Origin of the sequence: Mesorhizobium sp. B263B2A (assembly GCF_020165775.1) — a bacterium.
Taxonomy (GTDB): Bacteria; Pseudomonadota; Alphaproteobacteria; order Rhizobiales; family Rhizobiaceae; genus Mesorhizobium; species Mesorhizobium opportunistum.
On the sequence record NZ_JAIUIU010000009.1, the window covers coordinates 1 to 57,671 of the forward strand.

The window sequence follows — 57,671 nt, forward strand, 5'->3', positions numbered from 1 at the left end:
GCCGCGAAAGGGCCCCGCTTTTTTGTGCGTTTGCTGGGGGGGTGAAAAGGGGGCTTTGCCCTGACGCTGCTCGAATCCGGCAGCGGGATACCTCTTTTTGCCCTCGGGAGGGGCCGAGCATGAACTAGTTTAGCTTTCTCTAAATAAGTAATATCTTGTTAAGCAACATCGAACATATTTTGGCGAGGCTCAATCACGGGCACATGCTCCCAATCCCGCCTCGTCTTCTCCTGGGACCATCGAAAAAGGACCTCGCCGGATGTGGCGGAAAACAGCAGCGTGCCTGGCGATCCTGGCAATTACCGGCGGCGAGGCGCGCGCCACGACAACAACCGCTTCCATGGCCGTGCAGATGACGATCACCGCGTCCTGCACCATCAACAGCGCGTCAACCCTGAACTTCGGCTCGTCCGGCGTCATTGCGGCCAATGTCGACCAGACGTCCACGGTCCAGGTTCAGTGCACGAACACGACTCCATACAATGTTGGCCTGGACGCGGGCACCGGATCGGGCGCGACCGTCGCCGCCCGCAAGATGACCAATGGTGCCGCCACGATTACCTATTCTCTCTATAGCGACAGCGGCAGAACGACCGTCTGGGGCAACACCATCGGGACAAATGCGGTTTCGGCGACCGGTTCCGGCGCCGCGCAAAACTTTACCGTCTATGGACGCGTGCCGGCGCAATCAACGCCTGCGCCGGCTGTCTATACAGACACCGTGACCGTCACGGTAACCTACTGAAGTCGGCCTCATTGACGGTCGACGCCATGGGGGTGGCAATGAATTGGGCAAGGCTGGCTTCGGCCCTGGCGGGGGCATTGCTGTTCGGCGCTGTGCAGGTCCGTGCGGAGTCGCTTCAAGTGCAGCCCGCTCTGGTCGATGTCGTCGCGCCGAGCGCGGCGTCGACCATTACGCTGCGCAATGAGGGGACAACGCCGACCAACGTGCAGATTCGTGTTTTTCGCTGGTCGCAGGTCAATGGCGAAGAGTCCCTTCAGCCCACGGATGATGTGGTTGCCTCGCCTCCTGCCGTCACGCTCCTGCCGGGTACCGACTATGTTGCCCGCATCGTGCGAGTGGTCAAGCGACCGGTTGCGACCGAGGAGGCCTATCGCCTGCTCGTCGACGAGCTTCCAGACGCCAGTCGGGCCAAGACAGGCACGGTGAGACTGCTGGTTCGCCACTCGATCCCAGTCTTCTTCGGTTCGCAGGCAAGAACGCCACCCAGCTTGGACTGGACGATATCGAGACAGGACGGCCGTTTGATCGTTTCAGCCCACAACAGGGGCGGTACCCGCTTGCGCATCTCCGCACTCTCGCTACGCGACGTCAGCGGGCACAAGATTTCATTCGGCGGGGGTTTGGTCGGCTATGCGCTCGGTCAGTCGACCATGCGGTGGGCGGCACCGGCCAGCGGGCGCAAATTCGCCACCAAGGGATCGGTCTCGATCTCGGGCCAAGGCAATGATGGCCCGATCAATGCCGTGGCGCCGGTTGTCGCCGCGCCGTGAATGCGGCTTGGCTCCTGACATTGTCGATATTGGTTGCGACGCTGATACAGTCCAATCGAGCGGACGGAGCAGCGCAGCAGCTTCAGCTCGAAGTCTTCATCAACGGCGCCGCCACCAACCAGATCGCGGCATTCGAGTCTTTCGACGGCCGGCATCTCGGCGCCGCTCTCGACGAACTGCACGCTTTGGGACTGGATCTCGGGAAGCAAGCCCGACCTCGGGAAGCCATCGTCATGCTCGACACCGTGCGGGGGCTGGGCTACCGCTACGAAGAGCGGGAGCAACGCATTTTTCTGACGATCAATGATGGCCTGCGCGGCATGATATCCTATGACGCCGCGCCCGGCCGGGAGGCTTCCCCTGACGTTCGAGCGGGGTTCGGCGGGGTTCTCAACTACAATTTGTTCGCGGCATCGCGGCAGGAGCCCGACGCCAGTGGCTTCGCCTTCAGCGGCGCTTCCACCACCCTCGATGCACGGGCCTTTTCGCCGGTCGGCACCTTCGGCCAATCGGCGATCCTGCGGCTGGAGGACAATGGCCGCGCCGATGCATTGAGGCTCGATACCGCCTACACTTATTCCGACCCGGCAACGCTAACCACGTACCAAGCTGGCGATGCGATTTCCGGCGGGTTCGCCTGGACCAGGCCGATCCGCATCGGCGGGCTTCAGGCGCGCCGCGACTTCGGCCTTCGCACCGATCTGATCACCCAGCCGCTTGTATCGGCGAGCGGCAGCGCGGCGGTGCCGTCGACGGTCGACGTCTATGTCAACGAGTCGAAGACCTATTCGCACCCCGTCGACACCGGACCGTTCCAGATCACCGACATTCCCGTCACCACCGGCGGTGGGCAGGCGATTATCGTCTTGCGCGATGCGGCCGGCCGTGAAACGCGCACGAGCGTGCCATTCTACGCCTCGCCCAACCTACTGAGGCCGGGGCTCTTCGACTTCTCGCTGGAGGCAGGCCTGCCGAGGTTGGGGTACGCGACGACGTCCGACGCCTATGCCGTCAACCAGCCAGTCCTGTCGGCAAGCCTGAGAAAGGGCATCTTCGACTGGCTGACGCTCGAAGCCCACGGGGAGGCCAGCAGCGGCCTGCTCAATGGTGGTCTCGGCATGGTGACGCGCACCGGTTCGCTCGGCGTTGCTTCCTTCGCGGTGGCCGGCAGCCATGGCGCGGCGGGCGGCGGGCTGCAGTCCTATGCCTCCTATGAGATCAGAATCGGGACCCTCAGTGTAAACGCCAGTTCGCAAATGACGTTCGGGTCCTATGACGATCTCGCCTCGGTGAGCGACCGGCTTCAAGACGGCGGAACGTCCGGCCACGCCTTCTTCAGGCTGTTGTCCTTCGACCCCATGGCCGTGGGTGCGTCGACCCGATCCAGGCCCCCGAAGATGGTCAACAGCATTTCCTTTGGAACGCCGCTGCCCTTCGACAGTGGCAGCATTAGCGCAAGCTACATCGATCTGATGCCGGCCAGCGGTGAAGGTTCCAGGATACTCACCGCTTCCTATTCGCGGGCGCTGCCATTCGGCTATCTCAACGCGACCGCCTTCGCCGCCCTTGGCGGGCGACGGAATGCCGGCCTCTTCGCCGGCCTGTCGATCCCGATCGGCGGCAATGTAATGGCTTCGACGGCCATTTCAGCCGACAAGCACGGTGTCGATGTGATTGCCGATGTGAGCAAACCGCTCGGCGAGGACCCGGGCAGCCTTGGCTGGCGGACGAGCTTCAGTCAGGGCGGGTCCGCCGAGGGCTCCGCGGCAGTCTCCTATCGCTCCTCCCATGGGCATGCCGAGGCCGGCGTCGGCCGTTCAATCTCGGGCACAGCGGCGACAGCCCAGTTCGAGGGGGCAATCGCAACGATGGGTTCCGGCATTTTCCTGACAGACCGAATCGACGACAGTTTCGCCGTTGTCGAGACGGGTTTGCCGGGTGTCGGCGTGCTTTTCGAGAACCGGCCGGCCGGCGTCACCGACGCGAAAGGAAGGCTTCTGGTGCCGAGCCTGCGCTCCTACCAACGCAACAAGATCGCCATCGACACGACCAATCTGCCCGTCGACGCCGACGTCACGACCACGCAGGATATCATCGCGCCAGCCGACCGGGCTGGCGTGCGGGTCGATTTCCGAGTTCGCACCGACGTCAGCGCCGCGGTCCTCGTCTTGTCAGGGCCGGACGGACAGCCGCTCGAGGTCGGGTCGCACGGCACGATCAACGGCACGCAGGAATTCGTCATCGGTTATGACGGGCGCGCTTATGTGAAAGCACTGGCGCGAAGCAACACTGTCGTTTCCCAGACCGCCAAGGGTTCGTGCCGCGCATCATTCGGCTACATGACAAAAGCAAACGAGCAAGTGGTCATCCCGGTTGTCTGCCGCTGATCCCGGATCGGCTGTCTGTGGGTCATCAGTACGTAACCGTCACGACGATCGTGTCGGTGTAGGCTCCGGGCGCGGGCGTCGTCTGCGCGGGCGCGCGGGCGTATACGGTGTATGGTTGATCGAGCCCGGTGCCGGTGCCGCTAGCGGTGTTAATGCCGATCGTGTTTCCCCAGACACTGGCCCTGCCACTGTCGCTGTAGAGCGAATAGGTCACGGTCTTTGCGCCGCTCGTCATCTTGCGGCTGGCAACCGTGGCACCGGAGCCGGCGCCGGCGCTCAGTCCGATATTGTACGGCGTCGTGTCGGTACAGCGAACGGTGACCGAACCGGTCGAATCGACATTGGATGCCAGCACTCCGACGGAGCCAAAGTTCACGTTGGTGGCCGAGACGTTGCAGTTCGCGTTGATTGTCGCGGTCCAGGTGGAGCCGCTGGACGTGGCTTGCCGGCTGCCTGTCGGACACGTCGAGGCGGTCTTGTAATCATAGCTGGCAGCCGGTGCGGTGGTCATGGTCCAGACATACGATCCGGGTCCAGCGGCGGTCTGGTTGGAGAATACTCTGCCGTAAACGGTCAACGCGGTGCCGGCGCTGCCCGAGGAACCCAAAGCAAGATCGTAGGTGGCCCCAATGGGATAGAGCCCGTAACTGGTCGTGGCCAGACCCCAGGACCCCCAGATCGTCGTTCGCGACGCGTCGCTGTAGAGCTCGTGGACCAATCGCTCGGACCCGGAAGCCAGCCGGCGGTTGCCGGCCGCGTTGGTCTGGCCAGGTGAAAGTTCGACGCAAAGGCGCACGGTCTGGTTGGCTGTCCCGGTGCAGTTGATCGAGAAGGTTGCCGTCGTGTCGTTAACGGCTCCGCTCAGAATGTCCAACACGCCGTACGATCCGTTGGCGGCCGTGACGGAGCAGCTCTGGGACCAAGCCCCTTGCAGGCTGCAAGCGAGGATCATTGTGACTAGCGCTGCTCGCAACTGAATTGTCCAGCGAAGCCAATGGTATCGCGAACGACGTATGAACCCTGATCCGCTGCCTTCCACCTTGGTCCGCTTATCAAGGTCCGAGGCCAATTCAAAAACGGGGCGTGTCGCAGCCATTTTGCCCGCTTATCCGGCCAAGAGCTGGCCAAAGCGATCGACTTCCTCGGTCGTCGTGGCAAAGCTGGTGACGAAGCGGTAGAGCAACTCGTCCTCGCCGATATGGCCGTCGAAACCATGCGGCTTGTGCCAGTCGTAGAAGGCGGCGCCCGCCGTCTGCAGCCTGTCGGCTTCGGTCTTCTTGATTACCGCGAACACCTCGTTGGCCTGCGGCAGCCAGGCGAGCTTCGCCGTTTCCGAATCCTCGATCGCCGCCGCGAGGCGCGCGGCCATGGCGTTGGCGTGCCGGGCCGTGTCGAGCCACAGCCCGTCCTTGAAATAGGCCTCGAATTGCGCCGCCACGAAGCGCGATTTCGAAAACAGTTGAGCCGCGCGCTTGCGCAGAAAGGCCAATTCCCTGGCGCGGTCGAGGTCGAACAGCACGATCGCCTCCGCGCACCAGCAGCCGTTCTTGGTGCCGCCGAAGGACAGGATGTCGACGCCGCGTTTCCAGGTCATTTCGGCCGGCGTCGTGTCGAGCGCGGCCAGCGCGTTGGCAAAGCGGGCGCCATCCATGTGCAACGGCACGGAATGTTGCTTGGCGATGGCCGCGATCGTCTCGATCTCTTGCAGGCCGTAAATGGTGCCGACCTCGGTCGACTGGGTGATCGAAACGGCCATCGGCCGGCCCCAATGGACGATCTCTGGCGCGAAGCGGCCGATGGTCCGTTCCAGATTGTGCGGGTCGATCTTGCCGAGGGGGCCGTCGACGGCATGAAGCCGCGAGCCGCCGGAAAAATATTCCGGCGCGCCGCATTCGTCTTCGATGACATGCGATTCGCGGTGGGCGAAGGAAATGCCGCCGGGCTTGTTGTAGGTGGTCAGCGACAGCGAGTTGGCGGCGGTGCCGGTTGCGACGAAGAACACCGCGACTTCGCGTTCGAAAATCTCGCTGAAGCTGGCGTAGACCGTCTGGTCGAGCGCGCCGTCACCATAGGCGGTGGAAAAGCCGCCGGCCGCGGCCGACAGGCCGGCGACGATATTGGGATGGGCGCCTGCCCAATTGTCGGAAGCGAAGAACATGTATCTGCCTGTGCTGGGGAAATCAGCGCGAAGTTGACCGGTTTCGCAAGCCGACCGCAAGGGCCAGACGCCGAAAAAACCACCGGCCCGATCAACTTGTCAGCGCGGCGGCTGGCGACCGAAGCTTACGTTTTCGGTCGACTTCGCGACATTTTCTGTCGTGTAAGGCCCAAGTTTTTTGTGAATCGGTCTTGTGTGGGCCGGGGAATTCTGCCATAAAAATTTAGGACAGTAGTGCTGTCTTATTTTGTCGCACAAAACAGGCTGGATTGGCGTAACATATGGGCCTCTCCGGCTGTTGCCGCGAGCGACAGGTGGACGGCCAGACACTGGCCTGTACGATACCAGATGCGGACCATGCGAAAAGCCGCATGATCCGGCAAGGATTTCGCAAGACGTGCCGCAAGGATCAGGGTGAGCAAGACGCTTGCCGAGGCAAATTAGCGACCGAAGAAATGGCCAGCGCCCGAAGGGCTGGAACGGAGGACAGGACAATGACGGACATGACGCTTGCTGCGACGAACGGCCAGGCCGCGCAGACGAAAGCGGCTGCCGTCAAAACTGCGCCTCGATCCCACATTGGCCGAACCACCAACGGTTTTGCCGCCCAGGGCCTTTACGATCCGCGCAACGAGCATGACGCCTGCGGCGTCGGCTTCATCGTCAACATGAAGGGCGTGAAGTCGCACCAGATCGTCAAGGACGGCCTTGCCGTGCTCGAAAACCTGACGCATCGCGGCGCCGTCGGCGCCGATCCGCTGGTCGGCGACGGCGCCGGCGTGCTGGTGCAGCTTCCGGACCAATTCTTCCGTGAGGAGATGGCGGCCCAGGGCATCGAACTGCCGCCTTCTGGCCAATATGGCGTCGGGCACTGGTTCATGCCGCAGGACGCCGCCCTTCGCGCCCATATCGAAGAGATCATCGCCGAATCGGCGCAGTCCGAGGGACTGCCGCTCATCGGTTTCCGCGACGTGCCCGTCGACAATTCATCCCTGTCGAAGGCGGCCGACATCGTGGCGTCCGAGCCGTTCCATCGGCAGGTCTTCATTGGTCGCACCGCGGATATTCCCGACGACGAGGAGTACGAGGCCAGGCTTTACCTGCTGCGCAAGGTGATATCGGGCCGCATCTACGCCGAAAACGACAACAAGGACATCGGCGCCTATTGCGTGTCGCTGTCGGCGCGCACCATCGTCTACAAGGGCATGTTCCTGGCCTATCAGGTCGGCGCCTATTACAAGGACCTCAAGGACCCGCGCTTCGAGACCGCGCTGATCCTGGTCCACCAGCGCTTCTCGACCAACACCTTCCCATCGTGGAAGCTGGCGCATCCGTACCGCATGGTCGCCCACAATGGCGAGATCAACACGGTGCGCGGCAACAACAACTGGATGGCGGCCAGACAGGCTTCCGTCGATTCCGAACTGTTCGGCAACAACATCTCGAAGCTGTGGCCGATCTCCTATGACGGCCAGTCCGACACCGCCTGCTTCGACAATGCGCTCGAATTCCTGTTCCAGGGCGGCTACAGCCTCAGCCACGCCATGATGATGCTGATCCCGGAAGCCTGGGCCGGCAACAAGCTCATGGGCGCCGATCGCAAGGCTTTCTACGAGTACCATGCAGCCCTTATGGAGCCGTGGGATGGGCCGGCGGCGGTCGCCTTCACCGACGGCCGCCAGATCGGCGCCACGCTCGACCGCAACGGACTGCGCCCGGCACGCTATATCGTCACCGACGACGACCGCGTCATCATGGCCTCGGAAGCCGGCGTGCTGCCGGTGCCGGAGGAGAAGATCGTCAAGAAGTGGCGGCTGCAGCCCGGCCGCATGCTTCTGATCGACCTTGCCAAGGGCCGCATCGTTCCCGACGAGGAGATCAAGTCGGAGATCGCGACCAAGCATCCGTACAAGACCTGGCTTGCGAACACGCAGCTCATCCTCGAAGATCTGAAGCCGGTCGAGCCGCGCGCGTTGCGCAAGGATGTCAGCCTGCTCGATCGCCAGCAGGCGTTCGGCTACACCCAGGAAGATACCAAGCTGTTGATGTCGCCGATGGCGACCACCGGCCAGGAAGCCGTGGGTTCGATGGGCACCGACACGCCGATCTCGGCAATGTCGGACAGGTCGAAGCTGCTCTACACCTATTTCAAGCAGAACTTCGCCCAGGTCACCAATCCGCCGATCGACCCGATCCGCGAGGAGCTGGTGATGAGCCTGGTGTCCTTCATCGGTCCCAGGCCGAACATCTTCGACCTGGTCGGCAATTCGCGCCGCAAGCGGCTCGAAGTGCGCCAGCCGATCCTGACCAATGGCGATCTGGAAAAGATCCGCTCGATCGGCCATACCGAAGACCGCTTCGACACCAAGACGATCGACATCACCTACGGATCGAGCGAGGGCGCTGCCGGCATGCAAGGCGCCATCGACAGGCTCTGTGAGCGAGCGGAGGCAGCGGTCGCCGGCGGCTACAACATCATCATCCTGTCCGACCGCCAGCTTGGCCCCGACCGGATCGCCATTCCGGCACTGCTGGCGACGGCAGCCGTGCATCACCACCTTATCCGCAAGGGGCTGCGCACCTCTGTCGGTCTCGTCGTGGAATCCGGCGAGCCGCGCGAAGTGCATCATTTCTGCTGCCTTGCCGGCTATGGCGCCGAGGCGATCAATCCCTATCTCGCCTTCGACACGCTGCTCGACATGCACAAGCGCGGCGAGCTGCCGGAGGAGGTCGACGCCTACGAGGTGGTGTCGCGCTACATCAAGTCGATCGGCAAGGGCATCCTCAAGGTGATGTCCAAGATGGGCATCTCGACTTACCAGTCCTATTGCGGCGCGCAGATTTTCGACGCGATCGGGCTGAAGTCCGACTTCGTGCAGCAATATTTCACCGGCACAGCGACGCTGATCGAAGGCGTTGGGCTGGACGAGGTAGCCGGCGAGACGGTCAGCCGTCACACGGACGGCTTCGGCAGCGACCCGGTGCTGCGCAACAGCCTGGATGTCGGTGGCGAATATCTGTTCCGCATGCGCGGCGAGGCGCATATGTGGTCGCCCGACGCGGTCGCCACCTTGCAGCATGCCGTGCGCCAGGGTTCGTGGGAGACGTTCAAGGACTATTCCGCGCAGATCGACAGCGAGACGGCGCGCGCCCAGGCCATTCGCGGCCTGTTCAAGATCAAGCTGGCCGAGGAGACCGGACGCAAGAAGGTCGCGCTCGACGACGTCATGTCGGCAGCCGATATCGTCAAGCGCTTCTCGACCGGGGCGATGTCGTTCGGTTCGATTTCGCGCGAAGCCCACACCACGCTGGCACGCGCCATGAACCAGATCGGCGGCAAGTCGAACACCGGCGAAGGCGGCGAAGAAGCCGACCGCTATCTGCCGCTGCCCGGTGGTGGCAAGAACCCGGAACGCTCGGCGATCAAGCAGGTCGCTTCCGGCCGGTTCGGCGTTACGGCGGAATATCTGGTCAATTCCGATGTCATGCAGATCAAGGTCGCGCAGGGTGCCAAGCCTGGCGAGGGCGGCCAGTTACCCGGCCACAAGGTCGACGCGACCATCGCCAAGGTCCGGCACTCGACGCCCGGCGTCGGCCTGATCTCGCCGCCGCCGCATCACGACATCTATTCGATCGAGGATCTGGCGCAGCTGATCTACGATTTGAAGAACGTCAATCCGGCGGCCGACGTGTCGGTCAAGCTGGTGTCGGAAGTCGGTGTCGGCACGGTCGCGGCGGGTGTCGCCAAGGCACGCGCCGACCATATCACCATCTCGGGCTACGATGGCGGCACCGGCGCCTCGCCGCTGACCTCGCTGAAGCACGCCGGTTCCCCGTGGGAAATGGGCCTGGCCGAGACGCATCAGACGCTGGTGCTGAACGGCTTGCGTTCGCGGGTGGCGCTGCAGGTCGATGGCGGCCTGCGCACCGGGCGCGACGTCATCATCGGCGCGCTGCTCGGCGCCGACGAATTCGGCTTCTCGACTGCGCCCTTGATCGCGGCCGGCTGCATCATGATGCGCAAGTGCCACCTGAACACCTGCCCGGTCGGCGTCGCGACGCAGGATCCGGTGCTGCGCAAGCGCTTCAAGGGCACGCCCGAGCACGTCATCAACTTCTTCTTCTACGTCGCGGAAGAGGTGAGGGCGCTGCTCGCCGAAATGGGCTTCACCCATCTCGACCAGATCATCGGCGACACCGATCTTCTGGAAAAGCGCGACCTGATCATGCACTGGAAGGCGCGGGGGCTCGATTTTTCCAAGATGTTCTACAAGCCCGATGCGCCGCATGAGGCTGTGCATTGGACCGAGCGGCAGAAGCATCCCATCGACGATGTGCTGGACCGCAAGCTGATCGAGTTGGCCAAGCCCGCGCTGGAGGCCAAGCAGCCGGTCCAGATCGAGGTCGACATCCGCAATGTCGACCGTTCGACGGGTGCCATGCTGTCGGGCGAAGTTGCCAAGCGCTTCAAGCACAAGGGGCTGCGCGAGGACACGATCCAGGTGAAGCTGACCGGCACGGCCGGCCAGTCGTTCGGCGCCTTCCTGGCGCGCGGCATCTCGTTCGAGCTTGTCGGCGCCGGCAACGACTATGTCGGCAAGGGGCTGTCGGGCGGCCGCATCGTCATCCGGCCACCGGCAGAAGCCAAGATCGTCGCGGCCGAATCCATCATCGTCGGCAACACGGTGCTCTATGGCGCAACAGAGGGCGAGGCTTATTTCGCCGGTGTTGCCGGTGAGCGCTTCGCCGTGCGCAATTCCGGTGTTGCCGCCGTCGTCGAAGGCGTCGGTGACCATGGCTGCGAGTACATGACCGGCGGCATTGTCGTCGTCATCGGCAAGACCGGCCGCAACTTCGCCGCCGGCATGTCGGGGGGCGTTGCCTATGTGCTGGACGAGGCGGGCGATTTCGCCGAACGCTGCAACATGGCCATGGTCGAGCTGGAACCGGTTCCGGAAGAAGACGACCTGATGGAAAAGCTGCTGCACCATGGCGGCGACCTCGATCACAAGGGCCGCGTCGACGTGTCCGGCGACATGACCAGCCACGACGAGGAACGGCTCTACCAACTGATCTCGAACCATGTGCACTATACGGGTTCGGTGCGCGGCCGCGAGATCCTCGACGACTGGACGACGTTCCGGCCGAAATTCCGCAAGATCATGCCGGTCGAGTACCGCCGTGCGCTGATCGAGATGGAACGCATGCGCATGGGCGTTGCCGCCGAATAGATTTTGCAACGGCCGGGAGGCCCAGGCTTCCCGGCCTCATGTCACCGACAATTTGATCTCTTGCCGAAGGTTGCCATGGCTGCCTCAAGAGGTTAACGGGTGCGGCGAAAACCGCACCATCTGGACAGCAGGAACTGGACTATGGGCAAGGTAACAGGCTTTCTCGAAATCGACCGGCAGGTCCACAAGTATCAGCCGGCCTCCGACCGCATCCGGCATTTCCGCGAATTCACGCTGCCGATGTCGGACAAGGAGGTCGAGAAACAGGCCGCGCGCTGCATGGATTGCGGCATTCCGTTCTGCCACGGGCCGACGGGCTGCCCGATCCATAACCAGATCCCCGACTGGAACGACCTCGTTTACAACCGGGACTGGGACAACGCGATCCGCAACCTGCATTCGACCAACAATTTCCCGGAATTCACCGGCCGCATCTGCCCGGCGCCTTGCGAGGAAGCCTGCACGCTGAACCTCGAGGACATTCCGGTCGCCATCAAGACGGTGGAGCAGGCGATAGCCGACAAGGCCTATGAGACCGGCCATATCAGGCCCTATCCGCCGGAGAAGAAGACCGGCAAGCGGGTCGCCATCATCGGTTCCGGCCCCGCGGGCATGGCAGCAGCCCAGCAGCTTGGGCGCGCCGGCCACGACGTTCACGTCTACGAGCGCGAAAGCCGTCCAGGCGGGCTGATGCGCTACGGCATCCCAGACTTCAAGATCGAGAAGCACTATATCGACCGCCGCATCGAGCAGATGCAGGGCGAGGGCGTGACTTTCCATTGCGGCGTCAATGTCGGTGTCGACAAGCCTGTTGCCGAACTGCTCGCCGAACACGATGCGGTGCTCTATTGCGGCGGTTCGGAAACGCCGCGCGCGGCCGGCATTCCCGGCGACGATCTCGGCGGCGTGCATGACGCTATGCCCTATCTGGTGCAGCAGAACCGCCGCGTCGGCGGCGAGCCGATACAGTCGGTGGCCTGGCCCTCGCATCCGATCATCGCCGGCGGACAGCATGTCGTCGTCGTCGGTGGCGGCGATACGGCCTCCGACTGTGTCGGCACGGCTTTCCGCCAGGGCGCGGTGCGCGTCACCCAACTCGACATCCGCCCGCAGCCGCCGGAGAAGGAAGACAAGCTCGCGGTCTGGCCCTACTGGGCGACCAAGATGCGCACATCGTCCTCGCAGGCCGAAGGCGCCGAGCGCGAGTTCCAGGTGGCGACGCTCGAGTTCATCGGCGAGGAGGGCCAGCTGACCGGCGTCAAATGCTGCGAGGTCGACGAGAAGCGCAAGCCGATCCCCGGCACCGACTTCGTCATTCGCGCCGACCTTGCCTTCATCGCCATCGGCTTTGCCGGGCCGGCGACGGCCGGCGTGGTGACGGAACTGGAGGGGGAGATGAAGGTCACCACCGACAGCCGCCGCTCCCGGAATGTCGAGGCGAATGACCGCGACTACAAGACCAGCGTCGACAGGCTCTACGCGGCGGGTGACGTGCGCCGTGGCCAGTCGCTGGTGGTCTGGGCGATCCGCGAAGGCCGCCAGGCGGCGCGGTCGATCGACGAGGCCTTGATGGGAACGAGCGTACTGCCTCGTTAAGGCGCGATCGCCGTCGTCGTGTCAGCCGAGGCGGCCGCAGCGGCGGAGCTTGTCTTGGGCGGCCAGGAAAAATCGTCGGCACGGCCGGGTGAAGCCGCCGGCGCCTTGCCCTCGATCACCAGTCTTTCGCCGGGAAGAGCCGGATTGGCCTTTGCCGGCGGCGCGGCGCCGAGCAGTTCGGTGCCGCCGTCGAGCGCCGGATCGCTGAGCAGCATGGGCACGGTGCGGTCGATGACGATGGGTGCGGCGGCCGGCGCCGGGGCCTCGACAGGGGCGCCTGCCGGTGCGGCGGCCGGCGCCACGCTTCCGGGCGCGGCGAGACCGAGGATCTTCATCAGCGACTTTTCGGTGTAGAAGGCGAGCTTGCGCTTGCCAGCTTTCGAGACGTTGATGCCGTCATCGGCGCGCAGCCGCACCGGCTGGCCGTTCATGTCGGGGCCGCTGGTGATGAAGGCGCCATTCTCGTCGACGAAGCCATCCCAGACATCGACGAACTCGCCGCCGTTCTTCTCGGCCGCCGAGTGGTAGATGTCGTTGAAGGCCAGCATGTCGGAGGTCATCTTCGACACCCGGAAGGCCGGCATGCCGACCCAAAGGAACGGCACCTTGGTGCTGGCGATGGCTTTGCCGAGTTCGTCGGTGCGGCGCTCGTATTCCTTGGTCCAGTTCTCGGACCGGGGTTGCTCGCGAACGTCCCCCACCATCATCTGCTGACGGTCGTTGGACCCCAGCATGACGACCACGGCGGCCGGTTTCTCGGTCTCGATCAGCGACTTGATCTGTTCGGGCCAATTGTAGACATCGTCGCGCACGAAACCGGACGAACCATTAGAGCGGACGACGATCCTGACGCCGGGATTCTCCGCGAAGGCGGTGTCCAGGCCTTCGGAGAGGCCGGTCGCCATGAAGTCGCCGACCACTAGGACGGTACGGGCATCCGGTGCCTTGTCGACCACCGGGGTTTCCGGTTCCGCGGGCGGACGGGGGGCGCGCGGCTTTTTCGCCTTGGGTCTTGCCTTCTGGATGGTCGGCGGCGGCTCAAACCGCTCGCTGCGGCGCGGAAACAGAAGGTCGCGCAGCGACCAGCCACGATTTTGCTGCTGCTCCTGCGCCATGGCCGGCGCATGGAAGGCACTGGCAGCGCCGATCACAAGCAGAACGATCGCCAGAATCAGGATCGGCATGCGGCGAACAAGGATCGCGATACGCGCGGCCGAAACCAATCACTCCTCCTCCCCTTGCGCCCACCCCACAAAACGAGCCGGTTTTGGGACCGGGCGCAAGTTCAAAGTACCGTTGCGCCCGGTGGCTCCGCCAAAAACGCGCACGGCGCCATGGCCGGCTCTATTTTTGCCGGAGCCATTTGAGCACTTCCATGCTCGGATACCCGTCCTGGGTCAAGCCGACCTTCGCCTGATAGGCCATGATGGCGGTCTTCGATCCGTCGCCGATCTTGCCGTCGAACTTGCCGTCGTAAAGTCCATGTTGCGAAAGCCGCTTCTGCAGCTCCTGCCGTTCCTCGAAACTGAGCTTGGTGAAAGGCCGCTTCCAATCCTGCACAAGACCGCTGGAGCCGGCGATCTCGTCGGCGAGAAGGCCGACGGCAAGGGCATATTTGTCGGCGTTGTTGTAGGCCTTGATCACCGAGAAATTCCTGATCATCAGGAACGCCGGCCCGCCGCGGCCATCCGGCACTTTGAGCGTCGCCTTGTCGGTGAGGTTCTTGAACGGCTTGCCGCTGGCCCTGACGACGCCGAGCGCTTGCCATTGCGCCAGCGTTTTCGAGCCGGCCGGCAGTTTTCCCGCCGGCAAGGCGACTTCATAGCCCCAGGTCTTGCCGGCCTGCCAGCCATTCTTCTTCAATAGATTGGCCGATGTCGCCAGCGCGTCGGGAATGGAATTCCAGATATCGCGCTTGCCGTTGCCGTCCATGTCGACGGCATAGTGCTGGTAGCTGGTTGGAATGAACTGGGTCTGGCCCATGGCGCCGGCCCAGGAGCCCATCAGGTGGCCTTCGTCGATGTCGCCGGTCTGCAGGATCTTCAGCGCCGCGACCAGCTGGGTGCGGGCATATTTGGACCGCTTCGGATCGCCATAGGCAAGCGTCGCCAGCGAACGCACGACATTGCGCATGATGTCGTCGCGCTTGAGGATTTCGCCATAGTTCGATTCCATCGACCAGATGGCCAGCAGAATGTAGCGGTCGACGCCGAACTTCGCCTCGATCCTGTCCAGCCACGGCTTCCATTTCTTGGCCATCTGCTGCCCGACGGCGACGGACTGATCATGGACGCGGTTGTCGAAATAGTCCCAGGCGGGCGCGGTGAATTCGGGCTGGGTGCGGGCTTTTTCCAGCACCACCGGATCGGGTTCGTTGATACTCCTGAACGCCTGATCGTAGACAGAGCCGGAAACGCCGCCCGCCACGGCCGTGGCGCGGAAGCCGGCGACCCATTGCCGGAAACCGGCGTCGGCGAAGGCCGGCCCGGCAGGCATCAGCATAGCGAGCGAGAGGCTGGCCGCCGTCATGACGCTGGTGAAACGTTTTGCGGCATTGCGAACGGACATCTCTTCCTCCTTCTCTGTCTCAGGAAAGACCATTCATCGCCGAACCGGGTTATGAATTAGTTTACCATAGGCAATGCCTGGAACGAAAAGACGTCTCAATGCTTTACGGATGGGAGTTTCCCCTCGGTCTTGCCAGTAATCCTCAAATCCGGCGTGAAAATGTCGCCGGACGGGGATTGCGCAGCCAGCCATCAAATGGATAATTGACGCATGAAGAGAGTTCGCAAGGCAGTTTTTCCAGTCGCTGGTCTCGGCACGCGGTTTCTTCCCGCCACCAAGGCTGTTCCCAAGGAAATGCTGACCGTCGTCGACCGGCCGGTCATCCAGTATGTGGTGGACGAGGCGCGCGAGGCGGGCATCGAACATTTCATCTTCGTCACCGGCCGCAACAAGGCGGTCATCGAGGATCATTTCGATATCCAGTTCGAGCTCTATGACACCCTCGCCCAGCGCGGCAAGGACGAGCAGCTTGCCCGGTTGCAGCGGCTGCAGCCGGCGCCGGGACAGACCAGCTTCACGCGCCAGCAGGTGCCGATGGGGCTTGGCCATGCCGTCTGGTGCGCGCGCGAACTGGTCGGCGACGAGCCGTTCGCGCTGCTGTTGCCCGACATGATCATGCAGTCGGAAAAGAGCTGCATGAAGGAGATGGTCGATCTTTACGCCGAGACCGGCAACAACATCATCGCCGTGCAGGAGTGCGATCCGGCCGAAGCCCATAAATACGGCATTGTCGGCCGGGGCGAACCGACCCATCACGGCTTCCGCATCACCGAAATGGTCGAGAAGCCAAAGACGGGCACCGCGCCGTCGAACCTGTACATCAACGGCCGCTACATCCTGCAGCCCGAGATCTTCAAGATCCTCGAAGGGCAGGAGAAGGGCGCCGGCAACGAGATCCAGCTCACCGACGCGATGCTGAAGCTGGAGAAGCAGCAGGCCTTCTACGGCTACCACTATCAGGGCCGCACCTTCGACTGCGGCTCCCCGGAAGGCTTCGTCGAGGCCAATGTCGCCTTCGCGCTGTGGCGAAGCGACATGAACCACAGCATGGCCACCGTCATCCGTACGCTTCTCGACGAGATGAAGCCATCAGAGCGGCGCGGGGCAGCATTCTAGGATGTGCTGATATTCAGGTGAGGCCGGCCTGCGAATGGCGGCTTGCTGCGCTTCCGGTACTCACGTACCCAAACGTACGCTCCGTTCCGGTTCTCGGAACCCACCATTCTCGGCGCCGCCTGACCTGAATCTCAACACATCCTTGGCGTTGCAGGCGCCTTCACTGCTGCACCTTCACGCCGAGATAGATGCTGTTGGCGGTGTAGTCGCGGCCTGGCAAATTGCTGGTCAGCTTTTCGGTCCTCACCTTGCTGGTGAGCCCGGCATAGCGGTTCAGCCACCAGGTCAGCCCGGCCTCGGCGCTCAAAATCCTGTCGTGGCCGTCGATGCCGACATAGTTGCGCCAGTCGAGGCCCAGGGCCGCGTTGCCGGTGAGGTTGGCACGGATCTGCCGCTCGCCGGTCAAGCGGCCGGAATAGAGGATGTCGCCGCTTTCACCTGCGGCGGTCGTGGTCTCGACAGTGGTACTGCCGGTCAGGCCGATCGTGGTGCCGCGCTCGGGCGACCATTTGAGGGCGGCGTTGACGGTGGCGCCTGAAATCGGCTCCAGGCTCTTGTCATCGATCGCTTCGCGCAGCCACCCCGCCGAGAATTCGCCCGAGAGCTTCTCGCCCATGTCGAGCTGCAGGCCGGCACGGGCGCCGAGCCGCGTCGAGGAACGCTCAAAGCCTTCGTTGTCGATGCGCTGATCGTAGATGCGGCGGCCGACCTCGATTTCGCTGAACGGGGTGAGGGCGGGGGAGATTTCGTAACCGGTGCGCAAAGTCGCCGTATAGAGCGTGTTGTCCTGGTCCTTCTGCGAGAGCGAGGTGCCGTCCGAAAGCTTGGCGTCGCCGTAGAAGTCGTGCGCAACCGCGCCGGTCAGCGTGTACTGCATCTTGCCGACCGCCTTTTCGACGGCAAGGCTGCCATCGACGGTCTGCCGCAGCGGCTGGGTGCTGACGCCGGCAATGGCGTCCGGCGATGACGCCGATTCCGGCACGGCCTCGTAGCCGAGCTTGGCGATGGCGCGCAGTTCGTTGTCGAGATCGACATTGTACTGGCCTTCGATGCGGCCCTGCGCATTGTGAACCGGGTAGCCCGACACCGTCTCGCGGAACAAGCCGTAGCCGTCGATGACAGCGGTGTTCTCGCGCCAGTCGGAAGTGGCGGAAAAGCGCAGCGCCGTCTCCGACAGCAGCGCCGATTTGCCGGCGCTGCTCGAATCGCCATTCGACGTGGCGGTCAGGCCCTGTTCGATCGTCGGCCGGATGACGAAGGAACCCCATTTGACGCCGGGGGCGGCGAACGGGTCGTCCTCTGGCTTCTTCTTCTGGCCTTCGATGGCGTCGGTGCGCTCGGCACCGGGGTCGAGCTTTTGCTTGTCGGCGCTGTCGATGGTGCGGGCACGGCGGTTGGCCGTCTCCTCGCCCGTGTCCGTCGTATCGGCTGCATCCGTCGTGGAGACCGTCGTTGAAGCGGTGATATCAGTGGACGTCGTTTTTTTCTTTTTCGACTTGTCTGCCGCCTTGTCGGAAATCTTGGAACCCGCCTTGGTCTTGTCCTGATCCGCCTTCCCGGCAGTCGATGGACGGCGGCGAGGCTTGGCCGGCTTCGAAGTGTCGGCAGAGCTATCGTCGGTCGCCTGCGGCGGGTCGAAAATGCTGCCGGACGGGCTTGCGTCGTTGCTGTCCGTATCGTCAGGCACGGCGCCGGCGCTGGTCGGCAGATAGGTGTCGGCCTGTGCGTCCTGCACGGCGTTGGCTGGTGCCTGCTGGCCCTGCCTTGCCAAGGCAAGCTGCCGCGCCTTGCGCTGCTGGTCGGACAGGATCGCCGATTCGGACACCTCGCCGCGCAGTTCCGTCTCCTGGGCATGCAGCGGTGCCGGGTGCAGCAAGGCAAACATGCTGGTCGCCAGCAGCAAGGCGCAGACCGCCTTGCCCTGTCGTCCTGTCGATTTTTCTGGCTGGACCCCGGACATCGCCACCACTGCTTGCGCGGCGCCTTGAGCGCCATACTTACCGAACCGTAAATGGGGATGGTTAACGGAGGGTTGAGACGGGCCCCTTACCGGGTCCCGGATGCCGATTTCGAAAGGGAATCATACCGCCTTCGTCAAGCTTCCTGTTTTCATGCCTGTCGCTGGCCCATTCCGTCTCACAGCTCGGCCGATATCCGTGGGGCCATTTCTGTTGGACAGGCGGACGGCAAAGCGCTAATCGCATCAGCCATGCATGCGAAATCCCTCGATAAGAAGCCCCTGGACAGGCAGGCGTCGATCGCTTCGGCGCTGAGAACGGTGGCGACCGAACAGGCCGGGATCGCAGCCCTGGCCGAAGCGCTCGAGAACGGCCTGGCCGCACCTTTCGCCCAGGCCGTCGACATGATCTCGAAGATCGAAGGCCGGCTCATCGTCACCGGTGTCGGCAAAAGCGGCCATATCGGTTCGAAGATCGCGGCGACGCTTGCCTCGACCGGCACGCCGGCTTTCTTCGTCCATCCGGTCGAGGCCAACCATGGCGATCTCGGCATGATCGCCAGGGACGACGCCATCATCGCCATCTCATGGTCTGGCGAGAGCAAGGAGATGCTGGGCATCGTCGCCTATTCCAGGCGCTTCTCCATTCCGCTCATCGCCATCACCTCCGGCGAGACATCGGCGCTGGCGCGGGCCGCCGACGTCGTGCTGCTTTTGCCACGCACCCCGGAGGCCTGTCCGCACGGCCTGGCGCCGACGACGTCGACCGTGCTGCAACTGGTCATTGGCGACGCGCTGGCGATCGCGCTGCTCGAGGCGCGCGGCTTCACGCCGGACCATTTCCGCACTTTCCATCCAGGCGGCCAACTCGGCGCCAACCTGACCCTGGTCTCGGAGATCATGCGGGTCGGCGACCAGATTCCGCTGGCTTCGCTCGGCACCAAGATGCCGGAAGCGGTGATGACGCTGTCGCAGAAGAAGGTCGGCTGCGTCCTGATCGTCGACGCCAACGGCGAACTGGCTGGGATCATCACCGATGGCGACGTTGCCCGCAACCTGCACCGTAACCTGGCCGACGTCATCGTCGACGAGGTGATGACCCGCACGCCCAAGACGGTCGACCCGCAGACGCTTGCCGGTACCGCGATCGCGCTGCTCAACGAGCACAATATCGGCGCCCTGGTGGTGACCAAGAATAACATGCCGCTGGGCGTGGTTCATTTCCACGACCTGCTGCGCATCGGCGCCGCCTAAGGTATCGATATTCAGGTGAGGCCGGCCTGCAAACGACGGCTTTCTGCGCTTCCGGCCTTCGCCGACCGAAGCACACATGAGTGGCTGCGGCAATTAAGGCTACGGCCGGCATAGGCCGGTGCTCACAGACCCAAATGTCCGCTCCGCTCCAGTTCTCGAAAGCCATCGTTTTCGACGCGGCCTGACCTGAATCTCAATACCTTAGCGCAGTCTGAAGATTCAGACCCGCTCCACCGTGAGTTCCAGGTCTGTATCCGCCGCACTCGTGACACGGACCTGCGTGCCGGCGGGCAGATCCGGGCCGGAGACACGCCACAGCGTATCGCCGAGCTTGATGCGGCCACGGCCGTCCTTGATCGGCTCGGCGAGCGTCGCCATCTTGCCGATCATCTGGGCGCCGCGACGGTTGAGCAGCGGCTGGTCCGTCGGATCATGGCGCCCGCCGACCAGTTTCTTGCCGACATAGGCAGAGACCAGCGAAAGCGCGAGGAAAGCGAGTACCTGGACCTGCCAGGTCCAGATGGCCGCGTCCCAGATCAGCAGCGACACCGCGCCGATGATGAGCGCCGCGATGCCGATCCACAGCATGAAGATGCCCGGCGCGATGATTTCCATCACCAGCAGGACGAAGCCCAGGACCATCCAGCTCCACGGGCCGAGTTCGGAAATGACACGGTCGATCATGGTCTACTCCCAACCGCAGACATCAATTGTCGCTTGGCTTGACGACGGGCGGGCGTGAAACCTGCCGCTGCGTGCCGGCCGGGCCATCGCCCTTGAACACTTCCCTGGCGATCTCGCCGATACCGCCGAGCGAACCGATCAGCGACGACGCCTCGAAAGGCATCAGCACGATCTTGCTGTTGGTGGCCGAGCCGATCTTGCCCAGTGCCTCGGTGTATTTCTGGGCGACGAAGTAGTTCAGCGCCTGCACGTCGCCCTTGGAAATGGCTTCCGACACCACCTGGGTGGCGCGGGCTTCCGCTTCGGCCGAGCGTTCTCGCGCCTCGGCGTCGCGGAAGGCGGCTTCCTTGCGGCCCTCGGCTTCGAGGATCTGCGACTGCTTGAGGCCTTCGGCGGCGAGAATCTGCGCGCGCTTGTTACGCTCGGCGGTCATCTGGCGGCCCATCGATTCGATCAGGTTGGCCGGCGGGTTGATGTCCTTGATCTCGACGCGGGTGATCTTGATGCCCCACGGATGCGCCGCCTCGTCGACGACACGCAGCAAGCGCTCGTTGATGGCGTCGCGGTTGGACAACAGTTCGTCGAGGTCCATCGAACCCATGACGGTACGGATGTTGGTCATCGTCAGGTTGAGGATGGCGTTCTGCAGGCCGGCAACCTGATAGGCGGCCTGTGCCGCGTTGAGGATCTGATAGAAAGCGATCCCGTCAACACCGACAATGGCGTTGTCGCGGGTGATGATCTCCTGGCTCGGAACGTCGAGCACCTGCTCCATCATGTTCAGCTTGGCGCCGATGCGGTCGACAAACGGCGTGATGATGTTGAGGCCCGGGCTCAGTGTTCTGGTGTAACGGCCAAAACGTTCGACGGTATAGTTGTAGCCTTGCGGAATTGTCTTGATACCTTTGAACAGCACCAGCACGACAAGCGCGACCAGAACTACGACCGCAATATCGAAACCACTGAAATCCATTTGGCTCTCCCTCAGAGGCAAGCCGCGCGAGCCATTCCCGCGCAGCCGGCTTCAGCAAAGACTTAAGTGTGTTTCAGCAATGTTACAATCAGGTGATGAGGGATTGTTTGCGGGTCTGCAGCTAGCGGTTGAAGGCAAACAGGCCTGCATCCGTGTCGTCGAAGCCGCCGATGGAGGCTGAGACGATCTCCGAGGCAATCCGCGAGAAGGTGATGCCGTTGCCGCCGTAGCCCATCACGGCATGGATGCGTGGGTGCCTCGGAATGGCGCCGATATAGGGCAGGCCCGTGGTCGTGGTGCCGAAGGAACCGGTCCAGGCAAATTCAGGCCTGACGTCGAGACGTGGAAACAGCCGGCTAAGTTTTGCGGCGATGCGCGCGCTCTTGTCGGCGATCAGTTCGTCGCGGCGTGCCTCGTCGATGAAGTCCTCGTCCTCGCCGCCGCAGATGACCCTGCCGTCGGCTGTCGCCCTGGCGTAGAGATAGGGCTCGGATGCTTCCCAGATGAAAGCTGCCTGCGGCCAGAGCTTTCGCGGCTGCGGGCGTGTCGCTATGGCCCAGGTCGAGATGATCCGGTGAGCGGCCGCCGGCACGATGTCGACCAGTTCATAGCCGGTGGCCAGAACAACATGCCGCGCCGTGATCGTCGGGCCACCCTTGGTCGCCACGACCACCGCGTCGGCATTATCCTCGATCGTTGTTGCCTCGACGGGGGCGTGGAAACGTGCCTTGCGCTCCAACGCCTTCAACAGCAGCCCGGCGGTCAGCTTGCGCGGGTCGAGCGCGATATTGCCGTGGCTGAGGATGGCGCCGCCGCGCTCGATGCCGTAGCGCTCGGCCAGCGGCTGCGGAGTGAGATAGGTTGCGGCGATACCCGCTTGCCGGCGCGCTTCGGTTTCGTCCCGCAGTTCCGAAGCGCTGAGCATGGTGCCGGCCAGATAGAGCGATTGGGTACGGCACAGGCGGCAGCCGATGGCCAGGTCCTGGATACGACCGGCCAGATTGGAAATGGCGAGCCGCGAGCGTCTCCAGGCCTGCTGCGCTTTGGACTCGCCGATCATCTTGATCAACACTGAAAGCGGCTGGTCGAGTTCGAATTCGACCAGTGCCGTGGTCGCGGCGGTCGAGCCTTTCACCGGTCCGCGCCGGTCGATGCAGATCACGGAATGGCCGTCCGCCGTCAGTACTTCGGCCATCATGGCGCCGCTGACCCCCATGCCGACGATCAGCACATCGGCCTTGGCGTCACGGCTCAGCGCGGTCGTCGGCACCGCAGGCGCCCGATAGGCGGACCAGACGGGCCGGCCAGTTCTCAGGTCGAGTTGGCGGGGCATCGAACGCTCCGGAAGGTGCGCCTCAACGCCCCGGAGTGGCCGTTGTTCCGAGGTCAGGCCCAGCCGGAGAGTTCGCGCCGCGCCATCGCCTCGATCACCGCCATGCCCTCGGCGCTGTCGTTGAGACAAGGGATGTGGGCGAAGTTCTTGCCGCCAGCATGATGGAAGGTTTCGGCGGCCTCGCGACCAATCTCGTCCAGTGTCTCGATGCAGTCGACGGAAAAGCCGGGATTGACGATGGCGATCGACTTCACGCCGTCCTTGCCCAGTTTCTCCACCGTCTTGTCGGTATAGGGCTGCAGCCATTCCTGCGCGCCGAAGCGCGACTGGAAGGTGATGATCAGTTTCTTGTCATCCCAGCCGAGCCGTTCGCGCAGCAGGCGTGTCGTCTTCTGGCAGTGGCAATGATAGGGATCGCCCTTCTCGAAATAGGGCTTCGGGATGCCGTGATAGGAGGTGATGACAACCTCGGGTTCGAAATCGAGCGTCGCCAGATGCTGTTCGATCGAACGCGCCAGCGCCTCGATGTAGACCGGCTCGTCATGGTAGGACGGCACGCTGCGCACCGCAGGCGCGCGACGCATCTTCATCAAGGCGCGAAACAGCTGGTCATTGGCGGTCGCGGTGGTGGTCGCCGAATATTGAGGATAGAGCGGGAATGAAAGAATGCGATCGCAGCCTTGCGCGACCAGCCTCTCTACGACGCTAGCCGTCGACGGATTTCCGTAACGCATCGCCCAATCGACCACGACATTGGGCAGGTCGCGCAATGCCTCGGCCAGTTTCTCGCTCTGAGCGCGCGTATAGGTGCGTAGCGGCGACTCGTTCTTCTCCCGGTTCCAGATCCTGGCGTAGTTGGCGCCCGACTTCTTCGGCCGCATGGTGAGCACTAGGCCATAGAGGATCGGATACCAGATCGCCTTGTTGAGCTCGATGACACGCGGATCGGACAGGAATTCCCTGAGATAGCGCCACATTGGCTTGAAATCGGTACCGTCCGGCGTGCCGAGATTGACCAGTACGACGCCCACCTTGCCCGTCTTGACCGGCAGGTGGCCGGCAGGCAACGGGCCGATGGCTTTCGCGGCCTTGGCATCGACGAAGGTGGAAAGCGTCATAAGAGTTCTCCAGGAGACGCGAACCTAACCATCTTGAGCGCGCTTTCAATGCAGCGTCTGGCCGCACCTTAGCCTGAAAACACAAAACCCGCCGGGTTTCCCAGGCAGGCTTGGTGCTGGAAGAGGTAAAGTGAGGCTACTTCGCCGGGATGGTCAGCGATGCGCCGGGCATAAGCCGGTGCGGCTTCTGACCCTTGTTGGCATCATAGATGAGCTTCCACTTGGTCGCGTCGCCATAAGCCTTCTTTGCCAGGTCCCAGTAGGTGTCGCCGGCAACGATCACATGATTGCCCGTGGCCGGCGCGGCCTCGGCGGGTTTTGCCGGCTCGGCGGGCGCGGGGGCTGCCGGGGCGGGTGCTGCCGGTGCAGGAGCCGTCTCGGCCGGTTCAGCAGGTGCCGCCTCTGTCGATATGGCCGGCGGCTTGTTGGCGATATCGCCGGAGTTGGCGGGCAGTTCAGGCATTGCCGGCGCCGCGTCCGCGGGCTTTGCCGGTTCAGCCGGCTTGGCGGCTTCGGCCGGCGTTGGCTTCGCCGGTTCGGCGGGCTTTGCCGGTTCTGCCGCCGGTGCCGCCGCGACGGTCGCGGCAATCTCGGTGATGCGGCCGTCGAGCTTGGGCGTGTAGGGCCGATGCGCGCCGAGATAGTCGGCAACCACCTGTTCGAGGCCGGGGCCGTAGTCGTAGGCCTTCTTGGCCTTTTCGGCGAAGACCTTGTAGCCGTCGCCACCCTGGCGGACATAATTGTTGGTGGCGACCAGATAGTCCTTGTCGGGATTGATCGGCGCCCAGGCGCCGTTCTCCATCACTTCGACCGACTTGACCCGGCCGGCATTGGGCGCGACCGACTTGTCGAAGGAATATTTCAGGCCGGCGACCTGCGGGAAGCGGCCGGCGCCGTCCTCGATCTGGCTGAGGCCGCTTTCGAGGCCGACGACCAGGTCCTTGCCGGAGATCTGGAAGGTCGCCAGCGTGTTCTGGAACGGCAGCACCGTCAGCACCTCACCCATGGTGACGGTGCCCTTGTCGATCGAGGCGCGCAGGCCGCCGCCATTGGAGATCACGATCTCGACGCCCTGTCCCTTGACGCGGTCGAGGATGGCGTCGGAGACGAGGTTGCCCATCGCGCATTCATGGACGCGGCAGCTCTCGCGGCTGCCGTCGATCACGTCGGTGGTCTCGGCGACTTCCTTGTTCTTCAAGGCCTCGATCGGCGCTCCAAGCTCCTTGATGCGGGCGAGCACGGCAGGATCCGGCGTGATCGACTTGTCGAGGTAGATCGGATCGCCGCTCGCCGATTTGACGACGCCATTGTCGTCGAACACGACCTTGAACTCGCCGAGATATTTCGAATAGGACGCCGCCTGCACGACCGGCACCTTGTAGCCGTCGGGATTGTCCGCCATCGTCGGATAGGGGCCTGCCGCCTTCGGATCGGTATTCGACAAAAGCGTATGGCTGTGGCCGCCGACGACCACGTCGATGCCCGGGATCTTGGCGATGACGTCGCGCTCCCGGTTGTAGCCGATATGGGTCACGGCGATGATCTTGTTGACGCCTTGTGCCTTCAGCTTCTCGACCTCCGCGGTGATCGACTTGACGTCGTCCGCGATGGCGATGTTGGGCCCGGGGGAGGCGAGTTCGGGCGTGTCGTTGGTGACGGCGCCGACAATGCCGATCTTCTGGCCGCCGATCTCCACGACGATCGACGGCTTGATCTTGCCCGCTGCGCCGGACTTGTCGTTGGGCACGACATTGGCACTGACGACCGGAAACTTCGCCTTGTCGAGGTAAGGCACCAGCGCGCTCTCGCCGTCGTCGAATTCGTGGTTGCCGAGCGTCACAGCGTCGGGTTTTATCTGATTGAGGAATTCCTCTTCCACGGCGCCCTTGTAGGTGGTGTAGAACAGCGATCCCTGGAAGCTGTCGCCTGCATTGAGCAGCAGTATGTTCTGGCCTTCGAGCTTCTTGCGTTCCTGGGCGATCGCGGTGATCAGCCGGCCGGCGCCGCCAATGCATTCGCCCTTGGTCTCCTCATCGGCCGAACAGGTCGATTCATATTTGTTGTTGCCTTCGATACGGCTGTGCCAATCGTTGAAATGCAAAATGTTCAGTGTGTAGTCGGCAAAGGATGCGCCGGCCGACAGGCCAAGCGTCGATGCGGACAGGGCGGCAATGGCGGTAAGCTTTTTCATCTTCGTCTCCCGGCAGGCTGATCCGAGGCGTTTAACGCCCTTGCTTGACTGGCACATAACAGCCAGCATTTTGGCCATGTTCCCATCGCGTTTCGGCTGACGCAAGCGGAAATGCCGGCTGTATTTTCCGGCGAAAAACCCGGGGTATTTTCTAGCGAAAAACCCGGGGTGTTTTCTGGCGCAAAAAAGGGACCGCGGCTTGTTGACCGCCGTCCCTTGTGGGGCGCTATGAGGCGAACGCCCGCTCGTTCAGGTGCGTCGCGTCAGCACGAAGTTCTGGCCGGACGAACTGGTGCAGTTCAGTTGGCTGGTCGACACCAGCAGGCAGTTGAAGCTGACACCGGTCTGGCGGATCAGCGATGTGCCGTTGATCTGCACCGATGTGGCGCCGGTCATCGTGTAGCTGCCATCCGCCAGCTTCTGGCCGGTGTCGGTGGCCACAGTCGTGAATTTCCCGGCGGTGAAGGTCGACAGTCCGGTGCCCTTGGCGTCGATCCAGGAGCCTTCGACGCCTTTCGGCGAGGTTGCCATCGGCGGCTCGCCGGGACCGCTGGTGGCACAGGCAGCAAGCATCGAGGCCATGGCACCCGCCATGCCCATCGAAAGAACTTTGCGTGCAATAGTCATATGAAATCCTCTCCAAACGCATCGGCCCAAAAATCGGGTTCGATTTTGGAAAGCGCGATGCGAACGCCCAAAATGCTAGAGTGTGCCTTGTGCGCTCAACGGACGCACAAAGCTGTCTAGGCCGCATTCCTTCAATCGCCCGATTTCCGGGCGATTGCAAGGTAATGGGGCATGCTATCGGACGAGGATGTTGCGGAATTGCCACGGGTCACTGCGGTCGAGGTCCTCCGGGAACAGGCCTGGACGCCTGTCGAGCGGGGTCCAGTCGGTGTAGTAACCCTTGACCGGTCCGAGATAGGGCGACTGCACGTCGAGGCAGCGCCTGTAGTCCATTTCGTCGGCCTCGACGATGCCGGCGTCCGGATTTTCCAGAGCCCAGACCATGCCGGCGAGAACCGCCGAGGTGACCTGCATGCCGGTGGCGTTCTGATAGGGCGCCAGCTTGCGCGCCTCGGCCAGCGAAAGCTGGGAGCCGTACCAGTAGGCATTCTTGTCATGGCCGTAGAGCAGGACGCCGAGCTCGTCGACGCCGTCGACCAGTTCGTTCTCGTCGAGCACGTGGTGCACGGGCTGAGGCTTGCCGGCAGCGCCGAACATCTCGTCCAGCGACAGCATCGCGTCGTTGCAGGGATGGTAGGCATAGTGGCAGGTCGGGCGGTACTGGACCTTGCCCTTCTTGGAATGCACGGTGAAGAAATCGGCGATCGAGATGGCCTCGTTGTGCGTCACCAGCAGGCCGTACTGGGCGCCCGGCGTCGGGCACCATGAGCGCACGCGCGTGTTGGCGCCCGGCTGCTCCAGATAGATGGCGGCCTTGGAGCCATGCTTGTGCTTCTTGCCGTTCTTCGGCATCCATTTTTCGTGTGTGCCCCAGCCAAGCTCGGCCGGCTGCAAGCCTTCGGAGATGAAGCCCTCGACCGACCAGGTATTCCAGAACACATCCATCGGCTTCGGCTTCTTGGTGCGCTGCGTGTCGCGCTCGGCGATGTGGATGCCCTTGACGCCGGCCTTCTTCATAAGCTTGGCCCAGCCTTCGCGGTCTTCCTGCGCTGGCTCCGAGAATTCCAGGCCAAGATCGGTGGCGAGATTGACCAGCGCCTGCTTGACGAACCACGAGACCATGCCGGGATTGGCACCGCATGTGGAGACCGCGGTGGCGCCGCCGGGCTTGTCGTGCTTTTCCTTGATCAGGGCTTCGCGCAGCGCATAGTTGGTGCGGCTGGCATTGTCGGCCTTGGCGTCGAAATAGAAGCCGAGCCAGGGCTCGACGACGGTGTCGATGTAGAGCACGCCGAGCTTGCGGCAGAGCCGCATCAGGTCGACCGAGCCGGTATCGACCGACAGGTTGACGCAAAAGCCCTGGCCGCCGCCATTGGTCAGCAGCGGGGTCAGGAGCTTCTTGTAATTCTTCTCGGTCACCGCTTCCTGGACGAAAGCGATGCCGCGCTCGTCGAGCAGCTTGCGGTCGGTGTCGCGCGGGTCGAGGACCGTCATGCGCGACTTGTCGAACTTGAAATGGCGCTCGATCAGCGGCAGCGTTCCCCGTCCGATCGAGCCAAAGCCGATCATCACCACAGGGCCGGTGATCTCACCGTAAACGGGCCAGTTTTCAGTCGCCATTTTATCGAGCACTCCTCAAAAAACACTCCAGAACAGCCGCTTGGCCGCGGCGCGACAAACCATAGATCATTGTCACAATAAAGGGAAAAGCAGCGAAACGCTTGGGAGCGCCGCCGTGGAGGTGCTCGGCGATGCCACCGGGAGGCCATGGCCTGCCGATGGCGGATGTTGAGCCGGCGTCGTATCAGCGAGCGCCGCCGGACGCGTTGATGCGTTCGCCGGTCAGCCACGCCGCCTCGTCCGAGGCGAGGAAGGCCACGGTCGGGGCGATGTCGTCCGGCTTGCCGAAGCGCTGGCCAAGGGGGACGCCAGCGATCAGCATATTGCCGAAATCGGTGCCAACCATGCCTTCGGTCATTTCTGTATGGGTATAGCCGGGCGCCACGATGTTGACACGGATGTTGCGGGCTCCGAGTTCTCTCGACAGGCTAAGCGTCAGCGTATCGATCGCCGCTTTGCTGGCGGAATAGAGGCTGGTGTTTGGCACTGGGTTCCAGCTCGAGATCGTGCCGATGTTGACGATGCTGCCGCCGGTCTCGGGGAAGTGGCGCATGGCCGCCTTCGTGGTCAGGATCGTGCCCAGTACGTTGGTGTCGAAGAGCCGCCGATAATCCGCCTCACTGGCTTCCTCGAAAGTGCCGAAGCTGGCGGTCGCGGCATTGTTGATCAGAATGCTTGGCTTGCCAAATGCGATCTCGGCGGCCTCGAACATCTTCTCGACTTCGGCGGCATCGGCCACGTCGCCCCGGACCGCAGTAGCCTTGCCACCGGCGGCGACGATCTCCTTGACCGTGCGTTCCGCAGCCTCACGGCTGGAGGCGTAGTTGACGATGACGGCGGCGCCTTCCGCCGCCAGTCGTTTGGCGATGCCCGCACCGATGCCTCGCGCGGCACCGGTGACGATGGCGACCTTGTTGTTGAGCTTGCCCATTTTGGTTCTCCGAATGGATGGATGGATTTGACAACCGCCCAATTGGCCATTCCTGAGTGGGTCAGGTAGAGTGAACAAAAACATATTACTAATTCCAAGGTGGAATAGATGGACAGGCTCATGGTGATGAACACCTTTATAAGAGTCATCGAAACCGGCTCGTTCTCGGCGGCTGCGCGGCATTTGCGCGTCGGGCAGCCAGCCGTCTCGAAGGCCATCGCGCAGCTCGAGGAACGGCTCGGCGTTCGCCTGCTGTCGCGCACCACCCGAGGTCTCTCGCCGACCGATGCCGGCCTCAGCTTCTATGAAGGCGCGAAGCGCGCGGTCGATGAGGCCGACGAAGCGGAGAACGCGGCGCGTGGCACTGCGGCGGCGCTTACCGGGTTGCTGCGCATCGGTACGTCGGTAACCTTCGGCCGCCTGCATGTCGTGCCGAGGCTGAAAGCCTTCCTGGACGCTCATCCGAGGCTCGACGTCGAGGTGGCGATGGACGACAGGAACGTCGACCTCGTCGAGGAAGGGGTAGATGTCATGCTGCGTCTGGGTGAAAGCTTCGCCCCTGCTCATATCGGGCGCAAGATCGCCACCTGTCGTCGTCTCGTGGTGGCGGCACCCTCGTACCTGGCACGCGAGGGCGAACCCATCGCGCCGGATGAGCTGTCGCGGCACGAGGCGATCCTTTTCGTCCGAGCAGGCACTTCCAATCGCTGGACGTTCCGGCGAGGCGCCGAAGAGATTTCGCTTGCCGGCCAAGGGCGGCTGCGCGTGACTTCCGCCGAAGGGATACGTGAGGCAGTACTTGCCGGCATCGGCTTCACGGTCGGCTCCGAATGGATGTTCGATGCAGAACTGCGCAGCGGTGCGGTGCGGCCGATCCTGGTCGACTGGGCGCTGCCGCCTGTTGAATTGTGGGCGCTGTTTCCGGCCGGACGCAAGGCCAGCGTCAGGGCAAGGACCTTCGTCGATTTCCTGGCGGGCAGCCTGTAGGCGGCTTCAGCCGGCCATTGTCTTCAATCGTTCGATCAGCCGGTCGCGATCCGATGTCAGGCCCTTGTAGTCGAGCTGGGCGAGGTCGAGCGCTTCGAGTTGGGCGGCGAAAGACAGCGCCAGCGTCGCCCGGTCCGGGTGCCGCGCCAGTACGGCGAGCGGGTCGAGGTGGATGCGGACGGTGAACAGGATATCGCCCGACACGGGAAGCTTGCGCAGCGTCTGCCGCTCGACACGGATGAAGGCGTGCGCGTTGACGTCACCGTCTGGGAAGCGTGTCGGCCGGTTCGTGGCGCGGTCGATGCGCTCGACATTGGACAGCGGATGGTAGAGTGCATTGTCGGCCTGGATCGACCAGTTGAAGCGCACGACCGCTTGGCCCTGCAGGCCGTCGAACATGCGGTTGATCAAGTCGGCCGGACGTGTGCCCGGACCAAAGCCCGGCACCGGGGCGTGGATCTGCTGCAGCGGCTTGCCGAACTTCTCCAGGAGCGACCAGGACGAGGGAAAGCACAGCGAACCGGCGGCGAGCCGCCAGCCACTGTCGTCGCGGCGCATCAGGATCAGGTCTTCCTGGACCAGCAGCGATGCCGCGACGAGCGGCGCGTCGGCAAGATCCGGAGGCAAGGCAGGGCGGTTCACAGCGCCCATCACCTCGATACCCGCATCGGTGCGGCCATGGCTGTTTGGAAATCGCTCCGGCAGATAGGCGCCGAGCAAGTCGAGCACTTCCTGCTGTGCGTCCCGCGTGCCGTCCTCCTCGACGAAAACCCGCTCTGGGATTTCGGCATAGAGCCGGCGCTTCTCGGCGAGGTAGGGCAGGAGATGGCCGTCGACCTCGATCCAATCCGCCGGATCGAGCGGCTTCAGCCCGATGGTGAAGAGTTTCGACGAGCCGTCATAGGGCGTATGGGTGGGCAAGGGGGTCATGGTTCAGATCAATTTTGCCTGGATCAGTCCGCGCAGCGAATTGCCGACGAACAACGCCTTGGCGGATTTCAACTCGTCCAAGCTGTAGATCGCTTCCCGGGCGCGGCCTTCGTCCAGAAGCTCGGCGCGCAATACGCCAGGCAGCAAGCCGCAGTCGAGTCGGGGCGTTGCCAGCACGCCGTCGCCGAAATCGGCGAAGACATTGGTGATCGTGCCTTCGCAGATTTCGCCACGCTCATTGGCCAGGAGCACTTCGTCGGCCTGGGTGACGAGATATTCGGAGCGGGCATGCGTGTAGAGCTGTCGCCGGCTGGTCTTGTGGCGCAGCAGCGTATTGCCCGAGTCGAGCCTTGTCCGCGCCAGCCGCAGCACCCAGACCTTGTCGGCGGCGAGCGGTTCATAAGGTTGCGCGGAGGCGCTCGCCTCGCCACGGCGCGACAAAGCGAGCCGCGTGCGCATGGCGATGGGGGAGCCGCCGACCGCGCTGCTCAGGGCCTCGCCGATCCTGTCCGGATCATGGCTGAAGCCCAGTTCCGCCGCCGAGCCATAGAGGCGCGCAAGGTGGCGATCGAAGCGCAGGAAACCGCTGTCCGGCTCCCAGCGCATGGTCTCGATCAGCTCGAAATCGGTGGCGTCCCCGTCGCGAAGCGGGCCTTGAGCAGACACTCCTGATACTCCTCTTGCGCCGTCGAATCGAAGACGATGCCGCCACCGACATTGTAGACGGCCTCGCCGCTGGAAAAGAGCGATATGGTGCGGATCGCCACCGAAAAGCGCATCGTGCCACCGGGTGCGATCCAGCCGATGGCGCCGCAATAGACGTCGCGGGGCGTGCTTTCCAGATCGTGCAGGATTTCCATGGCGCGGATCTTCGGCGCGCCGGTGATCGAGCCGCAGGGAAACAGCGCCGCGAAGATCTGGCGGATCGAGAGCCCGGGCAGCAGTTTCGCCCTGACGTCGCTCACCATCTGGTGGACGGTCGGATAGCTCTCGATGCGGAATAGCGCCGGCACGTCCAGCGTGCCGACCTCGCTGATCAGCGAGATGTCGTTGCGCAGAAGGTCGACGATCATCCGGTTCTCGGCCTGGTTCTTCTCGTCGTTGCGCAGGAAGTTCTTCTGCCATTCGTCCTCGGCTTTGGTCGCGCCGCGCGGTGCGGTGCCCTTCATCGGATGCGTCTCGATCATGCCGCCGGCGTCGATCTCGAAGAACAGTTCGGGCGAGCGCGACAGCACGACGGGGTCACCGAGCGCGACCAGCGCGCCATACTTCACCGGCTGGCGTTCGGTCAGCGCATCGAAGGCGGCAAGCGGGTCGCCCGACCATTGCGCCTGCACCGGAAAGGTCAGGTTGCCCTGGTAGCAATCGCCTTGCCTGATGTGCTGGTGCAGCCGTGCGAAGCGCTTCTCGTAGTCCTCGAACGACCATGCCGCCCTTGCATCGAAGATCGGGCCGTTGGTCGGCGCGGCGCGCTGAGGCACCGCTTCTTCGACCGGGGCATCGAAGATGCCGAGGCAGACCAGCGGCGCGCGGCGTCCGCTTGGCAGCAAGGGAACCAGCTTCGGCTCGAGCAGGTAGCCCGCCTCGTAGGAGAAATAGCCGGCCAGCCACTTACCGGCATCATGCGCGGCCTGCGCGGCCTCCAGCGCCGGCAGGAAGTCCTTTGCCGCATGCGCCACGATGATATCGGCCGGCCGGTCGAAAACGAGCTGACGCGCGCTTTCGTCGTTGCGGAAAATGACGGCGGGCAGGGACATGGGACTCTGGTGCTGCGGTCAATGAAGCCGTTGACCGCTCTATATGGGGGGCCGTTCGCGCGCAATCGAGGGAACGGCACGCTGCCACTCAAAGCCGACCTCCGGGCTGACCCTTGGGCCGACCTCTGCTGGCTCTGTCCGCTCAAAACAAGCCGGCGGCGCCGTGGCGCCGCCCGGCAGTTGGGGCCCGATTTTGCGGCGCGGGGGCGCCCCCCCCGGCTAATCGCTGTTTCTCTCGCTCAAGTGTTGCTGGCGGTTCCGGCTGTCGGGAACTGCTTGGCGAATTCCTTTTCGTTGCCGGCGGCGAGCAGCTTGGCCTGCTCGATCCAGCGTTCGCGCTCGATGCGGCCGTCGAAGTTCATCACGTCCTCGATGCGCTTGATGTCGGCGGCGGTCCAGGCGGCGATCTGGGCGAAGGAGGTCACGCCTTGCGCCTTGAGAAGTTTCTCGTTGACCGGGCCGATACCGATCAGGCGGCGCAGATTGTCGGGTTTGCCGGATGCGGGCTTGGCCGCGGCCGGCGTGGCCTTCTTCGCTGCTGCGGCCTTGGGAGCGGCCGCGCTCTTGGTCGCCGCGCCAGCGGCCGCGGATTTGCTCGCAGCGGGTTTGGCTGGTGCCTTGGCCGCTGCCGGCTTTGCCGCGGCCGGTTTGGCTGGTGCGGCCCTGGCCGCTGCCGGAGCAGATTTGGCCGTGGCCGGCGTCGACATCAGGGCGGCCGACGGTTGACTTGCGGCCTTTGCCGCGCCGGCTCCGGCGGAAGCCTGCGCGTCACGCAGCTGGCGCTCGAGATCCGAGCGGGTCTTGCCGCAGGCATTCAGTTCACCCGTCAGGCGGTCGCTGTCGGCACGCAGCCTGTCGCGCTCGCTGCGGGTGCGGTCGAGATCGCCGCGCAAGCTGTCGAGCTCACCACGCAGACGTCCCCAGATGAACCAGCCAACCAACACACCCACAAGGAACGCCAGGAGCATGTAGAAAAAAGTGCCCATTGTCTCTCTCCAGTCAGATCCGTCTGCCGCGGTATGGATTCATGACCTTCGGCGAAGGACTACTCGATGGTGATTCCGCGGCGCGGAACAGCCGGCTTCGGTCGAGCTGTCGGCGATCGGCTTGCTGCCATGGCCAACGGCCGTTGTCGCGTTCGCCAGAGCGCCACGGTCGGCCGAGATTTTTCCTCGCCGATCCGCGTGCGCTCCGGCTGAGCTTGGAGCGAAGGCTACCATAGGGCTTGCGGAAAGCTATCGGAAAACTTGCCGTCGAGAGTTGTTGAAGAACAGATATTTAGCCCAGGAATGGTGCTGTCCCAACATGCATTCCGGCTAAACTGTTCCGTGCCGGCGCGAGACGTCAACCGTCGAGCGCTTCCAGCTCGTCGATGAGGCCGCCGATCACGCCGAGCCCGATCTGCCAGAAGGCCGGATCGGTGGCGTCGAGACCGAACGGCGCCAGAAGTTCGGAGTGATGCTTGGTGCCGCCGGCGCGCAGCATCTCGAAATACTTGTCCTGGAAGCCGCGCTCGGCGTTCTGGTAGACCGCATAGAGCGAGTTCACCAGGCAGTCGCCGAAAGCATAGGCGTAGACGTAGAAGGGCGAATGGATGAAGTGCGGGATGTAAGTCCAGAACACTTCATAACCCTCGCGCAATTTGATCGCGGGTCCCAGGCTTTCCGCCTGCACCTCGAGCCAGAACTGGCCGAGCCGGTCGGATGTCAGTTCGCCGTTGCGGCGCTCGGCATGCACCTTGCGCTCGAATTCGTAGAAGGCGATCTGGCGCACCACCGTGTTGATCATGTCCTCGACCTTCTGGGCGAGCATGGCCTTGCGCTCGCGCCTGTCGGTGGTCTGCTCGAGCAACGAGCGGAAGGTCAGCATCTCGCCGAAGACGGAGGCCGTCTCGGCCAGCGTCAGCGGTGTCGAGGCCATCAGCGCGCCCTGGCCAGCGGCCAGCACCTGGTGCACGCCGTGACCAAGTTCATGCGCCAGCGTCATCACGTCGCGCGGCTTGCCCATGTAGTTGAGCAGCACATAGGGGTGAGCCGACGGCACGGTCGGGTGGGCGAAGGCGCCGGGCGACTTGCCCGGGCGCACCGGCGCATCGATCCAGTTGCGGTCGAAGAAGGTCCGGGCGATCTCGGCCATATCGGGTGAGAAACGCTGATAGGCCGACAACACGGTGTTCCTGGCCTCGTCCCAGCCGATCACCGCTTGCGGCGTCTCCGGCAGCGGTGCGTTGCGATCCCAGTGGTTCATCACCTCCATGCCAAGCCACCGCGCCTTCATCTGGTAATAGCGGTGCGACAGGCGCGGATAGGCCTCGCGTACGGCGGTGGCGAGCGCATCGACCACGCTGCGCTCGACCCGGTTGGCGAGGTGGCGTGAATCGGCGATGTCCTCGAAGCCGCGCCAGCGGTCCGAGATTTCCTTGTCCTTGGCCAGCGTGTTGGTGATCAGGGTGAAGGTGCGCAAATTCTTGCGGAAAGTCGCGGCCAGCGCCTCGGAGGCCCGACGCCGGACTTCACCATCAGCATCCTGCAGGCGGTTGAGTGCCGGCTCCAGCGTCAGTTCCTCGCCATCGACATCGAAGCGAAGGTCGGTCATCGTTTCGTCGAACAAGCGGTTCCAGGCGCCGCGTCCGGTGATCGACTTCTCATGGAAAAGCTGCTCGACGCGGTCCTCGAGCTGATAGGGCTTGTCCATCCTGAGGTCGAGCACCCAGGGCCGGTAGTGGCCGAAAGCGGGGTCGCCGGCCAGCGCGCCCTCGATCGCCGCGTCGTCGATCAGGTTCAATTCGAGCGCGAAGAACAGAAGATGCGCACTGGCGTCGGTCATCTTCTCCTGGATGTCGCCATAGAGCTTGGCGCGCTGCGGGTCGGCCGTGTTGCCGGCATAGACCAGGCCGGCATAGGAGACGATGCGGCCGATCAGTTCCTCCAGCGCCTCGTAGGCGACCAGCGCCTCGCCCAGCCGGCCGGCGCTGCCGCGCTCGGCTTCGGCGGCCAGCGTGCCCTTCCAACGGGCCTCGAAGGCGATCGCATCGGCGGCGGCCCTGGCGATGTCACGCTTCAGCTCCGGCGCGTCCATGCCGGTGTAAAGGTCGGCAAGGTTCCATTCCGGCAGATCGCCAAGCCCGGCCGCGCCCTGACCGGACGCTGGCGCCGCAAGCCGCCGACCAAACATCATGCGCATCGACAATACCTTCTGTGAATCAACGGGTCAGAATCTGGGGTCAGAATCAAAGGGAATGGAGAAGCCGGTCAAATCCTAAGGAATTCGTTCACCGGGTTTTTTGAAACCTTATTTAGAACCCTGTGCCAAGATGATCCATGGGGATTTCGGGCGCGGGCAACTCAAGACAGTCATGACAGGTTCCATACTCATAGTCGATGACGATCCCGTGCAGCGCCGGCTGCTCGAGGCGGCGGTGACGCGGTTCGGCCATACGGCAATCGTCGCCGACGGCGGTGCCGCGGGTCTCGAAGTGCTCGACGGGCCTGGCACTCGCGACGTCTCCGTCGTCATCCTCGACCTGGTCATGCCCGGCCTCGACGGCATCGGTGTGCTGAAGGCGATGCGCGAGCGTGACATCAGCGTGCCGGTCATCGTGCAGACCGCCCAGGGCGGCATCGAAACCGTGGTTTCGGCGATGCGCCATGGCGCGTTCGATTTCGTCGTCAAGCCGGCTTCGCCCGACAGGCTGCAGGCCGCGATCGCCAATGCGCTCAAGGTCGAGGCGGTCGAGGGCGAGGTCAAGCGCACGTCGCGCAAGCGCGGCGGGCTGCTGACCTTCAAGGACATGATCACGCACAGTCCGGCCATGGACAGGGTGATACGCCTTGGCCAGAAAGCGGCGGCTTCCAATATCCCGATCCTGATCGAAGGCGAATCCGGTGTCGGCAAGGAACTGGTGGCGCGCGCCATCCAGGGCAGCGGCGACCGTCGTTCGAAACCCTTCGTCACCGTCAATTGCGGCGCCATTCCCGACAATCTGGTCGAATCCATCCTGTTCGGCCACGAGAAGGGCTCGTTCACCGGCGCCACCGACAAGCACACCGGCAAGTTCGTCGAAGCGCATTCGGGCACGCTGTTCCTCGACGAGATCGGCGACCTGCCGCTCGATGTGCAGGTCAAGCTGCTGCGCGCCGTGCAGGACGGCGAGGTCGATCCGGTCGGCGGCCGCGCCACCGTCAGGGTCGACATCAGGCTGATCTCGGCGACGCACCGCAACCTCCTGCAGCAGGTCAAGGACGGCAAGTTCCGCGAGGATCTGTTCTATCGGCTGAACGTCTATCCGATCTTCGTGCCGCCGCTGCGCGACCGCCGCGACGACATCCCGCACCTAGTCAGACATTTCATGGAGAAAGTGGCGCCCGCCGACCCGCGCCATCGTCTTACGGGCATTTCGGCGGCGGCGCTTGCCGTGCTGCAGGCCTATGATTGGCCAGGCAACATCAGGCAATTGGAGAACGCGGTCTTCCGCGCCTCGGTGTTGCGCGAAGGCGATGTGCTGACGGTCGACGACTTCCCGCAAATCCGGGCGCAGGTGGAAGGCACCGTCAATCTCGGAACCGATGGCGATCAGGAAGCAGGCGGTCTTGCGCCGCCACCGCTAGAGCCCCGCGATGAGGATGTCGTGCCCGGCGATGCTGTCGCGGTTAGCGTCCACGACCAGGCTGTCAGGACGCAGCCTCGCTTCGGCACGGTGAGGGCGCTCGACGAACGCGGCAATGTGCGGGCGCTGGCCGATGTCGAACTCGAGATGATCAAGCTCGCCATCGATCACTACAACGGCCAGATGAGCGAAGTCGCCCGCCGCCTCGGCATCGGCCGCTCGACGCTTTACCGCAAGCTCAAGGAATACGGCATCGATCCGGAAACCGGGCGTATCGACCGCCTCGCCTCCTGAGCGGCGCAAGGCCGGGACCAGCTTGTCCTGTCATGGTGCGATCCTTGCACCTGCCCCGGCCGGATTATGGCGGGCTGACGGCGGTGCTCGACAGGTGGCGATCACGCATTAAGGCTAATGGTAACAGATCGTGTTTCAGCCAAGGGTGGAAACGTGATCTAAACCAGCGGTTTACCAAGAAACCCTGCGAACAATTTTTGACGGGATATCGCCATGGTGTTACCGCATTTCGGCTTCAATAAGCGATGATTAACCATTAGGATCGATATTCGGATGTGAAAACGACACATCCGTTTGGGCAAATCCGGGGACAAACGGCAGCCTGCAAGGCCTTTTGATTTGAACAGAATCGAACGACTCACAAACGGGCGTCATCATCATTTGCGCGTCTGGCCGAGATGGCTGGCAGCGATGATTGTCGCATTTGGTTTTGTTGCCGCGGCCGCCACGGGCGCCCAGGCCGAAGTTCGTTCGCTGAAGCTCTATCACCTCCACACCCACGAGAAGGCCGAGATCGTCTACAAGCGCAATGGCCGCTACATTCCCGAGGGTCTGAGGAAGATCAACATCATCCTGCGCGACTGGCGGCGCAACGAGCCGACCAAGATGGATCCGCGCCTGCTGGACCTGGTCTGGGAGGCGTATCGGGAAAGCGGCGCCACCGACTACATCCAGGTGGTCTGCGGCTACCGCTCGCCGGCGACCAACTCGATGCTGCGCAGCCGCAGCCGGGGCGTCGCCGAGAAGAGCCAGCACATGCTTGGCAAGGCCATGGACTTCTACATTCCCGGCGTGCCACTGAAGAAGCTGCGCAACATCGGCCTCAAGATGCAGGGCGGTGGCGTCGGCTACTACCCGTCCTCCGGTTCGCCGTTCGTCCACATGGACGTCGGCAATGTACGCCATTGGCCCGGCATCAGCCGCCAGGAACTGGTCGGCCTGTTCCCCAATGGCAAGACGCTGCATGTGCCGAGCGACGGCCGGCCGCTGCCAGGCTATGAACAGGCGCTCGCTTCCTACAAGGCGCGCAGGGGCTCCGGCACACCCAACATCGAACTGGCCAGCGCCGGCGGCAGCAGCAAGAAGTCCGGCGGGTTCCTCTCGGCGTTCTTTGGCGGCGGCGACGATGAAGCCGACGACAGCGCCGATGTCGAAACCGCTTCGGCCGCACCCGCGCCCAAGCCGAGAAACGTGAAGCCGCTGGCCACTGCCAAGAGTAGCAACCTACCGGGTATCGCTATCGTCGCGCCCGAGAATGCGCAGCGCGCCGAAATTCCGCAGGTCGCCGACGAGCAGGCTCCGGAGCCGCAGACGGACACGCCGGAGACGATCATCGCGGCGCTGCCTGCCAAGGAGATTCCGCTGCCGGACTTCGCACCGCGGCCGAAGGCTGATGTCGGCGTGCAGCAGCCTGAGAATGTTCCGTTCGCCACGGCGGATGCGACGGCCACCACCGAACAGGGCGTGGCGACCGCGCAGGCGCCGGCGAACATGCCTTTCGGCAAGGCCGACCCCGCGGCGATGGCGGCTGCCGCCGCGGCCGATCCGGCGCAGGTTGCCGTCAACAACATCCCATTGCCGACCTGGCGTCCCGAACACTCGTTGCCGGCTGATCTTGCACCGCCACCCAGCAACGATGTGCTGATGGCGCTGGCCGAGACGGCTGATCAGGACAAGTCCGCCACGGATGCGTTCTCGGTGCTGCCGACTGCCCGGCCGGCACCGGCCAAGCCGGATGCGGTCAAGGCCGTGCTCGACGAAGCCGATGCCCAGATCGCCAATGCCCAGGTTGTCAACGCCCCGGCCGCTAATGCCCCGGTCGCCAATGCACAGGTCGGCGGCGGTGACGAATACCAGCTTGCCTCGCTGTCCCAGGAACCGCGCTCGGCCTTCAACGATCCGTCCGCCGTCGATGCGGCATCGCCTCGCCAGGCCGTTGCCGCCCGTCCGGCCGGTTCGGATCCGGCAGCCGCGATCGGCGCCGGCGTGAAGACGACCCGCAAGGAAGCCAGGGCCACCGCCCGCGACCAGAAGCCCGGCCCCAGGGCCGTTGTGGTTGCAGCCGCGCCTCAGGCCGCCCGCTGGGCGCTGACCAGCGGCGAGACCGTCGCCGCCGTTTCGAGCGCGACGACGGCACCGGGCTACGCCTACAATATCGTGCATACGCCGCCGAGCGAAGTCTATACGGCCGGCTTCCAATCGGGCGACCCGGTGGCCGACCCCAATCGCTTCACCGGCAACGCCGTCAAGTTCATGTCGGTCGCCCGCTTCCAGACGAAGTAGCCGACCAGCCAATCGCAAAGCCGCGCCGGGCAGCCTGCGCGGCTTCTTGCTGTTCAATATTACCCATTCGATGCCTAAAAGGCTCGCCGGTCATCACCGTCGGGAGCCAGATCACGCGAGACTGAACTTCTCGTGAGATCGGAACGATGGACCCATTTCCAGATTACTATCGGCGCGTTCCAACCTGGGGATATTCATGAAGAAGATTCTACTGGCATCAGTTCTGGCACTGGCGGCAGCATCCGCTGCGATTGCTCCTTCGCAAGCCGAAACCGTGATCATCAAGAACGGCAAGCATCACTGCAGGACCAAGGTGGTCACGCATTGGGTTCACCACCATAGGGTGGTCGACAAGGTCAGGGTCTGCAATTGATCCAGGACCGGTAGGATCCGGTGAATTGGCCCGATCGGCGAAAGTCGACCGGGCTTTTCATATGCCGGCTGACGAGGCTCTTACAATGGTCGGAGCCGACCTGTCGGGAAGTCACCGCGAGCTTTCGTCCCCCCAAACCGTGGTCACTTCTGGGCGGCGGCATCAATCGATTTCCAGCGTAGCAGCTTCGCCCTCGGCCAGAAGCCGCGCGGCGTCACGCGCCGGCGGCAGTCCGAAATGGCGCGCATATTCCCGGCTGAACTGGGATGCGCTTTCATAGCCGACGGCAAAGGCGACGCGCGTGGCGTTGCCCGACTCGGCGATCAGCAGATGACGCGCCTCCAGCAGACGGACCTGCTTCTGATACTGGATCGGGCTCATGGCGGTTGCCGCCTTGAAGTGGCGGTGAAACGAGGCGTTGCTCATATGCGCGAGTTCGGCCAATTCCGTCACGTCGATAGGCTCGTTGTAGTGCGATCGTATCCAGGCGGTGGCGCGGCGGATCTGTGACAAGCGGCCGTCAGCGCGCGCGAGCTGGCGAAGCTTCGCGCCTTGCGGACCCTGCAACAGGCGGAATGCGATCTCACGTTCGAGCATGGGCGCGAGCACGGGAATCTCGGCAGGCCGGTCGAGCAGCCGCAGCATGCGGCGCCATGCATCGAGCAGTTCGTCATCGGCCCGGTTGGTCACGAAGCTGTCGCCGTCGAGCGCCGGCTTGTGGTCGATGATCAGGGCGGCGATCAGCTCGATATCGAGGGCGAAGGCGATGGCCACATAGGGACGGGCGCTGCTCGCCTCGATGAGCTGGCCGGTGGCGGGCGTCTCCACCGCATAGACGAAATAGCTGCCGGCGCCGTAGCGAAGCGTGCGGTCGCCGATCAGCACCGTTTTCGTTCCCTGCAGCACGAACAGCGCCGTCGGTTGGCAAAGCTCGGGCAGCGGCGGGGTCGCAATCTCGCTGCGGCCGATGGAAACACGCGGGATGGCTGTCTTTGTGCGCCTCCCATGCGCATGGCGGCCGGCGATCACGATTAATTCCTGCAGGGCTTCTTCCATGTCTTCAGCATTGCCGATCCATGCTGGCCGCGCAACCAGTTGAGAGGATTAGGCAAGAAGACGCGAGTATCCGGCGCGCGAAACCGGCCAACGCAGGTCATTTCTAGGTCACCAAGAAGGAGACACGGACATGACGACGAACGTGAATGCGCTGGTCACCGGCGCCAACAAGGGCATCGGCCTCGAGACCGCTCGCCGGCTGGCGGCCATGGGGTTCAAGGTCTGGCTCGGCGCCCGCGACGCCGAGCGCGGCGAGGCCGCAGCAAAGATGTTGCGCAACAAAGGGCTCGACGTTGAATGGCTCGAACTCGACGTCGCCAGCGACGACAGCGTAACGGCCGCGGCCAAAACCTTGACGGCGCGGATATCCAGCCTTGACGCGCTGGTCAACAATGCCGGTATTGCCCCGGGCTATGTCGACGCGCTCGGGCCGGACGGCCGCTACGAACGGCCGCCGAGCCGCGAGAGTGTCGCCGACATGAAGGCCACCTATGACGTCAACGTCTTCGGCCCGGTTCGCGTCACCCAGGCATTCCTGCCGCTCCTCCTGGCATCGCCCGCCGCCCGCATCGTCATGGTCAGCAGCTATCTCGGCTCGATCGCGCGCGCCGCAGCCAACAGCCAGTCGCCCAATGTCATGGGCTATGGCAGCTCGAAAACAGCGCTCAATGCCATCACCGTGGCCTTCGCCCGGGAGCTCTCGCCGGGCGGCATCATGGTCAACGCCGCCGCTCCCGGCTACACCGCGACGGACCTCAATGCGCACAAGGGCGGCCGTACGGTGCAGCAGGCTGCCGGGATCATCGTGCAGCTGGCGACGCTGAAGGCCGGCAGCCCCACCGGCGGCTATTTCGATGAGAATGGTCCGTTGCCCTGGTGAGCGATGGCTATTTCCGAAGCTGGCTGGCGGCGCTTGCGAGGGCTTCGATCTCGTCCCACTTGCCGGCCTTGACCATCTCGTCGGGCGCGACCCAGGAACCGCCGACGCAGATCACGTTCGGCAGGCTGAGGTAGTCGGCCGCGTTCTTGCCGGTGATGCCGCCAGTCGGGCAGAATTTGACATCGGCCAGTGGCGAGGCGAAGGCCTTCAAGGAGGCGATGCCGCCCGACTGCTCGGCAGGGAAGAACTTCAGGAAGCGCAGCCCGGCCTCGCGCGCGGCCATGATCTCGCCGGGCGTGATGGCGCCGGGCAGCAGCGGAACGTCGCTGTCGGCGGCCGCCGCCAGAAGCTCGCGGGTGATGCCGGGGCTGACGATGAAGCGCGAACCGGCGCTAGCTGCCTCGTCGAACTGCCTGCTGTCCAGAATGGTGCCGGCGCCGACAATGGCTTCCTCGACCTCGGCGGCGACTCGCCGGATCGCTTCGAGCGCATCGGCGGTTCTGAGCGTGATCTCGATCGCCGGCAGGCCGCCACGCGCCAGCGCACGGGCGAGCGGCACCGCGCTGGCGACATCGGTGATCTTCAGCACCGGAATGACCGGCTGGCCGTTCAGAAGCGACAGGAGTTTCTCGGTCTTGCTGGGCATCTGTCTCTCCATGTAAAGGGCTATTTCAACCGATTAGCAGACGGGTGTTTGCCTGTCCACGAACCGGGTCGCGTCGCGATGTCACGCGCCATCGGACAGCTTACGGTCTCTTTCCCGACAAGGCCATGACAGGCAACCGAAACAGGCCGCCGAGCCCGTTTTGCCTTGAATCGCCTTTTACGAGCGTCTAGTTGCTCTGGCAATGACACCGTCCGCGCCATCCCAACCCGTCCGCGTCGCCGCGCTCTACCGGTTTGCCCGGCTCGACGCCTTCGAGGCATTGCGTGCGCCGCTTGCCGCCTTCTGTTGCGGACGCGGCATCAAGGGCACACTGCTCCTGGCGCATGAAGGTATCAACGGTACCGTCGCGGGCAGCGAAGCAGCGATCGCCGAACTCATCGACCATATCGAGGCCGTCGAGGGCTTAGCGGGCCTGGAGGTCAAATACAGCGAAGCTGCGGAAATGCCGTTCCACCGCATGAAGGTGCGGCTGAAGCGCGAGATCGTCACCATGGGCGTCGGGGACATCGACCCGGCGACAAGTGCGGGCACCTATGTCGCGCCGGCCGATTGGAACGCCCTGATTTCGCAACCCGAAACGATCGTCATCGACACGCGCAACGCCTATGAGGTGTCGATCGGCACGTTCAAGGGGGCGATCGACCCGGCGACCGCGAGCTTTCGCGAGTTTCCGGCCTGGGTGGAAGCGCACCGGGCGGAACTCGAAGGCCGCAAGGTGGCGATGTTCTGCACCGGCGGCATCCGCTGCGAGAAAGCGACCGCCTATGTCAGGTCGCTCGGCTTCGAGGATGTGTTCCACCTCAAGGGCGGCATCCTCAGATATCTCGAGGAGGTTCCGGCCGAACAAAGTCTGTGGCAGGGCGAGTGCTTCGTCTTCGACGAGCGCGTTTCGGTGTCGCATGGCCTGGCCGAGGGGGACGCCGAACTCTGCCGCGCCTGCCGCCATCCGCTGACGGAAAGCGAGCGGTCGTCGCCGAAATTTGCCGCCGGTATCTCTTGCCCGCATTGCTTCGATGCCCGCTCGGAGGAAGACCGCAAGCGCTACGCCGAGCGCCAGCGCCAGGTCGAACTCGCACAAGCGCGGGGCAAGGGCCCGCATATCGGCTCCTGATCCCGGCATCTGGCCGCTGCCAAGCGGCTACCTGTCATTGCAATGCCAGGCTTCGGGACCTACGTCTTCGACGTTCGAAACCTGCCCGTTCAGCCGGGCAAATCCTGGAGGCATTGATGTTCGATCCCAAGAAGCTTCTCGACGATCTGCTCGGCTCGCAAATTCCCGGCACCAGCGGCACCGTCCGCGACAAGGCGGGCCAGGCCGTGCAGATGGCCAAGGACAATCCGCTGGCAGCCGGCGCGCTGGCGGCGGTGCTGCTTGGAACCGGCGCCGGGCGCCAGGTGACAGGCACCGCGGTGAAGCTCGGTGGATTGGCTGCCATCGGCGGCCTCGCCTACAAGGCCTACCAGAACTACAAGGCCGGCAACGCACCGGAGCAGGCGCCCGCCGCCGGTGAACCGGAATTGCTGCCGCCGCCCAAGGACACCGCCTTCCACCCGTCGCAGGCGCCACAGGGCGAGGATGAGTTCACGCTGACGCTGGTTCGCGCGATGATCTCGGCGGCCAAGGCCGACGGCCATGTCGACGAGGAGGAACGCAAGAAGATCGCCGGCAAGCTCAGCCTTTCGGGGATCGGCTCCGACGCCGAGAAATTCCTGATGGCGGAGCTGGAAAGCCCGCTCGATCTCGACACTTTGGTGGCGGGTGCCAAGACCGACGCGCAGAAGCTCGAGCTCTACACGGCGTCGCGCCTGACCATAGACCCGGACACGCGCGCCGAGCGCGGCTATCTCGACCTGCTCGCCGGCCGGCTTGGCCTGCCGGATGCACTGGTCGACCATGTCGAGGTGACGGTTTCGGCGGCCAAGGTGCCGGCCGCCAAGGCGGGCACCTCGCCCAATCCGCGCTGGTAGGTTCAGATCGGGACAGCCGGTCTTTCCGTCGTTAACTCCGCGTTAACTCAGGAAGCGCATGATTCTACACAGTCGGATCGGCTTTCCTCCTCCCAAGTCCGGTTCAGATCAGGGCGGTCGCCAATGACCGCCCTTTTTGTCGGCCCGGACGAGGCCGCTTCCGCACACCGGATTCCACTTTTCGGGAACGTGATCTGGCCGCTCCGCTTGCCATCGCTGCCGTCATTTGCGATGCCTTCTGTTCTGAAGCCAGATCCTGAAAATCAAGCGGGCACGCGCGGCGCTGCCGGAGGACAACTGCCATGACCGAGAAAACCGCCATCGTCACCGGCGCCGGCACCGGCATCGGCAAGAGCGTCGCCACGGCATTGCTCAAGGCCGGCTGGAACACGGTGTTCTGCGGCCGCCGCAAGGCGGTGCTGGACGCCGCGGTCGCCGAAGCCGGACCCTCGGATGCCAAGGCGCTGGCGGTTGCCTGCGACATCAGCAAGGCCGGCGAGGTCGATGATCTTTTCGAGACCGTGGCGGAGGCCTTTGGCCGCGTCGACCTGCTCTTCAACAATGCCGGCATGGGCTACAAGTCGACGCCGATCGACGAGATCCCGGTCGAGGTGTGGAATGATATCGTCGGCGTCAACCTCACCGGTTCGTTCCTGTGTGCGCGTGCCGCCTTTGGCGCCATGCGCAAGCAGCGGCCGATGGGTGGCCGCATCATCAACAACGGTTCGGTGTCGGCCTATGCGCCGCGCCCGGGCTCGGTGCCCTACACGGCGACCAAGCACGCCATCACCGGACTGACCAAGACGCTGGCGCTCGACGGCCGCCCCTATGACATCGCCTGCGGCCAGATCGACATCGGCAATGCGCTGACCGACATGGCGCAGCCGATGACCGTCGGCGTGCCGCAGGCCAACGGCTCCATCGCCGCCGAGGCCGTGATGGATGTCCAGCATGTTGCCGACGCGGTCGTCCACATGGCCAGCCTGCCGCTCGAGGCCAATGTGCTGTTCATGACGGTGATGGCGACCAAGATGCCATTCGTGGGGCGTGGATGAGCACAGGCTATCGCCGCCGCCTCATTCGCCCGCCAGCGGCACGCCGGGCTTGAACAGCAGAATGGGCCTGATCTCGTAAACGGCGGTCGGATTGACGCGGCGAAGGTCGCGGGCGATCGCGATTGCTGCATCTCTGGTGGCGCAGTCGATGACATAGAGACCGAGCAGCTGTTCCTTGGTCTCGGCGAAAGGGCCGTCGATGATCACGCCGTCGCCCGGGCCGCGCAAGGTGCAGGCATCCTGTGTCGACCCCAGACGCGCTGACGGTCCAAGCGTGCCTTCCTCATGAAGCCGGGTGTTGATCTTGAGCAAGTCAGCCATCAGCGCCGCATCTTCCTGCGGCGTCAGCGCCTTGATGGCGTCTTCCACATGATAGGCAAGGATTGCATAGAACATTCGGATGTCACCCCACTTCGATCCTGATCTCCGAGGACCGTAGCCGTTCTCGACATGCACGCCCAGTCTTGGCCGCGCGCCTCCGGACGGCTCATGACACCGTCCGGGAGAGGGCAGCAGGCCGCTTTGAAGCTCACTTCGCCAGGAAGGCTCCGATCCGCTCCAGCGCCCGCAAGATGTTTTCCTCGGAGTTGGCGTAGGAGAGCCTGACATAGCCTTCCCCGAGAATGCCGAAATCGGGGCCGCCGATCAGCGCCACGCCGGCGTCGTCGAGCAGGGCGGAAGCCAGCTTCTTTGCCTTCCAGCCTGTCTTCGAGACATTGGGGAAGGCGTAGAAGGCGCCCTTGGGGGTAATACAGGAAATGTTGGGCAAGGCGTTCAGGCCCTCGACCACGATCTTCCTGCGGCGGTCGAAGGCGCGCATCATCTTGTCGACGTCGTCCTGCGGACCGTCGATGGCGGCGATGCCGGCGAACTGGCTCGGCGCATTGACGCACGACCAGCAATTGACCGCCAGCTTGCGCACCTTGTCGTAGAGGTGAGCGCCCTTATCGCCATTCGGCCAGATCGACCAGCCCATGCGCCAGCCGGTCATCGCCCAGGTCTTGGACCAGCCATTGAGCACGATCAGCCGGTCGCGGATCTCGGGGAAGCCGAGCAGCGAGCAATGTGTCTCGCCGTCATAAGTCATGACGTCGTAGATCTCGTCGGAAAGGATGGCGACGTCTGGGTGCTTCTCCAGGCCCTTGACCAGCTTCTCGATCTCGGCACGCGGCGTGACACCGCCGGTCGGGTTGGCCGGCGAGTTGAGGATCAAGAGCCTGGTCCTGGAGGTGATCAGCGCCAGCGTTTCCTCGGCAGAGAAGGCAAAGCCGTTCTCCTCGCGCATCGGCACGGGAATGGGTGCTGCACCGGTGAACTCGATCATCGAGCGGTAGATGGGAAAGCCGGGATCGGGGTAGAGGATCTCGGCGCCGGGCTCGCCGAACATCAGGATGGCGGCGAACATGGTCGGCTTGCCGCCGGGCAGGACCATCACCGTCTCTGGCGACACTTCGACACCGGTGGTGGTCAGCGTGCGGCGCACCACAGCCTCGCGCGTCGTCAGAAGCCCGTTGGCCGGCGTGTAGCCGTGGTGGCCGTCGCGCAGCGCCTTGATGGCGGCCTCGACGATGTGCTGCGGCGTCTTGAAGTCGGGCTGGCCGATGCCGAGATTGACGATGTCGCGGCCCTGTTGAGCCAGTGCCGTCGCGCGCGCGAGCACCGCGAACGCATTTTCCTCGCCGAGACGGTCGAAGGCCGAAATCGTGTGGAGCATTTTTCCCGTCCGTGTGGTTCTTACTGTTGGGTCGCGTTTTTGTGAGCCTTGGCCCGCAAAAGTCAAACGGATTGGAGTTTTTGGTGTCGGAAAATCTCAAAGACTGGCAACCGCGTCCGCGACCCGAGCGCAAGCCCATCGACGGTCGATACGTCCGGCTTGAACCGCTGAGCGCCGCAAGGCACGGTGATGGGCTCTACGAAGCGTCCTCGGTGTCCGATGTCGACGGCCGCTTTGCCTGGCTGCCCGATTATCCGCCGGAAACCCGTGCCGCCTTCCAGCCATGGCTGGACAAGGTCGAGGCCAGCGAGGATCCGCTGTTCTTCGCCGTCATCGACAAGGCCAGCGGCAAGGTCGCCGGGCGCCAGACGCTGATGCGCATCGATCCGGCCTACGGCGTCATCGAGATCGGCAACATCTATTGGGGACCGCTCATTTCGCGCAAGCCGGCAGCCACGGAAGCGCAGTTCCTGTTCATGAAATACATCTTCGATGGGCTCGGCTATCGCCGCTACGAATGGAAGTGCAACAACCGCAACGAGCCGTCGAAGCGGGCGGCGGAACGGTTCGGCTTCAAATTCGAGGGCATTTTCCGCCAGCATCTCATCGTCAAGGGTGAAAACCGCGACACCGCATGGTATTCGATCATCGACAAGGAATGGCCGGCGTTGCGCAAGGCTTATGAAGCGTGGCTCGACCCGGCCAATTTCGATGGCGACGGCCAGCAGAAGCGACGGCTCGAGGATTGTCGCGCTGAATTCGGCGCCTAGGAGTTCTTATTTTGGCCCATTCCCACGACCATAGCGGCCATGATCACGGTGGGGCCGGCCATGTGCATGGCTCGACCGACAAGAAGCGCGTGCTGATCGCGGCCGGCCTGACGGCGGGGTTCATGGTGGCGGAGGCACTCGGCGGCCTCTTCACCGGCTCGCTGGCGCTGCTGGCCGACGCCGGGCACATGCTCGCCGACGCGATCGCGCTGGGCCTTGCCTGGTATGCCTTCCATCTTGCGGGACGGCCCGCGACCGGCCAGCTCACCTATGGCTTCGGCCGGGTCAAGACGCTGGTGGCCTACACCAACGGCATCGCCATCTTCGTCATCGCGCTGTGGATCATCTACGAGGCGTGGGAGCGCCTGCAGACGCCGGCGCCGGTGCTGGGCGGACCGATGCTGGTGGTGGCGATCCTCGGCCTGCTGGTCAATCTCGGCTCCTTCTTCGTGCTGCATGGCGGCGACCGCGAAAGCCTGAACATGCGCGGCGCCATCCTGCATGTGCTTGGCGACCTGCTCGGCTCGGCCGCGGCGATCGTGGCCGCACTGGTGATCCTGGCGACCGGCTGGACGCCGATCGATCCGATCCTGTCGGTGCTGGTCTCGCTGCTCATCCTGTCGACGGCCTGGTCGCTGATGCGCGCCGCGGCCCATGTGCTGCTCGAAGGCGTGCCGCCCAGCCTCGACCGGGACCTGATCGCCCGCGATATCGAGGCAACGGTTGGGGGGGTGCGGGAGGTGCACCATATGCATATCTGGTCGCTCGATGGCGCCAGCAACATGGCGACGCTGCATGCCTGCCTCAACGACGGCGTCGATGCGTATCAGGCGGTCAGCGCCGTCAAGAAGCGGCTTGCCAGCGAGCACGGCATCAGCCATGCCACCGTGGAGCCGGAATTCGGAAAGTGCGCCGACGAGGGCGACGACCATGGTCACGAGCACGAGCACGATGCTGTCCCGCATCACGGCCACTATCACTAGGTCCTGTCGATGACCATCGATCGAACCTGCCTCAGGAGTTCTCCAGCTTTGAAAACCCAGCCCGACGACCGCCGCCCCGGTGCGGCATGATGGACCGCGACACGCGCAATGCGGCCATCGCGGCGGTCTGGATCATGCTTCTGTTCGGCATTGCCGCCTTCTACCTGCCGACCATGATGCTGGCACTCGGCAGTTTTTCGACCGTGCTGGCCGGTGTGTTCGGCACCCTCTTCGTGCTGGCGTTTTTCCTAGTGTTCTGGCTGCGCGCACGCAGCCAGCGCAAAAATCAGGGCAAGTAAGGGATTTTGACATGCGCATTCTGATCACGGGCGCCGCGGGCATGGTCGGCCGCAAGCTCATCGCCCGGCTGGCAAAGGACGGCACGCTGCGGGCCGAGAAGATCACCGCGCTCGATCTGCACGACATCGTGCCGCCGCAGGCGCCGGGCATCGACGGTGTCAGCATCACCACCCACACCGGCGATCTCGCCGAGGCGGGCGCCGCCGAGGGCCTGGTCGCGTCGCGACCCGACGTTGTGTTCCATCTTGCAGGTATCGTGTCGGGCGAGGCGGAAGCCAATTTCGATCTCGGCTACCGCGTCAATCTCGATGGCACGCGCGCCCTGTTCGACGCCATCCGGCTGGCCGGTTTTGCGCCGCGCGTCGTCTTCACCTCGTCGATCGCGGTGTTTGGCGCGCCGTTCCCCGATGTCATTCCCGACGACTTCCATCCGACGCCGCTGACCTCCTACGGGACCCAGAAGCAGATGAGCGAAGCGCTGCTGGCCGATTACACGAGGCGCGGGTTCTTCGACGGCATCGGCATCCGGCTGCCGACCATCTGCGTGCGGCCCGGCAAGCCGAACAAGGCGGCCTCCGGCTTCTTCTCCGGCATCATCCGCGAGCCGCTGAACGGCCAGGAGGCGATCCTGCCGGTGCCGCGCTCGGTCGTGCACACCCATGCCAGCCCGCGCTCGGCCGTCAACTTCCTGATCCATGCGGCGGGGATCGACGGCGCCGCCGTCGGGCCGCGCCGCAACCTGACGATGCCTGGCGTCGCCGTCACCGTCGGCGAGCAGATCGAGGCGCTGGAGCGCATTGCAGGGCCAAAAGTGACAAGCCTGATCCGCGAGGTGCCGGACGAAACGATCTGGGCGATCGTGAAGGGCTGGCCGACTCGGTTCGAGGCGAAGCGGTCACGGGAGCTCGGCTTCAGCGCCGAAAAGAGCTTTGATGAGATTATTCGCGCCCATATCGAGGATGAGCTAGGCGGCAAGCTTCCCGACTAGGAGTTCGTGCAGCCCATCCGTTCGAGCAGGCCTAGACGCTGCCGGTCAGGCTCGCCGACAGCAGCAAAAGTCCGAACAGGAAGACGAAGGCGGCGCCGCCGATCTCGACGATCGAATGGATGCGGTTGCCCATGCGGCCGTCGCCGGCGAAATATACCGCCCAGTTCTTGGCGGTCACCGCCAGCGTCGCCAGTGCCGAGACGGTGATGGCGGTGCCGATCGACATTGCCAGCACCGACAGCAGGCCGCCGAGCCACAGCCCGTTGAGCAGGGCGAAGCTGAGCACGATCAACGCACCGGAGCAGGGGCGGATGCCGACCGCCGCCACCGCCGACCACGCCGTGCGCCAATCGAAGCGGTCGCCAGAGAGCAGCGCCGGATCGGGTGCGTGCGAGTGGCCGCAGGTTTCGCAGACCTCACCCGCAGCGTGATCGTGATGGGCATGCGCGCCATGGTCATGATGGTGGTCATGCGCGCTGTGGTCGTGATCATCGTGCGAATGGTCATGCTCATGGCCGTGATCGTCATGCACATGGACCGCGTGCGAATGGGCATGCGCTGAATGGCTGTGCGCGGCATGCGAATGGCCTGCGTGAGAGTGACCCGCATGAGAATGGCCACCATGAGAATGCCCGGCATGAGCCGCCGACAGGCTGTAGGCGGGACCTTTGCCAAACAGGCGCAGGATAGAAGGGCCGAGCTTGCGCCACAGCAGCCAGGCGCCGAACAGGGTGACCAGCGCAAAGCTCATGACCTCCATGAACCAGGCCGCGTCCGTCATCGAGATGGTGGTGCCGCGCAGGACGAAATAGGCGACCAGCATGACCACGATCGCCGTCAGGCCCTGGAGCAGGGCCGAGACGAAGGACAGCAGGATGCCGCGCCGCAGCGCCACTTCATTGGCCACCATGTATGACGAGATGACGGCCTTGCCGTGGCCAGGGCCGGCGGCATGGAAGATGCCATAGGCGAAGGACAGGCCGATAAGGATCCAGATCTTGCTGTTGTCCTGGCGCATCGCCTTCATGGCTGTCGCCAGCGCGCGATAGAATTCCTGCTGGCGCAGATTGATCCACATCAGGATGTGGGCGAACGGACCGGTACTCGGTGCCATGCCGTCATTGACGCCGATGCCGAGCGAGGACTGGGCATGCGCAGCGTTGGCGAAATGCACCGCCGCAAAGGTGAGGGCCAATAGGCCGAGTGCCAAACGCAGGGACGGTTTCGTCACCGGCTTCATCCTTCTGGCTGACAGGTCAGTTCGAGCTTGGTGGCAAAGATCTTGCTCATGTCGGTGCCCGTCGGGTCGTTGAAGAAGGCATCCGTCAGGGTCTTCTGGTTTTCCTTGATCGCCTCATCCGGGTCCGGACGGATCACCTTGCTGGTGCAATTGGACGGCAGGCCCTCGACCGTGATGTTGGAATCCTCGGTGAAGTCGATCGCCGTGTAGAAGGTCGGGTCGTAGACGCCGATGTCGATCGTGCCGGTCAACTTGATCGGGACCTTGGGTTCGGACTCGAACAGGATGATCAACTGGTCGTTGTCGAAATTGGCCATCAGATGCGGCGGCGGCACCATCGTTACGTCCTTGCCGTTCTGGGTGACGAGCTGGAAATAGTTGAACTCGGCCAGCGAGGCGTGAACCGTGTCGGCGACCTCCTTCAGCTCCTTGTCGTCAAGCTTCAGATCGGAGTTCTTGTCGAACTCCATCATCACCGTACTCGAAAACAGGTCGTCGAAACGCCAGAGATGGCGCAGCGCCTTCACGGTTTGGTGATCCGGGCCGAGGATCACGTCGAGGCGCGCCTCGGCGAAGACGTGCGGGTGCACGTAAGCTGGACCAGTCGCGGCAAAGGTCGCCGCCAAGGCCGAAGCCAGCATGATTGCGTGCCGTTTCAGGTGCATCACCGGTCGCGATTCCATTGGCCTCGGAGAGATGTCGAGAGTGACCAGAAAGGGGGCGAAATTGGGACCGTGAGACGGTTAAACCGGCTAGGCGATCTCGCGCGTCCTGAACCACTGCACCAGGAAGTCGACGAAGACGCGGACCTTGGCCGGCAGATAGCGGCGGTGCGGGTAGACGGCGAAGATTCCGCCACCGGACAGGATGCGGTCATCGAGCGCCGTCACCAGCAGGCCGCTCTTCAAATCGGGCGCGGCGATGAAATCCGGCAAGATGCAGAAGCCGAGCCCCGATATGGCGGCTGCGCGCGCCGCCATCGGGCTGTTGACCTCGATCGGGCCCGACACCGCGACGCTCAGTTGGTCGTTGTTGTCGCCCTTGAACGGCCAGTTGTTCAACCCGCGGCCATTGGTGTCGACGATGCAAGGCATGTGGCCGAGATCCTGCGGCCGCGTCGGCATGCCATGCTTGGCGATCAACTCCGGCGAGGCGCAGAGTTTTACCGAAAACGGCGCCAGCCGCCTGGCGATCAGTGACGAATTCTCCAGGCGCGAGATGCGCACCGCGAGGTCGAAGCCTTCCTCGACCAGGTCAACGAAGCGGTCGTCGAGCTGGATGTCGAGCACGATGTCGGGGTGCTGCTTGGCGAAGTCGATCAGCGACTGGCCGATCGGCGCGTCGGCGAAGGTGCGCGGCGCCGACACCTTGATGCGGCCACGCACGTCGCCGGATGATTCGCGCACGGCGTCGGCGAGGCTGTCGACCTCGCGCACGATCTCGGAGGCGCGCCGGTAATAGGTGTGGCCGGCCTCGGTCATCGAGAACTGGCGCGTGGTGCGGTTGAGGAGCAACGCGCCGAGCTCGTCCTCCAACTCGCGCACATATTTCGACAGCAGCGCCTTGGAGCGGCCGATCTTGCGCGCCGCCGCCGAAAAGCCTTCGGCCTCGACGACGTCGATGAAGGCGCGCATGCGGGTCAGTGTGTCCATTGTCAGGCCTTTGCTGCGTCGAGAAGTTTTCGGCCGAGCCGTATCAGGGCAATGTCGCTGCCGGAAGGGCCAAGCAGCGACAGGCCGAACGGAGCGCCGGCGACCGAGCCGATCGGCAAGGTGATCTGTGGAAAGCCGGAGAGCCCGGCAAGACACAGAAGATGCAGCGCCCGTTCGCGATAGGCCTGGAATTGCTCCGGCGTCGAGTCGACATAGGGCGCCGGGCCCGGCACCGTCGGCAGGACAAGGAAGCCGTCCTTGCCGAGCAGGGCACCGAGTTCGCCGCGAAAGGTCAGCCTTCGCACCTCCTCAGCCTGCGCCGTCCGCTCGTCGACGGCGCGGCCGAAGCCGAATCGCTCCTCGACGCCGGGGCCTAGGTCGCGCTCGCCGCTGGTGATCCATTCGCCATGAACGCCCCAGGCTTCCTTGGCCTGGAGGCGGCGAAAGCACCAGTAAAGTTCATCCGGCGACGAACTGAAGGGCATCGTCGGCGTCGCCGGCGCGCCGAGAACCGCGCTCGCCAACCTCTTCATTTCGGCATATTCGGCAAGTGCCGGGCGGGCGACCATCTCGTCCAGCCAGCCGAGCGCCAGCGGGCGGTCCAGATGGTGATGGTGCGGGTCGCGGCCGAGCAGCAGCTTGCCGACGGTCTCGTAGGTCTCGATGTCGTCGGCGAACCAGCCGAAAGTGTCGAAGCTCGGCGCCAGCTTCATGGTGCCGTCGAGCGAAATGCGGCCATGCGTGGTGCGCAGCCCGATCAGCCCGCAAAAGCTCGCCGGCGCGCGGATCGAGCCGCCAGTGTCGGATCCCGTGGCGATGTCGGCGAGCTTGCCCGCCACAGCCGCAGCCGATCCCGACGACGAGCCGCCGGTGACGCGGTCGGGCGCGGCCGGGTTCACCGGAAACGAAAAATGCGCGTTCTGGCCGAACAGCGCGAAGGCAAGCTCGTCGGTCTGCGTCTTGCCGACGAAGCGCGCGCCGGCATCGAGAATCATCTGTACGGCTGGCGCCGTGCGCGAGGCGGCAGGGCTATCGGCGAATTTCCTGGGATTGCCACAACCGCTGCGATAGCCGGCAACGTCGTAGATGTCCTTTACGGCCAGCCGCAGGCCGGCCAGCGGGCCAAGCTCGGCATGCGCCACCGGCATCTGGCGAAGATCGAGAAAGGCATTGAGAGGGCCATGCGTGCCTGTCATCGTTCGATATCCGGATACGGTTGAACCAACATTGTTCGATGCCAGAAATTTTACAACCTTGGATACGATTTTTATTGATTGTGAAACTCTTCGCTCTTATATCGCGCTTGCCCAAAGTCGCACGTGCCTGTGGGTGTCCGCCGATCCTCGAATGGTGAGGGAAATCGGTAAGGTAACTGGAGCTAACCCCTCCAGTCGGTTTAGCGGCCAACCGCCAGACCGAGGACACCTTGAAGCAACGACGGTGCGGGCCTTTCTGGTTCTCTGCCGGTTGTCCAAAGACCGGGGTTACTGAAGAGGCACACCATCATTGCCGGCAGTGCGGAACGGGGTTCTCCCAATCCAAGCCAAGGCAGACAAAGCGAACCGAAGCCGGGCAAGGCTAAGGTTCATCCCCGCGAGACGGCGTTTCATGGTTCCGGGGTCTCCACCGGCTGGTTCCATGATTTTCCGTCCCGCCTTTGTCCACCGCGTGTTCGCGAGGCCGAAAGCCCGCGTCCGCACCCTTGTGCGCGCCGAAAGGCGTGATGGAGATACCGATGGCCACCCAGCGCATCCTCGACTTCCTCGCCACCCGACGTCCGACCGGCCCTTGCCTCGTCGTCGACCTCGATGTCGTTCGCGACAATTTCCGCGCCTTCGAGAAGGCGCTGCCCGATTCCAGAATCTACTATGCGGTGAAAGCAAACCCGGCGCCGGAAATCCTGCGTCTCCTTGCTGCGATGGGCTCGTCCTTCGACACCGCTTCCGTTGCCGAAGTCGAGATGGCGATGGACGCCGGTGCGCCGGCGGACCGCATCTCCTTCGGCAACACCATCAAGAAGGAGCGTGACATTGCACGCGCCTACCAGCTCGGCATCCGGCTGTTCGCGGTCGATTGCGTCGAGGAGGTCGAGAAGGTCGCCCGTGTCGCTCCAGGCTCGCGCGTGTTCTGCCGCGTGCTGACCGACGGCGAGGGCGCCGAATGGCCGCTGTCGCGCAAGTTCGGCTGCGTGCCGGCGATGGCCGTCGACGTGCTGCGCCATGCCAAGGGCCTCGGCCTCGACGCCTATGGCGTCTCGTTCCATGTCGGCTCGCAGCAGACCGACCTGACCGCCTGGGACCGTGCGTTGCGCGACGCCAAGACGGTTTTCGCGACGCTCGCCGAGGAAGGCATCGTCTTGAAGATGGTCAACATGGGCGGCGGCTTCCCGACGCGCTACCTGCGCGACGTGCCTGCGGCCCAGGCCTATGGCCAGGCGATCTTCTCGGCGCTGCGCAAGCATTTCGGCAACGCGATCCCGGAGACCATCATCGAGCCGGGCCGCGGCATGGTGGGCAACGCCGGCGTCATCAAGTCGGAAGTCGTGCTGATCTCGAAGAAGGCCGATAACGACAATGTGCGCTGGGTGTTCCTCGACATCGGCAAGTTCGGCGGCCTGGCCGAAACGATGGACGAGGCGATCCGCTACCCGATCGTCACCCGTCATGACGGCACAGAGACCGCGCCTTGCGTGCTCGCCGGCCCGACCTGCGATTCGGCCGACGTGATGTACGAGAAGACACCCTATCCGCTGCCCTTGTCGCTGACCATCGGCGACGAGGTGCTGATCGAAGGCACCGGCGCCTACACGACGACCTACTCGGCGGTCGCGTTCAACGGCTTCGAGCCTCTCCGATCCTACGTGATCTGACGGCGCTTCCTCGGCGCATTTTCGGACGGCGAACCGGACACGATTTCGCCTGAAAATGCGCTGAGAGAGCCGATCGGATCATCCCAGGTGGGCGCCTGTCGCCCACCCGGGCTCGCCTGTGGAACAGATCTCCGCTCGCCAGGGATTGCGGAAATGGAAATGTCAGTTGAACTCGTAGCTCATGCGCCGGCCTTCATGATGGTCGCGGAAACCGTTGCCGACGTCGCGGCGCGCGAAGCCTTGCTCGATCGTGCCATGGGGCCGAAGCGCAAGACCAAATCATCGGAGAAGCTGCGGCGCGGCCGCCGGCCTTCGGAAGGCCTGGCTTTCGTCGCGCGCGATGCCTCGGGCGGCGTTGCCGGCACGGTGCGGCTGTGGGATGTCAGGCTGGGCGAGGGCGGTGCTGCCGCACTGCTGCTTGGCCCGCTTGCGGTCGACCCGTCGCTCAAGAATGCCGGCATCGGTTCGGCGCTGATGCGCCACGCCATCGCCGAGGCGGCGCGCCTCGGCCACGCGGCGATCCTTCTGGTCGGCGATGCGCCCTACTACGGACGCTTCGGGTTCTCGGCCGCCAGGACCGGTTCGCTCGCCATGCCCGGACCTTATGAGCGGCATCGCCTGCTGGCGCTGGAACTGGTGGACGGGGCGCTGGATGGTGCCGTGGGCACGCTGAAGGCTGCCGGCCGCAAGCTGAAGGCGCAGGCGCCGACGCTGGCGGCCTGAGGCTCCAACCCCTCAAACGAACGCCGCCGAAAGGCGGCGTTTGTCTGACCTCAAAGAGCCGCGTTCAAGCGGCCGCGCACTCAGCCGATCAACTGGCTCAGCGCCATGGCGACCGTCATGTCGCCTTCGACTTTGATCTTGCCGGTCATGAACGCCATGGTCGGGTTCAGATCGCCCGCGATCAGCGAGTCCAGGTCGTCGAGCGAGAGCTTGATGGTGCAGTCGGTCGGGGCATCGGTGTTCGAGACGGTGGCACCGTCGATGACGATGACGCCGTCGCTGCCGGTGTCGAACTTCACGGAACGATCGAACCCGCT

The 57,671-nt window shown here is 64.0% G+C and carries 49 protein-coding genes (1 of these 49 running past the window's edge); 22 read left to right on the forward strand and 27 right to left on the reverse strand.

What is annotated here, in order from left to right; genetic code table 11:
* Positions 1-259 precede the first annotated feature (259 nt).
* Genes LB568_RS16015 through LB568_RS16025 form a run of 3 tightly spaced genes read left to right on the forward strand, consistent with a single transcriptional unit; the run spans position 260 to position 3,902 of the window.
* On the forward strand, positions 260-745 hold the full coding sequence (locus LB568_RS16015; protein ID WP_013893125.1) for a spore coat U domain-containing protein: 486 nt from the start codon (positions 260-262) through the stop codon (positions 743-745).
* 38 nt (positions 746-783) lie between these two features.
* Complete coding sequence (locus LB568_RS16020) at positions 784-1,515, forward strand: molecular chaperone (protein ID WP_140570912.1); 732 nt, start codon at positions 784-786, stop codon at positions 1,513-1,515.
* A 20-nt stretch (positions 1,516-1,535) separates the two neighbouring features.
* Complete coding sequence (locus LB568_RS16025) at positions 1,536-3,902, forward strand: fimbria/pilus outer membrane usher protein (protein WP_224730593.1); 2,367 nt, start codon at positions 1,536-1,538, stop codon at positions 3,900-3,902.
* Positions 3,903-3,927: 25 nt separating this feature from the next.
* Here LB568_RS16025 and LB568_RS16030 read toward each other — a convergent pair whose 3' ends face one another.
* Both LB568_RS16030 and LB568_RS16035 read right to left on the reverse strand, forming a co-directional pair.
* The gene (locus LB568_RS16030; RefSeq protein WP_318013280.1) at positions 3,928-4,998 is read right to left on the reverse strand and encodes a spore coat protein U domain-containing protein; all 1,071 of its coding nucleotides are present in this window, start codon (positions 4,996-4,998) and stop codon (positions 3,928-3,930) included.
* A 9-nt stretch (positions 4,999-5,007) separates the two neighbouring features.
* Complete coding sequence (locus tag LB568_RS16035) at positions 5,008-6,060, reverse strand: threonine aldolase family protein (protein WP_224730595.1); 1,053 nt, start codon at positions 6,058-6,060, stop codon at positions 5,008-5,010.
* A gap of 494 nt (positions 6,061-6,554) precedes the next feature.
* On the opposite strand from LB568_RS16035, the gene gltB reads away from it, so the two are divergent.
* Together gltB and LB568_RS16045 are read left to right on the forward strand one after the other, a co-directional pair.
* Positions 6,555-11,291: a glutamate synthase large subunit gene (gltB, locus tag LB568_RS16040; RefSeq protein ID WP_224730596.1), complete on the forward strand. Its 4,737-nt coding sequence runs from the start codon at positions 6,555-6,557 to the stop codon at positions 11,289-11,291.
* Positions 11,292-11,432: 141 nt separating this feature from the next.
* On the forward strand, positions 11,433-12,887 hold the full coding sequence (locus tag LB568_RS16045) for a glutamate synthase subunit beta (RefSeq protein WP_013893131.1): 1,455 nt from the start codon (positions 11,433-11,435) through the stop codon (positions 12,885-12,887).
* Here LB568_RS16045 and LB568_RS16050 read toward each other — a convergent pair.
* Both LB568_RS16050 and LB568_RS16055 read right to left on the reverse strand, forming a co-directional pair.
* A complete protein-coding gene (locus LB568_RS16050; RefSeq protein ID WP_224730597.1) occupies positions 12,884-14,110 on the reverse strand; it encodes a DUF459 domain-containing protein in 1,227 nt (408 codons plus the stop codon). The two genes, LB568_RS16045 and LB568_RS16050, sit on opposite strands and share 4 nt — an antisense overlap.
* Positions 14,111-14,231: 121 nt before the next feature.
* On the reverse strand, positions 14,232-15,455 hold the full coding sequence (locus tag LB568_RS16055; protein ID WP_023765814.1) for a lytic murein transglycosylase: 1,224 nt from the start codon (positions 15,453-15,455) through the stop codon (positions 14,232-14,234).
* Between the two features lie 210 nt (positions 15,456-15,665).
* Here LB568_RS16055 and galU point away from each other — a divergent pair, with 210 nt between their 5' ends.
* The gene (gene galU / locus LB568_RS16060) at positions 15,666-16,571 is read left to right on the forward strand and encodes a UTP--glucose-1-phosphate uridylyltransferase GalU (protein ID WP_013893134.1); all 906 of its coding nucleotides are present in this window, start codon (positions 15,666-15,668) and stop codon (positions 16,569-16,571) included.
* Between the two features lie 160 nt (positions 16,572-16,731).
* On the opposite strand, the gene LB568_RS16065 is transcribed toward galU, so the two are convergent.
* The gene (locus tag LB568_RS16065) at positions 16,732-18,531 is read right to left on the reverse strand and encodes an outer membrane beta-barrel protein (RefSeq protein ID WP_224730598.1); all 1,800 of its coding nucleotides are present in this window, start codon (positions 18,529-18,531) and stop codon (positions 16,732-16,734) included.
* A gap of 249 nt (positions 18,532-18,780) precedes the next feature.
* Between LB568_RS16065 and LB568_RS16070 the strand changes: the two genes are divergently transcribed.
* Complete coding sequence (locus LB568_RS16070; protein WP_224730599.1) at positions 18,781-19,782, forward strand: KpsF/GutQ family sugar-phosphate isomerase; 1,002 nt, start codon at positions 18,781-18,783, stop codon at positions 19,780-19,782.
* 219 nt (positions 19,783-20,001) lie between these two features.
* Here the strand turns inward: LB568_RS16070 and LB568_RS16075 are convergent, their stop codons facing one another.
* The 8 genes from LB568_RS16075 to LB568_RS16110 form a co-directional block, all read right to left on the reverse strand.
* Positions 20,002-20,466 (reverse strand): NfeD family protein, encoded by a 465-nt coding sequence (locus tag LB568_RS16075; protein WP_013893137.1) that lies wholly within the window; start codon positions 20,464-20,466, stop codon positions 20,002-20,004.
* A gap of 22 nt (positions 20,467-20,488) precedes the next feature.
* A complete protein-coding gene (locus tag LB568_RS16080; protein ID WP_140570896.1) occupies positions 20,489-21,439 on the reverse strand; it encodes an SPFH domain-containing protein in 951 nt (316 codons plus the stop codon).
* 121 nt (positions 21,440-21,560) lie between these two features.
* Positions 21,561-22,772 carry an NAD(P)/FAD-dependent oxidoreductase gene (locus LB568_RS16085; protein WP_140570894.1) on the reverse strand — a complete coding sequence of 404 codons (1,212 nt, stop codon included), beginning with the start codon at positions 22,770-22,772 and terminating at the stop codon, positions 21,561-21,563.
* Between the two features lie 53 nt (positions 22,773-22,825).
* Entirely contained in the window at positions 22,826-23,890 is a 1,065-nt protein-coding gene (gene hemH / locus LB568_RS16090; RefSeq protein WP_140570892.1) for a ferrochelatase, read from the reverse strand.
* A gap of 136 nt (positions 23,891-24,026) precedes the next feature.
* Positions 24,027-26,081 carry a bifunctional metallophosphatase/5'-nucleotidase gene (locus tag LB568_RS16095; protein WP_224730600.1) on the reverse strand — a complete coding sequence of 685 codons (2,055 nt, stop codon included), beginning with the start codon at positions 26,079-26,081 and terminating at the stop codon, positions 24,027-24,029.
* Positions 26,082-26,330: 249 nt separating this feature from the next.
* A complete protein-coding gene (locus LB568_RS16100; RefSeq protein ID WP_140570888.1) occupies positions 26,331-26,708 on the reverse strand; it encodes a hypothetical protein in 378 nt (125 codons plus the stop codon).
* A 174-nt stretch (positions 26,709-26,882) separates the two neighbouring features.
* On the reverse strand, positions 26,883-28,328 hold the full coding sequence (locus LB568_RS16105; protein WP_224730601.1) for a homospermidine synthase: 1,446 nt from the start codon (positions 28,326-28,328) through the stop codon (positions 26,883-26,885).
* Positions 28,329-28,512: 184 nt separating this feature from the next.
* Positions 28,513-29,259, reverse strand: a complete 747-nt coding sequence (locus LB568_RS16110; RefSeq protein WP_013893144.1) for an SDR family NAD(P)-dependent oxidoreductase — start codon at positions 29,257-29,259, stop codon at positions 28,513-28,515.
* A 108-nt stretch (positions 29,260-29,367) separates the two neighbouring features.
* Between LB568_RS16110 and LB568_RS16115 the strand changes: the two genes are divergently transcribed.
* The gene (locus LB568_RS16115) at positions 29,368-30,246 is read left to right on the forward strand and encodes a LysR family transcriptional regulator (protein WP_013893145.1); all 879 of its coding nucleotides are present in this window, start codon (positions 29,368-29,370) and stop codon (positions 30,244-30,246) included.
* 6 nt (positions 30,247-30,252) lie between these two features.
* Here LB568_RS16115 and LB568_RS16120 read toward each other — a convergent pair whose 3' ends face one another.
* From LB568_RS16120 to LB568_RS16140, 5 genes are all read right to left on the reverse strand, one after another.
* Positions 30,253-31,176: a heme-dependent oxidative N-demethylase family protein gene (locus LB568_RS16120; RefSeq protein WP_224730602.1), complete on the reverse strand. Its 924-nt coding sequence runs from the start codon at positions 31,174-31,176 to the stop codon at positions 30,253-30,255.
* A gap of 3 nt (positions 31,177-31,179) precedes the next feature.
* On the reverse strand, positions 31,180-31,842 hold the full coding sequence (locus LB568_RS16125) for an aminotransferase class IV family protein (RefSeq protein WP_013893147.1): 663 nt from the start codon (positions 31,840-31,842) through the stop codon (positions 31,180-31,182).
* Complete coding sequence (locus LB568_RS16130) at positions 31,791-32,933, reverse strand: aminodeoxychorismate synthase component I (protein ID WP_013893148.1); 1,143 nt, start codon at positions 32,931-32,933, stop codon at positions 31,791-31,793. Before LB568_RS16130 ends, LB568_RS16125 begins: the two co-directional genes overlap by 52 nt.
* 239 nt (positions 32,934-33,172) lie before the next feature.
* Positions 33,173-33,919, reverse strand: a complete 747-nt coding sequence (locus tag LB568_RS16135; protein WP_013893149.1) for an NADH dehydrogenase — start codon at positions 33,917-33,919, stop codon at positions 33,173-33,175.
* A 358-nt stretch (positions 33,920-34,277) separates the two neighbouring features.
* On the reverse strand, positions 34,278-36,116 hold the full coding sequence (locus LB568_RS16140) for a M3 family oligoendopeptidase (RefSeq protein WP_013893150.1): 1,839 nt from the start codon (positions 36,114-36,116) through the stop codon (positions 34,278-34,280).
* A 172-nt stretch (positions 36,117-36,288) separates the two neighbouring features.
* Here LB568_RS16140 and LB568_RS16145 point away from each other — a divergent pair, with 172 nt between their 5' ends.
* From LB568_RS16145 to LB568_RS16155, 3 genes are all read left to right on the forward strand, one after another.
* Positions 36,289-37,833 (forward strand): sigma-54-dependent transcriptional regulator, encoded by a 1,545-nt coding sequence (locus LB568_RS16145; RefSeq protein WP_224730603.1) that lies wholly within the window; start codon positions 36,289-36,291, stop codon positions 37,831-37,833.
* A 411-nt stretch (positions 37,834-38,244) separates the two neighbouring features.
* Positions 38,245-40,116 carry a DUF882 domain-containing protein gene (locus tag LB568_RS16150; RefSeq protein WP_224730604.1) on the forward strand — a complete coding sequence of 624 codons (1,872 nt, stop codon included), beginning with the start codon at positions 38,245-38,247 and terminating at the stop codon, positions 40,114-40,116.
* 196 nt (positions 40,117-40,312) lie between these two features.
* Entirely contained in the window at positions 40,313-40,489 is a 177-nt protein-coding gene (locus LB568_RS16155; RefSeq protein WP_013893153.1) for a hypothetical protein, read from the forward strand.
* Positions 40,490-40,651: 162 nt separating this feature from the next.
* Here the strand turns inward: LB568_RS16155 and LB568_RS16160 are convergent, their stop codons facing one another.
* Entirely contained in the window at positions 40,652-41,545 is an 894-nt protein-coding gene (locus tag LB568_RS16160) for an AraC family transcriptional regulator (RefSeq protein ID WP_224730605.1), read from the reverse strand.
* A gap of 130 nt (positions 41,546-41,675) precedes the next feature.
* On the opposite strand from LB568_RS16160, the gene LB568_RS16165 reads away from it, so the two are divergent.
* Positions 41,676-42,425, forward strand: coding sequence for an SDR family oxidoreductase (locus LB568_RS16165; RefSeq protein ID WP_224730606.1), 750 nt, complete (start codon positions 41,676-41,678; stop codon positions 42,423-42,425).
* A 7-nt stretch (positions 42,426-42,432) separates the two neighbouring features.
* Here LB568_RS16165 and LB568_RS16170 read toward each other — a convergent pair whose 3' ends face one another.
* Positions 42,433-43,071 (reverse strand): 2-dehydro-3-deoxy-phosphogluconate aldolase, encoded by a 639-nt coding sequence (locus LB568_RS16170; protein WP_013893156.1) that lies wholly within the window; start codon positions 43,069-43,071, stop codon positions 42,433-42,435.
* A 202-nt stretch (positions 43,072-43,273) separates the two neighbouring features.
* Between LB568_RS16170 and LB568_RS16175 the strand changes: the two genes are divergently transcribed.
* From LB568_RS16175 to LB568_RS16190, 4 genes are all read left to right on the forward strand, one after another.
* On the forward strand, positions 43,274-44,203 hold the full coding sequence (locus LB568_RS16175) for a rhodanese-related sulfurtransferase (protein ID WP_224730607.1): 930 nt from the start codon (positions 43,274-43,276) through the stop codon (positions 44,201-44,203).
* Positions 44,204-44,319: 116 nt separating this feature from the next.
* On the forward strand, positions 44,320-45,060 hold the full coding sequence (locus tag LB568_RS16180) for a tellurite resistance TerB family protein (RefSeq protein ID WP_224730608.1): 741 nt from the start codon (positions 44,320-44,322) through the stop codon (positions 45,058-45,060).
* 123 nt (positions 45,061-45,183) lie between these two features.
* A complete protein-coding gene (locus LB568_RS16185; RefSeq protein ID WP_140570864.1) occupies positions 45,184-45,366 on the forward strand; it encodes a hypothetical protein in 183 nt (60 codons plus the stop codon).
* Positions 45,363-46,115: an SDR family oxidoreductase gene (locus LB568_RS16190; RefSeq protein ID WP_023778502.1), complete on the forward strand. Its 753-nt coding sequence runs from the start codon at positions 45,363-45,365 to the stop codon at positions 46,113-46,115. The genes LB568_RS16185 and LB568_RS16190 overlap by 4 nt, the downstream gene beginning before the upstream one ends.
* A 21-nt stretch (positions 46,116-46,136) precedes the next feature.
* Here the strand turns inward: LB568_RS16190 and LB568_RS16195 are convergent, their stop codons facing one another.
* Together LB568_RS16195 and LB568_RS16200 are read right to left on the reverse strand one after the other, a co-directional pair.
* Complete coding sequence (locus LB568_RS16195) at positions 46,137-46,511, reverse strand: YciI family protein (RefSeq protein WP_224730609.1); 375 nt, start codon at positions 46,509-46,511, stop codon at positions 46,137-46,139.
* A gap of 133 nt (positions 46,512-46,644) precedes the next feature.
* Positions 46,645-47,829 (reverse strand): pyridoxal phosphate-dependent aminotransferase, encoded by a 1,185-nt coding sequence (locus LB568_RS16200; RefSeq protein WP_224730610.1) that lies wholly within the window; start codon positions 47,827-47,829, stop codon positions 46,645-46,647.
* Between the two features lie 83 nt (positions 47,830-47,912).
* Here LB568_RS16200 and LB568_RS16205 point away from each other — a divergent pair, with 83 nt between their 5' ends.
* The 4 genes from LB568_RS16205 to denD all read left to right on the forward strand — a co-directional run bounded on the left by LB568_RS16205 (position 47,913) and on the right by denD (position 50,870).
* Positions 47,913-48,599: a GNAT family N-acetyltransferase gene (locus LB568_RS16205; RefSeq protein ID WP_140570856.1), complete on the forward strand. Its 687-nt coding sequence runs from the start codon at positions 47,913-47,915 to the stop codon at positions 48,597-48,599.
* 11 nt (positions 48,600-48,610) lie between these two features.
* Positions 48,611-49,582 (forward strand): cation diffusion facilitator family transporter, encoded by a 972-nt coding sequence (locus tag LB568_RS16210; protein ID WP_224730611.1) that lies wholly within the window; start codon positions 48,611-48,613, stop codon positions 49,580-49,582.
* A gap of 86 nt (positions 49,583-49,668) precedes the next feature.
* Entirely contained in the window at positions 49,669-49,881 is a 213-nt protein-coding gene (locus LB568_RS16215; RefSeq protein WP_224730612.1) for a hypothetical protein, read from the forward strand.
* Between the two features lie 11 nt (positions 49,882-49,892).
* Positions 49,893-50,870, forward strand: a complete 978-nt coding sequence (gene denD, locus LB568_RS16220; protein WP_224730613.1) for a D-erythronate dehydrogenase — start codon at positions 49,893-49,895, stop codon at positions 50,868-50,870.
* A gap of 31 nt (positions 50,871-50,901) precedes the next feature.
* Here the strand turns inward: denD and LB568_RS16225 are convergent, their stop codons facing one another.
* The 4 genes from LB568_RS16225 to LB568_RS16240 form a co-directional block, all read right to left on the reverse strand.
* Positions 50,902-52,110 (reverse strand): nickel/cobalt transporter, encoded by a 1,209-nt coding sequence (locus LB568_RS16225; RefSeq protein WP_224730614.1) that lies wholly within the window; start codon positions 52,108-52,110, stop codon positions 50,902-50,904.
* Positions 52,107-52,775, reverse strand: coding sequence for a DUF1007 family protein (locus tag LB568_RS16230; RefSeq protein WP_224730694.1), 669 nt, complete (start codon positions 52,773-52,775; stop codon positions 52,107-52,109). The genes LB568_RS16225 and LB568_RS16230 overlap by 4 nt, the downstream gene beginning before the upstream one ends.
* 87 nt (positions 52,776-52,862) lie before the next feature.
* On the reverse strand, positions 52,863-53,762 hold the full coding sequence (locus tag LB568_RS16235) for a LysR family transcriptional regulator (RefSeq protein WP_013893168.1): 900 nt from the start codon (positions 53,760-53,762) through the stop codon (positions 52,863-52,865).
* Between the two features lie 2 nt (positions 53,763-53,764).
* Positions 53,765-54,958 carry an amidase gene (locus LB568_RS16240; RefSeq protein ID WP_224730615.1) on the reverse strand — a complete coding sequence of 398 codons (1,194 nt, stop codon included), beginning with the start codon at positions 54,956-54,958 and terminating at the stop codon, positions 53,765-53,767.
* Between the two features lie 539 nt (positions 54,959-55,497).
* Between LB568_RS16240 and odc2 the strand changes: the two genes are divergently transcribed.
* The gene (gene odc2 / locus LB568_RS16245; RefSeq protein ID WP_013893170.1) at positions 55,498-56,631 is read left to right on the forward strand and encodes an ornithine/lysine decarboxylase; all 1,134 of its coding nucleotides are present in this window, start codon (positions 55,498-55,500) and stop codon (positions 56,629-56,631) included.
* Positions 56,632-56,784: 153 nt separating this feature from the next.
* The gene (locus LB568_RS16250; RefSeq protein ID WP_224730616.1) at positions 56,785-57,354 is read left to right on the forward strand and encodes a GNAT family N-acetyltransferase; all 570 of its coding nucleotides are present in this window, start codon (positions 56,785-56,787) and stop codon (positions 57,352-57,354) included.
* Between the two features lie 80 nt (positions 57,355-57,434).
* Here the strand turns inward: LB568_RS16250 and LB568_RS16255 are convergent, their stop codons facing one another.
* Positions 57,435-57,671, reverse strand: the 3' portion of a protein-coding gene (locus tag LB568_RS16255; protein WP_013529756.1) for an SCP2 sterol-binding domain-containing protein. Its footprint extends 48 nt past the window's final position; only the last 237 of its 285 coding nucleotides appear in the window; its start codon lies off the right edge, out of view; the stop codon is at positions 57,435-57,437.

Coding starts and splice junctions, on each gene's coding strand:
- LB568_RS16015 (WP_013893125.1), top strand. CDS start 260: ATGTGGCGGAAAACAGCAGCGTGCCTGGCGATCCTGGCAATTACCGGC.
- LB568_RS16020 (WP_140570912.1), top strand. CDS start 784: ATGAATTGGGCAAGGCTGGCTTCGGCCCTGGCGGGGGCATTGCTGTTC.
- LB568_RS16030 (WP_318013280.1), bottom strand. CDS start 4,998: ATGGCTGCGACACGCCCCGTTTTTGAATTGGCCTCGGACCTTGATAAG.
- LB568_RS16035 (WP_224730595.1), bottom strand. CDS start 6,060: ATGTTCTTCGCTTCCGACAATTGGGCAGGCGCCCATCCCAATATCGTC.
- gltB (WP_224730596.1), top strand. CDS start 6,555: ATGACGGACATGACGCTTGCTGCGACGAACGGCCAGGCCGCGCAGACG.
- LB568_RS16045 (WP_013893131.1), top strand. CDS start 11,433: ATGGGCAAGGTAACAGGCTTTCTCGAAATCGACCGGCAGGTCCACAAG.
- LB568_RS16055 (WP_023765814.1), bottom strand. CDS start 15,455: ATGTCCGTTCGCAATGCCGCAAAACGTTTCACCAGCGTCATGACGGCG.
- galU (WP_013893134.1), top strand. CDS start 15,666: ATGAAGAGAGTTCGCAAGGCAGTTTTTCCAGTCGCTGGTCTCGGCACG.
- LB568_RS16065 (WP_224730598.1), bottom strand. CDS start 18,531: ATGTCCGGGGTCCAGCCAGAAAAATCGACAGGACGACAGGGCAAGGCG.
- LB568_RS16070 (WP_224730599.1), top strand. CDS start 18,781: ATGCATGCGAAATCCCTCGATAAGAAGCCCCTGGACAGGCAGGCGTCG.
- LB568_RS16075 (WP_013893137.1), bottom strand. CDS start 20,466: ATGATCGACCGTGTCATTTCCGAACTCGGCCCGTGGAGCTGGATGGTC.
- LB568_RS16080 (WP_140570896.1), bottom strand. CDS start 21,439: ATGGATTTCAGTGGTTTCGATATTGCGGTCGTAGTTCTGGTCGCGCTT.
- LB568_RS16085 (WP_140570894.1), bottom strand. CDS start 22,772: ATGCCCCGCCAACTCGACCTGAGAACTGGCCGGCCCGTCTGGTCCGCC.
- hemH (WP_140570892.1), bottom strand. CDS start 23,890: ATGACGCTTTCCACCTTCGTCGATGCCAAGGCCGCGAAAGCCATCGGC.
- LB568_RS16095 (WP_224730600.1), bottom strand. CDS start 26,081: ATGAAAAAGCTTACCGCCATTGCCGCCCTGTCCGCATCGACGCTTGGC.
- LB568_RS16100 (WP_140570888.1), bottom strand. CDS start 26,708: ATGACTATTGCACGCAAAGTTCTTTCGATGGGCATGGCGGGTGCCATG.
- LB568_RS16105 (WP_224730601.1), bottom strand. CDS start 28,328: ATGGCGACTGAAAACTGGCCCGTTTACGGTGAGATCACCGGCCCTGTG.
- LB568_RS16110 (WP_013893144.1), bottom strand. CDS start 29,259: ATGGGCAAGCTCAACAACAAGGTCGCCATCGTCACCGGTGCCGCGCGA.
- LB568_RS16115 (WP_013893145.1), top strand. CDS start 29,368: ATGGACAGGCTCATGGTGATGAACACCTTTATAAGAGTCATCGAAACC.
- LB568_RS16120 (WP_224730602.1), bottom strand. CDS start 31,176: ATGACCCCCTTGCCCACCCATACGCCCTATGACGGCTCGTCGAAACTC.
- LB568_RS16130 (WP_013893148.1), bottom strand. CDS start 32,933: ATGTCCCTGCCCGCCGTCATTTTCCGCAACGACGAAAGCGCGCGTCAG.
- LB568_RS16135 (WP_013893149.1), bottom strand. CDS start 33,919: ATGGGCACTTTTTTCTACATGCTCCTGGCGTTCCTTGTGGGTGTGTTG.
- LB568_RS16140 (WP_013893150.1), bottom strand. CDS start 36,116: ATGCGCATGATGTTTGGTCGGCGGCTTGCGGCGCCAGCGTCCGGTCAG.
- LB568_RS16145 (WP_224730603.1), top strand. CDS start 36,289: ATGACAGGTTCCATACTCATAGTCGATGACGATCCCGTGCAGCGCCGG.
- LB568_RS16150 (WP_224730604.1), top strand. CDS start 38,245: ATGATTGTCGCATTTGGTTTTGTTGCCGCGGCCGCCACGGGCGCCCAG.
- LB568_RS16155 (WP_013893153.1), top strand. CDS start 40,313: ATGAAGAAGATTCTACTGGCATCAGTTCTGGCACTGGCGGCAGCATCC.
- LB568_RS16160 (WP_224730605.1), bottom strand. CDS start 41,545: ATGGAAGAAGCCCTGCAGGAATTAATCGTGATCGCCGGCCGCCATGCG.
- LB568_RS16165 (WP_224730606.1), top strand. CDS start 41,676: ATGACGACGAACGTGAATGCGCTGGTCACCGGCGCCAACAAGGGCATC.
- LB568_RS16170 (WP_013893156.1), bottom strand. CDS start 43,071: ATGCCCAGCAAGACCGAGAAACTCCTGTCGCTTCTGAACGGCCAGCCG.
- LB568_RS16175 (WP_224730607.1), top strand. CDS start 43,274: ATGACACCGTCCGCGCCATCCCAACCCGTCCGCGTCGCCGCGCTCTAC.
- LB568_RS16180 (WP_224730608.1), top strand. CDS start 44,320: ATGTTCGATCCCAAGAAGCTTCTCGACGATCTGCTCGGCTCGCAAATT.
- LB568_RS16185 (WP_140570864.1), top strand. CDS start 45,184: ATGACCGCCCTTTTTGTCGGCCCGGACGAGGCCGCTTCCGCACACCGG.
- LB568_RS16190 (WP_023778502.1), top strand. CDS start 45,363: ATGACCGAGAAAACCGCCATCGTCACCGGCGCCGGCACCGGCATCGGC.
- LB568_RS16195 (WP_224730609.1), bottom strand. CDS start 46,511: ATGTTCTATGCAATCCTTGCCTATCATGTGGAAGACGCCATCAAGGCG.
- LB568_RS16200 (WP_224730610.1), bottom strand. CDS start 47,829: ATGCTCCACACGATTTCGGCCTTCGACCGTCTCGGCGAGGAAAATGCG.
- LB568_RS16215 (WP_224730612.1), top strand. CDS start 49,669: ATGATGGACCGCGACACGCGCAATGCGGCCATCGCGGCGGTCTGGATC.
- denD (WP_224730613.1), top strand. CDS start 49,893: ATGCGCATTCTGATCACGGGCGCCGCGGGCATGGTCGGCCGCAAGCTC.
- LB568_RS16225 (WP_224730614.1), bottom strand. CDS start 52,110: ATGAAGCCGGTGACGAAACCGTCCCTGCGTTTGGCACTCGGCCTATTG.
- LB568_RS16230 (WP_224730694.1), bottom strand. CDS start 52,775: ATGCACCTGAAACGGCACGCAATCATGCTGGCTTCGGCCTTGGCGGCG.
- LB568_RS16235 (WP_013893168.1), bottom strand. CDS start 53,762: ATGGACACACTGACCCGCATGCGCGCCTTCATCGACGTCGTCGAGGCC.
- LB568_RS16240 (WP_224730615.1), bottom strand. CDS start 54,958: ATGACAGGCACGCATGGCCCTCTCAATGCCTTTCTCGATCTTCGCCAG.
- odc2 (WP_013893170.1), top strand. CDS start 55,498: ATGGCCACCCAGCGCATCCTCGACTTCCTCGCCACCCGACGTCCGACC.
- LB568_RS16250 (WP_224730616.1), top strand. CDS start 56,785: ATGGAAATGTCAGTTGAACTCGTAGCTCATGCGCCGGCCTTCATGATG.